General features: G+C 40.1%; 46 protein-coding genes and 2 tRNA genes (1 of these 48 running past the window's edge). 29 read left to right on the top strand and 19 right to left on the bottom strand.

Going from position 1 to position 57,671, the window contains the following annotated elements; translation table 11 throughout:
• Positions 1 to 1,153: the 5' portion of a bifunctional 2-methylcitrate dehydratase/aconitate hydratase gene (locus tag GQR39_RS04005; RefSeq protein WP_165734851.1), read on the bottom strand. 335 nt of this gene lie to the left of the window's left edge; only the first 1,153 of its 1,488 coding nucleotides appear in the window; its start codon is at positions 1,151 to 1,153; the stop codon falls past the left edge of the window.
• A 22-nt stretch (positions 1,154 to 1,175) separates the two neighbouring features.
• Positions 1,176 to 10,004 carry a glucoamylase family protein gene (locus tag GQR39_RS04000; protein ID WP_165734850.1) on the bottom strand — a complete coding sequence of 2,943 codons (8,829 nt, stop codon included), beginning with the start codon at positions 10,002 to 10,004 and terminating at the stop codon, positions 1,176 to 1,178.
• A 648-nt stretch (positions 10,005 to 10,652) separates the two neighbouring features.
• On the opposite strand from GQR39_RS04000, the gene GQR39_RS03995 reads away from it, so the two are divergent.
• Entirely contained in the window at positions 10,653 to 11,390 is a 738-nt protein-coding gene (locus tag GQR39_RS03995; RefSeq protein WP_010552594.1) for a Crp/Fnr family transcriptional regulator, read from the top strand.
• Positions 11,391 to 11,530: 140 nt separating this feature from the next.
• On the opposite strand, the gene GQR39_RS03990 is transcribed toward GQR39_RS03995, so the two are convergent.
• Complete coding sequence (locus GQR39_RS03990; protein WP_024590348.1) at positions 11,531 to 11,722, bottom strand: DUF2934 domain-containing protein; 192 nt, start codon at positions 11,720 to 11,722, stop codon at positions 11,531 to 11,533.
• A 541-nt stretch (positions 11,723 to 12,263) separates the two neighbouring features.
• Here GQR39_RS03990 and GQR39_RS03985 point away from each other — a divergent pair.
• On the top strand, positions 12,264 to 12,989 hold the full coding sequence (locus GQR39_RS03985) for an HAD family hydrolase (RefSeq protein WP_024590347.1): 726 nt from the start codon (positions 12,264 to 12,266) through the stop codon (positions 12,987 to 12,989).
• A gap of 194 nt (positions 12,990 to 13,183) precedes the next feature.
• Here GQR39_RS03985 and GQR39_RS03980 read toward each other — a convergent pair whose 3' ends face one another.
• Positions 13,184 to 13,999: a PRC-barrel domain-containing protein gene (locus GQR39_RS03980; protein ID WP_101163438.1), complete on the bottom strand. Its 816-nt coding sequence runs from the start codon at positions 13,997 to 13,999 to the stop codon at positions 13,184 to 13,186.
• Between the two features lie 666 nt (positions 14,000 to 14,665).
• On the opposite strand from GQR39_RS03980, the gene corA reads away from it, so the two are divergent.
• The 12 genes from corA (at position 14,666) to GQR39_RS03920 (ending at position 25,430) form a co-directional block, all read left to right on the top strand.
• Positions 14,666 to 15,763 (top strand): magnesium/cobalt transporter CorA, encoded by a 1,098-nt coding sequence (gene corA / locus GQR39_RS03975; RefSeq protein ID WP_225305725.1) that lies wholly within the window; start codon positions 14,666 to 14,668, stop codon positions 15,761 to 15,763.
• Positions 15,764 to 15,943: 180 nt separating this feature from the next.
• Entirely contained in the window at positions 15,944 to 16,183 is a 240-nt protein-coding gene (locus GQR39_RS03970; RefSeq protein WP_008168384.1) for an SHOCT domain-containing protein, read from the top strand.
• A gap of 70 nt (positions 16,184 to 16,253) precedes the next feature.
• Positions 16,254 to 18,638 (top strand): phosphoketolase family protein, encoded by a 2,385-nt coding sequence (locus tag GQR39_RS03965; RefSeq protein WP_197111280.1) that lies wholly within the window; start codon positions 16,254 to 16,256, stop codon positions 18,636 to 18,638.
• Positions 18,635 to 20,092 (top strand): F0F1 ATP synthase subunit beta, encoded by a 1,458-nt coding sequence (gene atpD / locus GQR39_RS03960; RefSeq protein WP_165721777.1) that lies wholly within the window; start codon positions 18,635 to 18,637, stop codon positions 20,090 to 20,092. Before GQR39_RS03965 ends, atpD begins: the two co-directional genes overlap by 4 nt.
• Positions 20,067 to 20,459 (top strand): F0F1 ATP synthase subunit epsilon, encoded by a 393-nt coding sequence (locus tag GQR39_RS03955; protein ID WP_165721776.1) that lies wholly within the window; start codon positions 20,067 to 20,069, stop codon positions 20,457 to 20,459. The genes atpD and GQR39_RS03955 overlap by 26 nt, the downstream gene beginning before the upstream one ends.
• A 20-nt stretch (positions 20,460 to 20,479) precedes the next feature.
• Positions 20,480 to 20,851 carry an AtpZ/AtpI family protein gene (locus tag GQR39_RS03950; RefSeq protein WP_024609582.1) on the top strand — a complete coding sequence of 124 codons (372 nt, stop codon included), beginning with the start codon at positions 20,480 to 20,482 and terminating at the stop codon, positions 20,849 to 20,851.
• Positions 20,844 to 21,173 (top strand): ATP synthase subunit I, encoded by a 330-nt coding sequence (locus GQR39_RS03945; RefSeq protein ID WP_010552604.1) that lies wholly within the window; start codon positions 20,844 to 20,846, stop codon positions 21,171 to 21,173. The genes GQR39_RS03950 and GQR39_RS03945 overlap by 8 nt, the downstream gene beginning before the upstream one ends.
• Positions 21,157 to 21,846, top strand: a complete 690-nt coding sequence (locus tag GQR39_RS03940; RefSeq protein WP_010552605.1) for a F0F1 ATP synthase subunit A — start codon at positions 21,157 to 21,159, stop codon at positions 21,844 to 21,846. The genes GQR39_RS03945 and GQR39_RS03940 overlap by 17 nt, the downstream gene beginning before the upstream one ends.
• Positions 21,847 to 21,880: 34 nt before the next feature.
• Entirely contained in the window at positions 21,881 to 22,162 is a 282-nt protein-coding gene (locus GQR39_RS03935; protein WP_010552606.1) for a F0F1 ATP synthase subunit C, read from the top strand.
• Positions 22,163 to 22,165: 3 nt separating this feature from the next.
• Complete coding sequence (locus tag GQR39_RS03930; RefSeq protein ID WP_165734849.1) at positions 22,166 to 22,966, top strand: F0F1 ATP synthase subunit delta; 801 nt, start codon at positions 22,166 to 22,168, stop codon at positions 22,964 to 22,966.
• Positions 22,966 to 24,546 carry an alternate F1F0 ATPase, F1 subunit alpha gene (locus tag GQR39_RS03925; protein ID WP_165734848.1) on the top strand — a complete coding sequence of 527 codons (1,581 nt, stop codon included), beginning with the start codon at positions 22,966 to 22,968 and terminating at the stop codon, positions 24,544 to 24,546. Before GQR39_RS03930 ends, GQR39_RS03925 begins: the two co-directional genes overlap by 1 nt.
• On the top strand, positions 24,543 to 25,430 hold the full coding sequence (locus tag GQR39_RS03920; protein ID WP_121955318.1) for a F0F1 ATP synthase subunit gamma: 888 nt from the start codon (positions 24,543 to 24,545) through the stop codon (positions 25,428 to 25,430). Before GQR39_RS03925 ends, GQR39_RS03920 begins: the two co-directional genes overlap by 4 nt.
• Positions 25,431 to 26,352: 922 nt before the next feature.
• Here GQR39_RS03920 and GQR39_RS03915 read toward each other — a convergent pair.
• The 4 genes from GQR39_RS03915 to GQR39_RS03900 all read right to left on the bottom strand — a co-directional run bounded on the left by GQR39_RS03915 (position 26,353) and on the right by GQR39_RS03900 (position 29,275).
• Positions 26,353 to 26,429: transfer RNA gene (locus GQR39_RS03915), tRNA-Val, on the bottom strand.
• A 258-nt stretch (positions 26,430 to 26,687) separates the two neighbouring features.
• Positions 26,688 to 26,764 (bottom strand) — tRNA-Val (locus GQR39_RS03910).
• 113 nt (positions 26,765 to 26,877) lie between these two features.
• Complete coding sequence (locus GQR39_RS03905; protein WP_165734847.1) at positions 26,878 to 27,942, bottom strand: DUF3080 family protein; 1,065 nt, start codon at positions 27,940 to 27,942, stop codon at positions 26,878 to 26,880.
• The gene (locus GQR39_RS03900; protein WP_007585131.1) at positions 27,905 to 29,275 is read right to left on the bottom strand and encodes an MATE family efflux transporter; all 1,371 of its coding nucleotides are present in this window, start codon (positions 29,273 to 29,275) and stop codon (positions 27,905 to 27,907) included. The genes GQR39_RS03905 and GQR39_RS03900 overlap by 38 nt, the downstream gene beginning before the upstream one ends.
• A 128-nt stretch (positions 29,276 to 29,403) precedes the next feature.
• Here GQR39_RS03900 and GQR39_RS03895 point away from each other — a divergent pair, with 128 nt between their 5' ends.
• The gene (locus GQR39_RS03895) at positions 29,404 to 30,030 is read left to right on the top strand and encodes a riboflavin synthase (protein WP_007585130.1); all 627 of its coding nucleotides are present in this window, start codon (positions 29,404 to 29,406) and stop codon (positions 30,028 to 30,030) included.
• Between the two features lies 1 nt (position 30,031).
• Here the strand turns inward: GQR39_RS03895 and GQR39_RS03890 are convergent, their stop codons facing one another.
• Both GQR39_RS03890 and GQR39_RS03885 read right to left on the bottom strand, forming a co-directional pair.
• Positions 30,032 to 30,235, bottom strand: a complete 204-nt coding sequence (locus GQR39_RS03890; protein ID WP_008166246.1) for a CPXCG motif-containing cysteine-rich protein — start codon at positions 30,233 to 30,235, stop codon at positions 30,032 to 30,034.
• A 103-nt stretch (positions 30,236 to 30,338) separates the two neighbouring features.
• Positions 30,339 to 31,211: a fructosamine kinase family protein gene (locus GQR39_RS03885; RefSeq protein WP_165734846.1), complete on the bottom strand. Its 873-nt coding sequence runs from the start codon at positions 31,209 to 31,211 to the stop codon at positions 30,339 to 30,341.
• Between the two features lie 127 nt (positions 31,212 to 31,338).
• Between GQR39_RS03885 and GQR39_RS03880 the strand changes: the two genes are divergently transcribed.
• From GQR39_RS03880 to GQR39_RS03865, 4 genes are all read left to right on the top strand, one after another.
• Positions 31,339 to 32,031: a DUF445 domain-containing protein gene (locus GQR39_RS03880; protein WP_165734845.1), complete on the top strand. Its 693-nt coding sequence runs from the start codon at positions 31,339 to 31,341 to the stop codon at positions 32,029 to 32,031.
• A 279-nt stretch (positions 32,032 to 32,310) separates the two neighbouring features.
• Positions 32,311 to 33,096, top strand: coding sequence for a hypothetical protein (locus GQR39_RS03875; RefSeq protein WP_165734844.1), 786 nt, complete (start codon positions 32,311 to 32,313; stop codon positions 33,094 to 33,096).
• Between the two features lie 100 nt (positions 33,097 to 33,196).
• Positions 33,197 to 34,579, top strand: a complete 1,383-nt coding sequence (locus tag GQR39_RS03870) for an amidohydrolase (RefSeq protein WP_165734843.1) — start codon at positions 33,197 to 33,199, stop codon at positions 34,577 to 34,579.
• Between the two features lie 12 nt (positions 34,580 to 34,591).
• The gene (locus GQR39_RS03865) at positions 34,592 to 35,839 is read left to right on the top strand and encodes an amidohydrolase family protein (protein WP_165734842.1); all 1,248 of its coding nucleotides are present in this window, start codon (positions 34,592 to 34,594) and stop codon (positions 35,837 to 35,839) included.
• Positions 35,840 to 36,128: 289 nt separating this feature from the next.
• On the opposite strand, the gene GQR39_RS03860 is transcribed toward GQR39_RS03865, so the two are convergent.
• On the bottom strand, positions 36,129 to 38,351 hold the full coding sequence (locus tag GQR39_RS03860; protein WP_165734841.1) for an NADP-dependent isocitrate dehydrogenase: 2,223 nt from the start codon (positions 38,349 to 38,351) through the stop codon (positions 36,129 to 36,131).
• A gap of 525 nt (positions 38,352 to 38,876) precedes the next feature.
• The gene (cspD, locus tag GQR39_RS03855) at positions 38,877 to 39,095 is read right to left on the bottom strand and encodes a cold shock domain-containing protein CspD (protein WP_002962500.1); all 219 of its coding nucleotides are present in this window, start codon (positions 39,093 to 39,095) and stop codon (positions 38,877 to 38,879) included.
• Positions 39,096 to 39,304: 209 nt separating this feature from the next.
• Between cspD and clpS the strand changes: the two genes are divergently transcribed.
• Together clpS and clpA are read left to right on the top strand one after the other, a co-directional pair.
• Positions 39,305 to 39,613, top strand: a complete 309-nt coding sequence (clpS, locus tag GQR39_RS03850) for an ATP-dependent Clp protease adapter ClpS (protein ID WP_007585109.1) — start codon at positions 39,305 to 39,307, stop codon at positions 39,611 to 39,613.
• A 94-nt stretch (positions 39,614 to 39,707) separates the two neighbouring features.
• Positions 39,708 to 41,969, top strand: coding sequence for an ATP-dependent Clp protease ATP-binding subunit ClpA (clpA, locus tag GQR39_RS03845; protein ID WP_165734840.1), 2,262 nt, complete (start codon positions 39,708 to 39,710; stop codon positions 41,967 to 41,969).
• 213 nt (positions 41,970 to 42,182) lie between these two features.
• Here clpA and infA read toward each other — a convergent pair whose 3' ends face one another.
• The 4 genes from infA to trxB all read right to left on the bottom strand — a co-directional run bounded on the left by infA (position 42,183) and on the right by trxB (position 44,953).
• Entirely contained in the window at positions 42,183 to 42,401 is a 219-nt protein-coding gene (infA, locus tag GQR39_RS03840; RefSeq protein WP_002962494.1) for a translation initiation factor IF-1, read from the bottom strand.
• Between the two features lie 90 nt (positions 42,402 to 42,491).
• A complete protein-coding gene (locus GQR39_RS03835) occupies positions 42,492 to 43,196 on the bottom strand; it encodes an arginyltransferase (RefSeq protein WP_165734977.1) in 705 nt (234 codons plus the stop codon).
• Positions 43,189 to 43,905, bottom strand: coding sequence for a leucyl/phenylalanyl-tRNA--protein transferase (gene aat, locus GQR39_RS03830; protein ID WP_010552619.1), 717 nt, complete (start codon positions 43,903 to 43,905; stop codon positions 43,189 to 43,191). Before aat ends, GQR39_RS03835 begins: the two co-directional genes overlap by 8 nt.
• 97 nt (positions 43,906 to 44,002) lie before the next feature.
• A complete protein-coding gene (trxB, locus tag GQR39_RS03825) occupies positions 44,003 to 44,953 on the bottom strand; it encodes a thioredoxin-disulfide reductase (protein WP_008168643.1) in 951 nt (316 codons plus the stop codon).
• A gap of 298 nt (positions 44,954 to 45,251) precedes the next feature.
• On the opposite strand from trxB, the gene pssA reads away from it, so the two are divergent.
• Positions 45,252 to 46,577 (top strand): CDP-diacylglycerol--serine O-phosphatidyltransferase, encoded by a 1,326-nt coding sequence (gene pssA / locus GQR39_RS03820; RefSeq protein WP_165734839.1) that lies wholly within the window; start codon positions 45,252 to 45,254, stop codon positions 46,575 to 46,577.
• 119 nt (positions 46,578 to 46,696) lie between these two features.
• Here the strand turns inward: pssA and ald are convergent, their stop codons facing one another.
• Positions 46,697 to 47,818, bottom strand: a complete 1,122-nt coding sequence (gene ald, locus GQR39_RS03815; RefSeq protein WP_010552621.1) for an alanine dehydrogenase — start codon at positions 47,816 to 47,818, stop codon at positions 46,697 to 46,699.
• Between the two features lie 142 nt (positions 47,819 to 47,960).
• Between ald and lrp the strand changes: the two genes are divergently transcribed.
• From lrp to GQR39_RS03780, 7 genes are all read left to right on the top strand, one after another.
• Complete coding sequence (gene lrp / locus GQR39_RS03810) at positions 47,961 to 48,440, top strand: leucine-responsive transcriptional regulator Lrp (protein WP_007582985.1); 480 nt, start codon at positions 47,961 to 47,963, stop codon at positions 48,438 to 48,440.
• Positions 48,441 to 48,613: 173 nt separating this feature from the next.
• Positions 48,614 to 51,109, top strand: a complete 2,496-nt coding sequence (locus GQR39_RS03805; RefSeq protein WP_165734838.1) for a DNA translocase FtsK 4TM domain-containing protein — start codon at positions 48,614 to 48,616, stop codon at positions 51,107 to 51,109.
• Entirely contained in the window at positions 51,109 to 51,735 is a 627-nt protein-coding gene (lolA, locus tag GQR39_RS03800) for an outer membrane lipoprotein chaperone LolA (protein WP_007582981.1), read from the top strand. The genes GQR39_RS03805 and lolA overlap by 1 nt, the downstream gene beginning before the upstream one ends.
• Positions 51,728 to 53,071 (top strand): replication-associated recombination protein A, encoded by a 1,344-nt coding sequence (locus tag GQR39_RS03795; protein ID WP_165734837.1) that lies wholly within the window; start codon positions 51,728 to 51,730, stop codon positions 53,069 to 53,071. Before lolA ends, GQR39_RS03795 begins: the two co-directional genes overlap by 8 nt.
• Complete coding sequence (gene crcB, locus GQR39_RS03790) at positions 53,064 to 53,444, top strand: fluoride efflux transporter CrcB (protein WP_021032117.1); 381 nt, start codon at positions 53,064 to 53,066, stop codon at positions 53,442 to 53,444. Before GQR39_RS03795 ends, crcB begins: the two co-directional genes overlap by 8 nt.
• Positions 53,445 to 53,453: 9 nt before the next feature.
• Positions 53,454 to 54,758 (top strand): serine--tRNA ligase, encoded by a 1,305-nt coding sequence (gene serS, locus GQR39_RS03785; protein WP_002962971.1) that lies wholly within the window; start codon positions 53,454 to 53,456, stop codon positions 54,756 to 54,758.
• 368 nt (positions 54,759 to 55,126) lie between these two features.
• Entirely contained in the window at positions 55,127 to 55,441 is a 315-nt protein-coding gene (locus GQR39_RS03780; RefSeq protein ID WP_138541209.1) for a hypothetical protein, read from the top strand.
• A gap of 75 nt (positions 55,442 to 55,516) precedes the next feature.
• On the opposite strand, the gene GQR39_RS03775 is transcribed toward GQR39_RS03780, so the two are convergent.
• Positions 55,517 to 56,290, bottom strand: a complete 774-nt coding sequence (locus GQR39_RS03775) for a group II intron maturase-specific domain-containing protein (RefSeq protein WP_346774486.1) — start codon at positions 56,288 to 56,290, stop codon at positions 55,517 to 55,519.
• 185 nt (positions 56,291 to 56,475) lie between these two features.
• Positions 56,476 to 57,150, bottom strand: coding sequence for a hypothetical protein (locus tag GQR39_RS03770; RefSeq protein WP_165734836.1), 675 nt, complete (start codon positions 57,148 to 57,150; stop codon positions 56,476 to 56,478).
• Positions 57,151 to 57,671 lie beyond the last annotated feature (521 nt).

Here is a 57,671-nt window from a genome sequence, read left to right as displayed (position 1 = left end):
GGTGCGTGTTGTGAAAGTCGTCCTCATAATGATCGCTAGTTAAGTTCCCAAATGCCAAGGGAACAGCAATCATATATTGTAAGCAATGGTCGCGGTCAGCTGCGTTGGCAAGCGGTCCTGTTTTAGAAATAATGCGTATGGCTGACTCGTGGGTGCGGATCACTATTTTCTCAATATCGTCTAAACGCGACTTTACTTGAGGGTGCAAAATAACGGAGGCTTCTGCTGCTGTTTGCGCATGAAACTCTGCTGGAAAAGAAATTTTAAACAAAATGTTTTCCATTACATATGAACCGTAACCTTGGGAGAACGAAAACGTGCGCTGCGCTTCAGGCTTTAGTGCTTGGTCTTTATTAGTTTTGGAGAAAGAGACATCATAAAACCCCCATTGCGCAGCTGTTAATGCACTGGGTATACCCATTTCACCGCGCATTGCCATATCAGCTAAATAAACTGCTCTGGAAGTTGCATCGCCCGCAGCCCAAGATTTACGAGACCCAGTGTTTGGCGCATGACGATAAGTACGCAGTGCAGAACCATCAACCCATGCTTGAGATATGGCTGCCATTATTTGCTCTCTACTGCCCCCCATCATTTTTGTGACAACAGCCGTTGAGGCTACACGCACCAATAATACATGGCATAAGCCAACACGATTAAAAGAATTTTCTAATGCGATAACGCCTTGAATTTCATGCGCCATAATCATGGCTTCAAGTACGTCTCGCATAGTCAGGGGAGGCTGTGAATTTGCGATTCTGACTTGAGACAAGTGATCGGCTACAGCTAAAATAGCACCTAAGTTATCAGAAGGGTGCCCCCATTCAGCAGCTAACCACGTATCGTTGTAATCGAGCCAGCGGATGGTACAACCAATGTCCCACGCTGCTTTAACAGGGTCGAGTATGAGCGAGGTCCCAGGTACTCGTGCGCCATTAGGAACAACGGTCCCTTTGACAATTGGACCAAGAAGTTTGGTACATTGTGAAAACTTTAAAGCGAGCAGTCCACAGCCTAAGGTATCCATTAGACAATTACGTGCAGTGTTTAGTGCTTCTGCGCTTGATACTTCAAACGTTAATACATAATCAGCGATATCCTGGATAACACTGTCGTAATCTGGGCGAGTGTTATTATCTGTATTACTACTCATTTTGTATCCTTAATTCGTTTGTTTATATTTTACTTGGTTTCAATTTATTAGAATTCACTGAGTAAACGCTTAGGTGAACTTCATGCTTTTGCTTATCGTTTTCAAGTGGAATATAAGTTGATTCAAGCGCTATACCGTCAAGTATTAGCTCACTTTTATTATGTTTTTTATCCCCTATAATTTGCTCAATTGTAATATGGTAATAGGTGCTCTCGAAGCGATAGTCGATTGAGTAGGTGCTCCAATCCTCTGGAATACACGGTGAAATGGTTAGCTTATTTCCTGTTCGTGTTACACCTAATAAAGATTCTATTATTAGTCGGTATAACCAACCCGCAGATCCGGTATACCACGTCCAACCGCCTCGTCCAATATGCGGAGCAACGGCATAAACATCGGCGGCTACGACATAAGGTTCGCCTTTATAGGTTTCAACTTGTTCGGCGTTTTTAGCATGATTTAATGGATTGATTATATTCATCAATTCCCAGGCTCTTTTTTTGTCGCCTTGTTGAGCAAATGCCATGCTTGCCCAAATAGCGGCATGCGTATACTGCCCGCCATTTTCGCGCACGCCCGGGACGTAACCTTTTATATAACCAGGGTTCATTTTTGATTTATCAAAAGGCGGATTGAGTAATTGGATTAATTTATCATCGCTATTGACCAAATGCTGATACAAAGACGACATTGCTTGCGTAGAGCGCTCATTATTAGCTGCACCAGAGAGCACTGACCAACTTTGCGCTATTGAGTCAATAGTGCACTCTGGGCTTTGTGATGAGCCCAGCGCGGTTCCGTCGTCAAACCATGCGCGACGATACCAAGCTCCGTCCCATGCGTGTTTAGCTAGGTTACCTTGTAGTTTTTGTGCTTCATCGTCACAACGAGTAGCAAACTCTATATCGCCATGTAATGCAGCAATAGGTGAAAATTCTTGTAGTATTTTATATAAAAAGAACCCCAGCCAAACGCTTTCGCCTTTGCCGTGTATTCCAACAAGGCTCATACCGTCATTCCAATCTCCTGAGCCCATTAACGGTAAACCTTTTTCTCCAAAGTGTAAACCATGCTCAATTGCCAACACGCAATGCTGGTAAAGGCTCGACCTTGCTGCACTCACAGAGGGTAAGTCGTAATAGGATTCTTCGTCGTCTTTAAGGGGGCGACCTTCAATAAAGGGCATTAGCTCATCTAAAATAGTTATGTCATCAGTGCCTTTAATGTAACGACACGTAGCTAATGGTAGCCATAAATAATCGTCTGAACAGCGTGTTCTTACACCGCGCCCTGATGGTGGGTGCCACCAATGTTGCACATCACCTTCGCTATACTGACGTGTGGCGCAGTACAGTATGTGATCCCTTAGTAATGCAGGCGAAGCATGTATTAATGCCATGGCATCTTGTAACTGATCGCGAAAGCCAAACGCGCCACCACTTTGATAAAACCCACTGCGAGCCCAAAAGCGACATGCTAAAGTTTGGTACACAAGCCAGCCATTTGCTAATACATTCAATGCAGGGTCGGGGGTATTAACCTGCACACTGCCGAGTGTTTGCTGCCAAAAATCAGTGACTTTTTCGAGTGCAATGCGTGCTGTACCGGGTTTTCTGAGTTTTAAAGCAAGGGTACTTGCTTGCTCTTTATTTTGCGCAGCACCGAGCCTAAAAATAATTGTGCGCTCTTGTTCACTTTGCAGTTCAAAAGGGACTTGAATTGCACCGCACGGATCGAGTGCCGCTCCTAAGTTGCCAGATAAATGAGTACGAGTCATTGCCTGGGGGTCGTGTAATGTTTTATTGCGACCAATAAACTCGCTACGGTCTCCTGTTAGTGTTCGTGACATATCATCAACGTCAAAAAAAGCAACTCTGCCACCAAACTCTGAGTTATAGGCATTAGAGGCAACCAATGCACCGCTCTTAGCATCAATTTCTGTTACAAGGTGTAGCGCTGTTTTAGAACGAAGATCGCCAAGTACCCATTCAACATAACCTGTTGCACTTAGGCGCCTGGTAGTTAATGAGTTGTTTTTAATTTTTAATACCGAGTATTTTACGGCGTCGAGTGTATCTGCATACACACAAAGAGAGGATTCGATGCCGGTTTCACTGTGATCAAAGGTACTATAACCAAAGCCATGGCGGGTTATATAGGGATTAGCCCCACGTTTTGGCATCGCACAAGGTGACCAAAATTTACCTGTATCTTCATCACGTAAATAAAAGGCTTCGCCACCAGATGAGCCTGTAGTGTCTGCACTCCACGGCGTTAAACGAAACTCATGGGCGTTTTCGCTCCACGTATAAGCAAAACCATTTTCGTCAATAACGCTGCCAAAATGTGCGTTTGCTAGCACATTAACCCAAGGCAGAGGAGTTGGATTCGCTTCGGTGGTGGTAATAATATATTCGCGACCATCTTCACTAAACCCACCCAGTCCATTATTTAAAAGTAAGTTTTCTTGAGTATTGCCAAGCGCTTGATTGATTTTGGGATGTAATGCTTGAGTTGGGATTAGTCCCTTTACGTTTTTCTCTGCAAGCGTTCGACGGTTTACTTGCTCTGCCAATGTGCCACTTTGATCAATAATAATCCGCGAAACGGCTTGTAACAGTATGCGGTCTTCATTCGAAATTTGTTCTGCTGAGCGAACGAATATCCCGCCAGGGCGATCAATATAATGAGACTCAGTACCCGTTGCGATTAGCCCCATAATTTGGTCTTGCAAACCTTGTCGGTAACCAACTTGTTCTTCATTCCAAATGACTAAATCAGCGACAAGCCCTTTTAAGCGCCAATATGCATGGCATTGAATAAGTTGGCGGGCAATTTCAATATTATTACCGCTGGCTACTTTTAATAATATGATAGGTAAGTCGCCAGAAATTGAGTAGCCCCATAGTCCAGATTGTCCTCGACGATTTTGTATTAATACAGATGCGTTAGCCCGAAGAGTTGCATTGGCATACAAAATATACCCAGCCAACTGCCGGTAGAGTTGAGCATCTGCTTCATTGGCGTTAATTTGGCGTAAGGTCACATCGCTATGAGTCCATGCTAAATCAAGTGCTCGATCGGTAATGTGATGATCTTGGTATTTAGCAATTAGCGCAAGGCAAGCCTGTCTACTTTGTGCCATACCCGTTATTACATCGAGTGTTACTACACTGCCAGCAAGTAAAGTCACAGGGGCGCGAATAGCAACAATAGGATCAAGCACAGACCCTTGTTTAGCGTCAAGTTCGCCCATTTCTAGCATTGCTTGTGGTGAAACCAAAGAGCGACCTCTACCAATAAATTGCATGCGATCAGTTGTACAAGACAGGGGTCCGACTTTTGTTGTACTGCTATTGACGCGTGTTGAAAGTAAATGAAACATCCAAGGTGTTTTTTCATCAGCAGAGCGTGCACGACGAGTACATAAAATGGCATTGCCACATGGAAGTATTTCAGTTTGTACAAACAAATTACTAAATGACGGTTGCATAAGGTCGGCTGCAGGGTTTGCCATTACAACTTCTGCATAAGTGGTTATATCAATTGTACGGGTATCGGGTGAGTGATTACTTAAGCGTATACGACGAAGTTCAATATCGTCCTCCGGAGAGACAACGATTTCAGTGTAAGTTTCTATATGCTGATCGCTTCGGCGAAACTCAGCGCGACCTTCAGAAAATGATGTGCTATACGACTGGGCTGGTTTTAGCGTTGGCTGGTGGGCTGCCGACCAAAAGTCGCCTGTGGCTGTATCTCTAATATAGACAAATGTTCCCCAATTGTCGCAAGTAGGATCCTCACGCCACCGTGTAACGGCTAAGTCGGTCCAGCGGCTGTAGCCACCTCCTGCATTTGTAAGCATTACATGGTAACGACCATTTGAAAGTAGCTGTACTTGGGGTGTTGGGGTAATAGCTGGAATAGGTGGATTAACCTTTATTTTTGCATGTTCAAATAACGCCCCGCTCTCTGCGTATTGGTCTATATGAGGTTGGAATATAGATGTTTTAGGCACGCGCTCTTGTAGTAATAGCAAAGCTGATTGCAGTAAAGGGTCTGATTCAAAGCGTTTTTGCATAGGCTGGTCAAGTAAATGATATTCCAATGCAAGTAAGCTCATACCTTGATGGTGAGCCATAAAGGAGCGAATGACTGCGCTTTTTTGATCTCTGGATAAACGGGCAGGGGTGTAATCTATTGCCTCATACAATCCGTAATGTCCCTCAAGTCCACTATCAGCTAACAGTTGAAGATTTTCGCACGCGGCTTGTGGGTTAACCATTAATGCCAATGCAGACGCGTAGGGAGCGATGACGAGGTCTTCTGATAAGCCTCGTTTTAGCCCTAAACCCGGTACGCCAAAGGCATGATATTGAAAATTAAGAGAAGCATCTACCGTATTGTATGCCGACTCAGATATGCCCCACGGTACGTTTTGTCTTTTTCCATAATCAATTTGTCGGGTAACCGCTGCACGGCAAGTTTGTTCGAGCAATGTACCGTCGTAGCTAGGCATAACTAACATGGGCATAAGATACTCAAACATAGAGCCACTCCACGACACCAGCACCGGCTCGGCGCCAGCGCTGGTTAGTAGGCGACTTAGAGCGAACCAGGTTTGCTGTGGCAATTTACCTTGTGCTATAGCAATAAAACTGGCTAAACGTGCTTCAGATGCCAGTAAATCGTAAAAACTGGTGTCACGTCGATGCTCATCTACGTTATAACCAATAGCCAATAAATGGCGAGACTCATCATATAAAAATGCATATTCCATTTGTGCAAATTCAATCGCTCTGTTGGCTAATTTGTCACATTGCGAAATGCAATCTTTGGCAAGCTGTGTACTGGCTAAAGTATGAATACGTAATGAAGAAAGCCACTGAGTTTCGTCGGATGGTAATACCGATGATAAAAGCGCATCAATTGCGTTAATAGTGTCGGGGCAACGTTTAACTAATTGCTGCATTGTCAAAATATTAGAATCAAGAAATAGCAGTTTTAAGCTAACTGGCGGATTAGTTAGTTTGAGCCATGGCGAAAATAAATAGAGTTCGTTTAGGGTACGCTGGCATTGCCTGTGTAAGTCTTGAGTCCATACTTTATGCTCTTGCGACTTTGTATCTAAATCATTAGTAGCGTCTTGCTTTATATTCTCTAACAATATTCGCGCATTATTATTGAGTGTAATTAAGTGCTGTTCAACGTCATATAGATTTGTAGGCGCAGTGATACGAACAGCGTTAAGTATTGAGCTCATGGCATTAATAGCGGTATCGATAATATTGTTTTTATTTTGCTCTGAGTCTAATTGCAATGTTTTAAACAAGTTTGCCACAATAGCCAAAGTGATACTTATGCCTTCAAACATTTGTGGGTGAACAATAGGTTTAGAAGGGAGTTCTTTTAATGCTATTTGTAAAGTTAAAAGGTGACCGGCTAAGTTACCGCTATCTACTGATGAAATATAGCGCGGTGGCAAAGGTTGCAATGTTTGTGTGTCGTACCAGTTATAAAAATGCCCTTCGTGGCGCTCGAGTTTATCGAGGGTATTAAAGCAATCTTGCGTGCGTTGAATTAAATCACTTTGTACAATAAAACCAAAATCATAGGCGCTAACGTTAGCCAGTAAAGACAGACCAATATTAGTAGGCGATGTACGGTGCGCAATAACAGGACCGGCTTCCTCTTGATAGTTATCGGGAATTAACCAATGATCGTCTGCAGTGTTAAAGTGGTCGAAAAAAGCCCATGTTTTACGGGCAATAGTTTGTAAAAATAATTGTTGCTTGTCGCTCAGTGGCGCTAAATTATCGAGTTTAGGCTCACTAAACCACCATGTTATAGCCGGTGATAAAAGCCATAATAAAAGTAGAGGAAATACAGCTAATATATTTGTAAAAGTTAAGTGTAAAGGGGCAAAGTAAAGTAGCGAAGCGATTAAAGTAATCGCAATAAATGGCGCAGTCCACATAGTGTAATAACTATTTATTAAGGCATTTACTACATGATTAGATTTATGATCTGTGACATGCCACTCTAATAAACGACGTTGAGTAAACAGCATTCGACCCGCACTACGTAATATTGCGGTTAAGTTAAACACAGCCTCAAAAGGTAAACATGCTAAACGAAAACCGATTTGAATAAGTTGACGAACAAAGCACTGTAAAACATCATGCAAATGGTGGGATATCAGCATTTCTGCGGGTTTGCGCATCGACGAAATTAGCGCGCTCAGCAATGGGGGTAATAAATAAATAGCACTTATGGCAAGGGTCCATTTCAATGGATTAGCTGCTGTAAACCAACCTACCGTAAGTAATAAAAAGATTGCGAGTGGTTCGACACTTCGACGTAAATTATCAAGAATTTTCCAACGTGATAAAGGTGACAAAGGATTTTGACATTTATCGCTTCGAGTGTTTAAAACACGAGGAAGTAACCAGCGCACAATTTGCCAATCTCCTCTGATCCAGCGCTCACGCCGACACATATCAGTGTTGTAACGTGTAGGGTATTCTTCGTACAAGTGCACATCACTAATCAACCCTGATCGAGCATAGCAACCTTCGAGTAAATCATGGCTGAGTATTTGGTTTTGTGGTAAACGGTTACCAAGTGTTTGTTCAAATGCATCTATATCGTATATACCTTTACCGATAAATGAGCCTTGTGAAAAGAGGTCTTGGTATACATCGGATATTGAACGCGTATATGGGTCGATACCCGGTTCTTCACCAAATAATTGCGAGTAACGAGAAGGGTTATGTCCCGATAGACTTGCTGCCATACGTGGTTGTAAAATGCCGTAGCCGCCTACAATACATTGTCTTTTTTCATCAAATCTTGGTTGATTTAAAGGGTGCGCCATGGTCGCAACTAACTGACGGGCACAATCTCGTGGAAGTTGTGTATCGGTATCTAAAGTAATGACATATTTAACTTTTTGTATAGCGTTAATATCACCGACGATAAGTTCAAATGCATGTTCTATTGGGTTTCGAAGTAGTGCGTTTAGATCTGATAATTTTCCGCGTTTACGTTCAAACCCCATCCAAATTTGCTCTTTTGGATTCCAGGTTCGTGGGCGATGCAGTAAAAAAAAGCGACTTTCTTGCTGTAAAAGAGAAGGCTCTGCATATTTGGCATTAAGGTTTTCTATACCAAGGCGTACTTGCGATAACAACGCTTCGTCTGTGGGGAGTGTTTGTTGCTCTGCATCAGTAAAGTCGGTCAGTAGAGCAAAGTGTATATGTTGATCGCGATTACCTAAAAATCTAACTTCGAGTACTTCTAATAACTGCTCAATACTTATAGAGCTGGTAAGCATTGTGGGGATTACTACGAATGTTTTATTTTGCGCTGGTAACCCTTTTGAATAGTCCATTCTGGGTAATCGTTGTGGGTCGACTAGCAAGGTAACTATCCAGTTTACAAGTGCTGAGGCTAATTGACTTGCTCCGAATAAAGTTAAAATTATTAAAAGAATAAACTGCCAGTGAGGTATGTTATTAGGAACGACCATAGCCATAAAAGAGGCACTAATTAGGGCTGTTAAGGATATAATTGCCCCTAAATAAAGTACTAATGTTATACGCTTGGCTTGCGAAAATAACGTTTTAAAAATAGGCGTTTTTACTGTTATGCGCTGCTTTAATTGCGTAATACCTTTATCAATTAAATAGTAGCCTACATGGTTAGGCGCAAGCGTTGTGTTTGATATTGTTTGGGCTTGATCAGCCTGCAGGGCTAATTTTATTGCTTTTTTAGCTATATCGACTTCTGAAAATGAGCTTCGCTTAGCGAGTTGATCTATGATTTTTCTGTAACTATCTCGCGTGATAAAGTCCATATAACCATACACACCCTCTATATCTTGGCGCAAAATGTGTTCTACAGCGCTATGATCTTCTACAAAATCCGCCCAGTTCATCGCGGTCAACCAGCGTAAGCTACTAATGTTATTGCTAATTGAGACTTGATCAGCGGCTTGTTGCTGATTCTCTTTTTGTACTAGTTGCTCTATCGTTAAACTCGAATCAGCTAGTTGTTGTTCAATCCAAGTAAGGGGAAGTGCTAATGCCGAACCATGCCCTTGTAATAAACGAGTTAGCTCTGCTACAAAAGCGCTTTCCATAGGAGGCTTTGAGCGTGCCATGTCGGCAATAACTAAAATTAAACTATTAGGGTCTTGCTCAGCAATTTCTAACATTTGATTAGCCCACTGTTGGGCTAGATTTAGGTGCTGGCGTGCGATTATGATACGTGTACTTACGCGTTGTAGGTTTTCAATTAAGGCTAACCTTAGCATAATTGGAATGGCCCAGAGTTCACCAAGGTTAAGCGTTGTTACTGTTTGATACGCGGCTAAAAATTGCGCTAGAATTTCGCTATCTACACGCCCGTCGCCATGGGAAATTACATTTAACGCAATATCATAAACTCGCGGCATACCTAAAGAGGCACCTTGCTCTAAACGTGGCAGTTCCTGACTATAGTGCTTAGGTAAATGAAGCCGAGCGGTACGAATTTGCTCTTCAATAAGATAAAAATTATCGAGTAACCACTCACCAGAGGGCACTATAGGCTGCTTTGCTTTAACGGCAATGGTTAATAAACTATTGGCTTTAATCAGTACTTTTTCGTTTTCGTCTAGGCGCTCAAGTAGCTGATCTTGAGTGTTTTTAGCATCTAAAATATGACTTTTTGCTAGTGATTTTGCATGTTTTTCCATTTGTTCAGCACTTAAGAGCTCTGATCGAATGGGGATTTGTTCTTTTGGGGGAGCTGATTTAAGCCAAGGGAAAAATGGCGAAAGGATGTTGATAAGCTTATTTTTATTCATCGTGGTAAATACTTGAGACTAAACGTCGTAGTGAAGATATTGACGGTTAAATTTATCACTGGATTTAAAAAAAGATGTTTTAAATTATTTTGGTTATTAGAGGTGAGCAGGTAATCATTAAAAATATTCATAAAGTTTATCTTATTGTTGAATACATACATCAACATATAACAAGCTTCGTTAAGGGTCGGTTCGTCAACACACATAGTCTAATAGTAGAGCTCTATTTTGTGTTTTATAACAGTGAGTTGTCGCCATGTTATGGTGTGGATTATCTTTAAATTTCATCAACCATTATGCATATATATCAACTAAAGGCAGATAAATTTAGACTATGTGTGTTAGCGTACATATTCGCCTTGTTATATTGAGTATTTTATTATTTCAGTGAAGTACAGCTGGGAGTGTCGGCTTATATTTAAAGTGAATAAACGTATATAAAATAATAAAGGCACCTTAAAATTCTTTAATAAAAATAGAACAATTTTTATTATCAAAAAGCAACGACCTTTCATTTCTAGCGCCTAATAACTGTATAAACAAATCCGAGTTTATTATTAAAATATCCTGACTTACATACTTTCAAAGCCATTACATTTAGGTTTTATTAGTTATAAGTTGGGCATATAAAAAGGAAATTCACATTAGATGGGTCAATTGAAGAACACACTGCTTAATGCTTTATCTACTGACGCACAACACCGCATGTTTCCGCTTTTAAAGCGAGTCAATTTATCCCTTGGAGAAGTTATTTATGAAACAAGTGAAAAGCTCGATTACGTTTATTTTCCAATAGATAGTATTGTTTCATTATTGTATGTGATGATTGATGGCTCATCTGCTGAAATATCAGTTATCGGTAATGAAGGGGTGGTAGGTATAGCTGTATTTATGGGGGGAGAAAGCACTCCTAACCGGGCTATTGTGCAAAGTGCTGGTACTGCTTATCGCTTACCCGCTTGTGAATTACGCAGGCAATTTAATAGCGAGCCTGATATGCGTATGCTCATGTTACGTTACACGCAATCATTAATTACCCAAACAGCGCAAACCGCAGTTTGTAATCGTCATCATAGTATAGTGCAACAACTAAGCCGCTGGCTTTTACTATCGATTGACCGTTTACCGAGTAACAATTTAATAATGACTCAAGAGCTAATAGCAAATATGTTAGGCGTAAGACGTGAGGGAGTAACTGAGGCCGCTGGTAAACTACAAAAGCTGGGTATTATCACTTATAAACGTGGTCATATTAGTGTGATAGACCGACCTCAATTAGAGTCTCAGTCTTGCGAGTGCTATGAGGTTGTAAAAAGAGAAACAGACAGGTTGGAGTCTTATATGGAAAAAAAACCTAACGTTAGAAAACTATCCATTATCAGTTAATATATTTTGGTATCTAATAAGTTTATTTACATAAAAATGAAATCCGGTAATAGCTTCAAAACAGCCCAGCAAGTTGCTCATTGAGCCTGGGCTTTAAAATTTGTGTATGTTCTGCTGTTAGTGGGCTTTTTACATTTAACCTACTTTGGTAGTTGTCCGTCTACTTCCTTTTCAGCCTCAAGCCAATCATTTAAGTGATTGTCACCGGTAAAGTCACGATCACTCGCTAATGAGTAAGCTTTAGCTTCAATCATGTCATGTCGGCTGAGACCTTCTTTATTCAAATTAGGTTTAGTTTTTGATACTGAATTACTTGAGATGTTATTACTCATGTGATTATTCCTAAAATATTACTCGATAAAATAAAAAACTTAATACCAAATTAAAACATTGAGTGTAGTTACATTATTCTCAATCTTAAGTGGAATGTAAGCTCGATTTATCATAGTAATACCAATGTGCAATAATACTTGATCAATTTGAGGGCATAAACCTGACGCTAACTGTGTTAAAAATTTCTGATAAAGAACAACTAAATAACGAAATTTTTGCCTTGTTATCGACACGGTTTTCTTACCTCAAAATAGCTCACTTAATTAAGCAAATTGGTATAAAAGCAGTACTACGTATAGCTTAAAAGACTATTCTACAATTTGTATGACCGCTTTATCCTAATGGCTTTGCAATTTTGAGTCTGTGCCACAGCGAACATAAATTACCCATTATCTGTATTTATAGTAATTTTGAGAAGGTGACGAGTGGTAAACATATTTACTTTTATAATATGCTGTTTGGCGCGATACCGTACAGAGTCAATATTAATAAACTCATATAATAAAATATAAAGTACTTAAATTATTTTAAGGACAGCGCGTGCAAACAGTTCCCGATATCGTATTTTTACTAGATGTTGATAATACATTGCTCGATAGCGATACTATTTTAAGCCATTTGAAAGATTTTTTAGAAGGTGAATTTGGTTGTGAAAATAGTGACCATTACTGGTCTATTTTTGAAAAACTTCGTAAAGAACTCGGTTATGCCGACTATTTGGGCGCACTACAGTGTTATCGAATGGAACATTCTGATGATCCGAGACTGCATCTGATTTCTTCTTTTTTAATTAATTATCCATATAAAGAAAGGCTTTACCCTAACGCACTTGCTGTGATTGAACATTTACAACAATTTGGCCCCACCGTTATTTTGTCTGATGGCGATATTGTATTACAACCACTTAAAATTTTACGCTCCGGTTTATGGGATGCAGTGGAGGGAAGGGTGTTGATATATGTTCACAAAGAGCAAATGCTTGCAGCAATAAAAGAGCAGTACCCCGCTAAACATTATGTAATGGTAGATGATAAGTTACGTATTTTAGCTGCTATGAAAGCGCAGTGGAAAAATGATTTAACAACTATATTTCCACGTCAAGGACATTATGCCCACGATATTAAGCAGCTACTTACCTATCGAAAGGCGGATACGAGTATTGATAGTATAAGTGATTTACTCAACTACGGTTTTTCTTATAAAGTGGATTTAATTGAATACAATTTAAATTCAAATAAAAAATTGTTTTATATTGATGTGTATTGATGTGTATTGATGTGTATTGATGTGTATTGCTCTTATCTTATTTGAATTTTACCTGGGTTTTACAAATAGCATTTTGAGGAAACGTTTTTAAGTATAAAAGCAAATATCGTCCTTGAATATTTGCTTGGTAAGAGTGTTATAAAAGGCAGATTAAGACACGCTTGTTTTGGAATTTGTGCCTGTTTTAACTTTGTTTATTTTACTGTTTTAGCAATTTTCTCCCAATATGCAGCAAGTTCATAGTGATGAAAAACAGCTGCTTCAAAGTCCTGAGTTATCTCTTTATTTGACTCATATACCGGCGCATCTTTTATCGCTTTACGAACTAAATCAGTTGAAATTGAGTTGTCGAGCCATTGCACTTCGTAAATCCATGCTGACGGGATAAGTGCTTGATGTCCTCCCCACCAATTGCTCGTCTCAACAATTAGGTAACGAACCGCCCATGTATTTTCTTCAACTAAAAATCCTGATACATGGCCAATGTCTCCGTCTTTAGCGTGTATGTTATAGCCAATAATAGCTTTGCAACTACGAAGATTAGGATCCCCTTTTTGATCATGCTGACTTTTTATACTTTTATGAATTAGATTTGCGCTGCGGGCACCTTCGACACTATGTTCAAAAATGTCATTGCCAGGATATAAGGAGTAGGGATATATCCCGCTTCCCCAAAAATTAGTACCGATCCAGTAATACGGGTATCCATAGTAGTTTAGGTAATCCATTTCATGTTGTCGTGAAACGGGTTTATTAGTATCAATACCAGGACTATTTTTAACTTGGTCTTTACTGATTAAAACAGGGAAAATCTTTTCATCCCAATTTGGGTTTTGCACCGCAATAGGGGAAATTAAAACTTTGCGACTCGATAGCCACGTGCCTGTTTCTACAACAAAATAACGTATCACCCATGCTAGGTCATCAAACAAAAAATCTTTTTCTTTGCCTACAATACCGTCACTAGCAGCGATTGCACAACCTTCTAAGTCTTTCATACTACGTAACATAATAACGATCCTTTTTAGTGGGTTATTTGCATTTGTAATGCATTATTTTTGCAGTTTTTAACGCGCTTTTGCTTATCAAGTGCTTTCTTCTTATTTAGGGCACGTTTATCTTTTGAGGTTAAACATGCGCAGCCCTTTGGGTTAATTCTAGAGCGTGAGCTGGATGCGGAAGCTTTGCTCGGTTTTTACCGAGCCCGCTAGGTTGCAAACCTTGCGCCGCGATTAAATAGCCCCTAGATAGAACAAATTTCTATCTTAAAAGGTCAACAGACCCTAATGCTTATCTATAAAAAACCATGCTTTTATAAGCTGTAAAGTACAAACGATAAGTAGATTAATATTTCCAGTTTCGGCTTTTGAAAAACAAAGGTCTGTGCGCTGACGAACAAGCAATGTTATTTTTCATTGATTTTTAGGTAACGCTATAACAAGAATAATTAGAACGTGCGAAGTGTATTTTTAAAACTGACATTATATTTGAGTGTTAGCGCACGGACTCTATGCTTATTTTTGAGTAGCGTGGCTTTGTGACTGACTTTTATTCGCGCTGTAAGTGTTGATAATACTCACTTTATTCAGCTAACTTTAAATAAAGTAATCGAGCATATAATGTTAATACATAATAAAAAGAGAAAGTTGGGTACTCCAGCATTGGGGCTATATAATGTGCGCAAGTCGAGAAAACATAAATATAACACTATTTCTGGGCCGTCACCCAAAGTTGAATACGTTGCTGGTGTTTTAGCGCCAACAAGATCAAACAATGCTGTTATACGTTATATAGATTATTCAGCTAGCCGTATAGAAGCCAAAGAGGTTAGTGATATTGATGAGTTTTTAAAAACTCCTCAACCCGAGTGGGCAACAGTGAGGTGGATCCACGTGAGTAATACAGACTCTTATATTGTTGGTTTACTTCAACATCATTTCGCATTTCATACGCTCACCGCAGAAGATATTTTACATGTACCTCAGCGACCTCGTATCGAATTTTTTGACGATCATTTATTTGTTGTATTAAGCATGTTGAAGCTAGAGACGCATGAGCCCAATAATACAATCCTTGATATTGAGCAAGTTAGCTTACTTTTATATGACAATGTTTTACTGAGTTTTCAAGAAAAACCAGGAGACGTGTGGCAATCCGTTCGCGGTCGTTTGCATACAGAAAATCGTCGTATTCGCAAAAATGGTACTGGTTATTTACTTTATGCATTACTTGATGAACTGGTCGATAAATGTTTTCCGGTACTTGAACAATATGGCGATATCCTTGAGGAACTTGAAGTAACAACACTTGAAAATCCAACTCCCCACGTACTGCATCATATCCATAGTATTAAACGAGAATTGGCATTATTAAGAAGAATTGTTTGGCCTATGCGAGAGGTTATCGATCATTTGTATCGCGAGGAAGGAGGCAGAATAGATGACTCTACGCGCCCTTACCTTAGAGATGTGTATGAGCATAATATTCAAATTGTTGAAATTATTGAGTCATACCGTGAAATGGTAAGCGGTTTAAGTGAGCTATACATGTCAGCTATTTCAAATCGTATGAATGAAATTATGAAAGTGCTTACTATTATATCTTCTGTTTTTATACCGTTAACATTTATAGCTGGAATTTATGGAATGAACTTTAAATACATGCCAGAGCTAAACTGGACTTGGGCATATCCCGTTTTGTGGTGTGTTTTTATTTTGATAACGGCAGCAATGATATTTATTTTTTGGCGTAAAGGTTGGCTTAATAGAAATTAACTTTAATAGAAACAAAATTTAATAGAAACAGCAAGTAAATGCTCAATAAAACAACTACTTATGATTAACAATAATAAATGCGTACGCTAGCGAACAGAACCAATAATATCACTCACTTACACTCATTGTATTAATTGGGGTGTAAGTGTTTTGCGCTCCATATTTTAAGTGGAGATTAAAATGGGTCATGAATTTTGGAGTGAGTGGTACTCAGGTTGGGGTTGGTTTTTATGGTTTGGTATGTGGTTATTGCTCATATCGAGTTTAAGCCATTGGGGTTATAGCTACCGAACCCATAGACGCTATGGGTTAGAGTCTAATAAAACAGCAATTGATATTCTTAATGAAAGATACGCCAGCGGCGATATTGACAAAAAAGAATTCGAGCAAAAAAAACAGGACATAACTACCACTGCGTAGTTAGTGCGCTGGCTAATCCTCGCCATGCTCTTATATAGAGCATGGCTTAAGCATTTTTGGATGCGACAAGATGGAAACCCTGCATATGATTCTTCCTTCATTAACATCAAAAGAATTAGAGTTAATTGACGCATATTGGCGTGCCACGAATTACCTGTCGGTAGGTCAAATTTATTTATGCGATAACCCACTTTTAGAGCGCCCACTGATACTAAGTGATATTAAAAATATGTTGCTTGGGCACTGGGGAACAACACCCGGGCAAAATTTTATTTATGCGCATTTAAATCGCGTTATTAAAATACACGATCTAAATATGATTTATGTATCTGGCCCAGGGCATGGCGGGCAAGCTATGGTTGCTAATACCTATCTTGAGGGCACCTACAGTGAAATTTACCCTGATATAAGCCAAGATAAAGCAGGTATGCAAAAACTGTTTTTGCAGTTTTCGTTTCCCGGTGGCATTCCTAGTCATGTGTCGCCCGAGTGTCCGGGCTCGATTCATGAAGGTGGCGAGCTGGGCTATTCTTTGAGTCATTCATTTGGAGCTGTATTTGATAATCCAGACTTAATAGTTGCTTGTGTGGTGGGTGATGGTGAGGCAGAAACAGGGCCTATTGCAACTGCATGGCATTCTAATAAGTTTCTTAATCCTATCAGTGACGGTGCTGTTCTCCCTATATTGCATTTGAATGGGTATAAAATTGCGAATCCTACCGTTTTAGCGCGTATTACCCGTGAAGAATTAGAGCAATTAATGTTCGGTTATGGCTGGAGCCCTATTTTTGTTGAAGGACATGAGCCTGAGCTAATGCATCAGGCTATGGCTAAAGCACTTGATGTCGCAATACATCAAATAAAAAAAATAAAAAAAGATGCTCTCGATAATAACGATCCAACTCGTCCACGTTGGCCAATGATTATCCTCATTTCACCTAAAGGGTGGACGGGTCCAAAGCTCGTAGATGGTTTTCAGATAGAGGGAACATCGCGTGCGCATCAGGTTCCTATTTCTAGCCCATCAGCTCATCCAGATCATTTGCAATTATTAGAAAGCTGGCTGCGTAGCTATCATCCAGAAACACTTTTCGATTCACAAGGGCGTTTATTACCAGAGCTTGCTGAATTGGCCCCAACGGGGAATCGCCGTATGGGGGCAAATCCTCATGCGAATGGTGGGTTGCTGCTAGAAGATTTGCATATGCCTGATTTTCGCGATTATGCATGCGAAGTAATCTCTCCCGGTATACGAGGAATTGGTGATACCAGAGTTTTAGGTCCATTTTTGAGAGATATAGTTGAGCTTAATGACGAGCAACGTAATTTTAGAGTATTTGGACCCGACGAAACAGTATCCAATGGTTTAGGTGCACTGCTAGAGGTAACCGATAGACAGTGGAATGCAGCAACCCATAGCAACGATGAGCAGCTTTCGCCTAGTGGCAGAGTAATGGAAATGCTGAGTGAACATCAATGCGAAGGTTGGCTTGAAGGATATTTATTAACCGGCCGCCATGGTTTGTTTAATAGTTATGAAGCGTTTATTCATATTATTGACTCGATGTTTAATCAACATGCTAAATGGTTAAAAGTGGCGGCAGGTTTACCATGGCGTAAAAAAATCGCTTCACTTAATTATTTACTGGCATCGCATGTATGGCGACAAGATCACAACGGTTTTACCCATCAAGATCCGGGTTTTATCGATCATGTTATTAATAAAAAAGCTGAAATTGTGCGCGTTTATTTACCGCCTGATGCTAACTGCTTGCTGTCGGTAATGGATCATTGTTTGCGAAGTCGTCATTACGTTAATGTAGTTATTGCAGGCAAGCATCCTGCGCCGCAATGGTTAGATATGGTGGCAGCTGTTAAACATTGCGAGGCAGGGATTGGCATTTGGCAATGGGCGGGTAATAGCGTAGATGCAACACCTGATGTGGTGATGGCTTGTTGTGGTGATGTGCCTACATTGGAAACGATGGCAGCCGTTATGATTTTACTCGAGCATTTTAGTAATCTTAGAATCCGGGTTGTTAACGTGGTTGATTTGATGCGTTTACAGCCTAATACCGAACATCCTCACGGGTTAATCGCAGAGGATTTTGACACTCTGTTTACTATTAATAAGCCGGTTATTTTTGCATTTCATGGCTACCCAACGCTTATTCATAGGCTTACGTACAAGCGTAATAATCATCATAATATTCATGTTCGCGGGTATAAAGAAGAAGGCACTATTACAACTGCTTTTGATATGACGGTATTAAACGAGATTGATCGTTTTCATTTAGTGTTAGACACACTGGAACGCCTGCCAAACTTGGGTACAAAAAGAGACGCACTAAAAAAACAGCTTGAAGAAAAGCTTGTTGAGCATAAAAAATATATTAATAAGCATGGGCAAGATCTCCCTGAAATTCGTAATTGGCAGTGGCAGGCGCATCAATGAATTTTGTAGCTCAATCCACGATTAGTAAATTTGAAAATCTCGGTACAATTACCGCTATACGCGGCAGCGTAATTGACGTGCGTTTTGACACAAAGCTACCTGCGATTAATTCAATGCTTAGTGCTGGCGAAAACAAACAGTGTATTTTTGAAGTGCTAGAGCAGCGCAATGAGCATCATGTAAGAGCAATTGCGCTCACGCCTACACAAGGACTTGCGCGTGGCATGGAAGTTGTTGACAGTGGCGGACCGTTACTTACCCCTGTAGGTAAAGGAACCTTATCGAGAATGTTTGATGTGTTTGGTAACACGCTTGATGGCGGTGGTGAGCTTAAAGATGTTCAGTGGCGCTCTGTACATAATAAGCCAGTGCCATTAACCGAACGGTCAACCCAATCAGAGATTTTTGAAACTGGTATAAAAGTAATTGATCTGCTGGTGCCGTTAGAACGTGGTGGCAAAGCGGGATTGTTTGGCGGTGCAGGTGTTGGCAAAACAGTGTTATTGACTGAAATGATTCACAATATGGTGGGCAAGCACAAAGGTGTTAGCCTATTTTGTGGCATAGGTGAGCGTTGCCGTGAAGGCGAAGAGCTTTATCGCGAAATGAAAGACGCGGGCGTTTTGCCAAACATGGCGATGATTTTTGGGCAAATGAACGAGCCACCAGGGAGTCGTTTTAGGGTGGGGCATGCAGCTTTAACTATGGCTGAGTATTTTCGTGATGATGAGCAGCGAGATGTGCTGTTGCTAATCGACAATATATTTCGTTTTATTCAGGCAGGCTCTGAGGTATCGGGCTTAATGGGGCAAATGCCTTCAAGGCTTGGTTATCAGCCTACTATGGGCACAGAGCTTGCCGGCTTAGAAGAGCGAATTGCCAATACACAAAATGGTGCTATTACTTCTATTCAAGCGGTGTATGTACCTGCCGATGATTTTACCGATCCGGCCGCAGTTCATACATTTTCTCATTTATCGGCTTCTATTGTGCTCTCTCGCAAACGCGCTAGCGAAGGATTATTTCCGGCTATAGATCCCCTGCAATCTAATTCAAAAATGGCGAGCCCCGGGGTTGTGGGAGAGCGCCACTACTTACTTGCACAAAAGGTACGTAGCACCTTAGCGCAATACAATGAACTCAAAGATATTATTGCTATGTTAGGGCTTGAACAGTTATCAGTTGAGGACCGCAACATTGTTGGACGCGCAAGGCGTTTAGAGCGTTTTCTTACTCAGCCATTTTTTACAACAGAGCAATTTACTAGTTATAAAGGCAAACTTGTTAGCCTTGATGATGCGCTAGATGGGTGTGAACGCATTTTAAATGATGAATTTAAAAACGTGCCAGAGAGTGCACTTTATATGATAGGTGCCATAAGTGAGGTCAAAATAAAATCCACAGTAAATAATAATGAGGAGGCAAGTGGTGCCGCAAACTCAGATACACCTTAAATTATTGCTGCCATATGAGATATTTTTCGACAGGCATGATGTGACTCATGTTGTTGCCGAAACAAGCGAAGGATCGTACGGATTTTTACCCAATCGCCTTGACTGTGTTGCGCCACTAACCCCAGGTATTTTGACATTTAATTGCGAAAAAGACGGTGAGATATTTGTAGCCGTAGATGAGGGCGTATTAATTAAAACAGGAAACACTGTGCTGGTATCGGTGCGAAGTGCCATATTAGGTACTGATCTGGCGACACTTCGCAGCGCTGTAGATAAAGAGTTTTTGGCACTCAATGAACAAGCACAACAAGTAAGAACAGTGATGGCTAAATTAGAAAGTAGCTTTTTAAATCGTTTTCGACTTTAACCACTAAAAGCTATTTATTTATGACAAACAAAAAAGACGACCTAGGTTCAAAAGACTCACAAAGCAGTTCATCAACACTTGCAGAACAAGTAGAAATAAAAGCCCAGCGTAAGCTAAAAGCAAGGCTTAACTCTCATCAAAAAATATGGTTTGGTTTAGGAATGATGGGCCTCATTGGTTGGTCGGTTGCAGTGCCTACCATACTTGGTGCAAGTTTAGGTGTGTATATAGATTCGCATTATGAAAGCGATCATTCATGGACATTGGCTTTATTGGTGGCGGGTTTAGCACTTGGGTGCTTTAACGCGTGGCACTGGATGAGCAAAGAAGACAGCGCGATACATCAAGATCAACACGGTGATAATCAGCAAAAGGATGACGAAGATGCATGAGCTAGTCGGCGTATTAATTATTGTTAGTGTAGGTCTAATGCTTGGTGCCTTATTTTTTGGTGGCCTATGGTGGACGGTGCAAAAAAGTATGGTATCGACTCACCCAGCGCTATGGGTTGTGCTGAGTTTATTTATACGCATGGGAATTACTTTAAGTGGCTTTTATAGTGTGATGACGAGTGACTTATTATCAAGATCTTGGTTGCAATTACCACTGTGTTTATTTAGCTTTTTGATAGCCCGTTTTATTACCACTTATGTTACCCGTACTGCATCAACCTCTCATTTAGCAAAGGTGACACATCATGCACCTGAGTCCTGATACGGTTATTTATTGGCAAAATGGTTTTTTAAAACTCAATGCAACCATCGTTTTCACTTGGGTTTTAATGTTGGTTTTGGTGATTAGTTCGATATTGATAACCCGTAAGCTTTCAACCACGTTAAAGCGTTCTCGTTGGCAAAATTTTTTAGAAATTATAGTAACGGGGATCACACAACAAATTGAAGACGTAGGCTTGAATGACGCTAAAAAATACCTTGGCTTTTTAGGCACACTGTTTTTATTTTTAGTAACCGCGAGCATGTTTACCATTGTTCCGGGTTATGAGCCACCCACGGCATCGTTATCGACTACAGCAGCACTGGCGCTCACCGTATTTATTGCAGTGCCTTTATTTGGTATCAGTGAACAAGGGCTTGGCAATTACTTAAAATCTTATATGGCTCCTACTTTTATTATGTTGCCATTTAATATTATTAGCGAATTATCACGGACACTTGCTCTGGCTGTGCGGTTATTTGGCAACATGATGAGCGGGGCAATGATCATTGGCATTTTGTTAACCATTACACCCTTTATATTCCCAATCGTAATGACGGCACTGGGTTTGCTTACAGGCTTAGTACAGGCTTATATTTTTACTATTTTAGCCGCCGTTTATATTGCTGCGGCTACGCGCTCAGTAAAACCAGCCAAACAACGAGTTAATTAATCACGTATTTCTACACATCATACTTGGAGAGAACATGGATAGCATGACAATGATAGCAATGGCATCAATCGTTATTTCAGGAATTACAATTAGTTTTGGTTGTTTAGGTCCATCGCTTGGCGAAGGTAAAGCAGTAGCAACGGCATTGAGTGCATTAGCACAGCAACCTGATGCATCAGCAACTATTACGCGCACGCTCTTTGTAGGCCTTGCGATGATTGAATCGACCGCAATATACTGTTTTGTCGTGTCGATGATTCTTATTTTTGCCAATCCGTTTTGGAACTACGCTATCGCACAAGCTGCAGGAAGTTAAACCATGCTAATTGATTGGTTTACAGTTACAGCCCAAGTGGTTAATTTTTTAATTTTGGTGTGGTTACTAAAACGCTATTTATATAAACCAATTTTGCACGCTATTGATAAGCGAGAAGAGCGCATAGCCGCTGAGTTAGACGATGCTGAAACAAACCAAAATGAAGCACTGGCGGAGCGTGAAAAGTTTTTTCTGAAAAATGAAGAGTTTGAACAACAACGTACACAAAAGATGCAACAAGTAAGCGTGAGTGCTAAGCAAGCAGAGCAAACACTTATGTTAGAGGCGCAAAAAAGAGTCCAAAGCTGGGGCACTAAATATCAACAAAATATAGTAAAAGAGACTGATAATTTAAAGGAGTCTTTAAGTCGAAAAGTTAAGCAAGAGGTATTTGCTATTAGTCGCAAAACCTTAACTGAACTGGCATCAACAACTTTAGAACAACAAATATGTGAGGTGTTTACAGCCCGCTTATATAAGCTTGATGACGACAAAAAAACTACTTTAGCGCAGGCGCTAAATACAAATAGTGAATTTGTACCTGCCTTAATTCAAAGTGCGTTTGAGCTAACTGAACCTCAGCGTTTAGCACTTAAGAATGCTATTAATACTGTGTTTTCAAAAGATATTACCATTAAATTCACCACCGATGAGAGCCTTATCAGCGGGATTGAGTTATGTGTCAATGGACAAAAGCTGGTGTGGAGTATTGACGATTACTTACAATCAATCGAGCAGGAAGTTGATATGCTACTAAAACAAAAAACAGCTCAGCCTACAACTTCTCAACCTGTTGATAAGTGATGAGTAACCTTAGCGAAAACACTCAAAATAAAAACACAAAAATACACAGTTTAACAAACGCGTTTGGTGATGTGTTTAAGCACATTCAGCAAGGGCTAAAAATAGTTAACTCACAATTGAACTTACATGAAGTTGGTATTATTACCAGTGTATCAACGGGTATTGCGAAGGTGTCGGGATTACCTGGCGTTGGCTTTGAGGAACTAATTATATTTCCCGGTAATGTGCTTGGAATTGCGTTTAATATTGATGAAAAAGAAGTTGGTGTTGTGCTTTTAGGTGAATACGCCCACTTACAAGCTGGGGATGAAGTGCGCCGCAGTGGTCGTGTAATGGATGTAGCGGTTGGCAATGCGCTATTAGGGCGAGTGATAAACCCACTTGGCGAGGCACTAGACGGTGGAAGCGTTATACAAACTGAGCAGCGTTTACCAATAGAGCGTCCAGCTGCACCAATTATGGACCGCTCTCCTGTTACTACGCCTTTGCAAACCGGACTTATTGTAATCGATGCGATGATTCCAATAGGGCGAGGACAACGAGAGCTTATTTTAGGTGACAGGCAAACAGGTAAAACAGCTATAGCCATAGACACGATTTTAAATCAGCGAGAACAAAATGTAATTTGTATTTATTGCGCTATTGGCCAGCGGGCATCAACAGTTGCTAAATCAATAGCAATATTACGCGCGCAAAATGCAATGGCTTATACGGTTGTTGTTGCAACAGAGGGTAATGAACCACCGGGCTTACAGTATATAGCGCCTTACGCTGCAACCAGTATTGCAGAATATTTTATGGAGCAAGGACGTGATGTACTTATTGTATATGACGATTTAACTAAGCACGCAAGAGCTTACCGCGAGTTGTCTTTGTTGTTACGACGACCACCCGGACGAGAAGCATTTCCTGGGGATATTTTTTATATTCATTCACGATTACTAGAGCGTGCGACCCATTTAAATAAAGAACGTGGCGGTGGTTCCTTGACCGCACTCCCCATTATAGAGACCGAAGCTCAAAATATTTCAGCCTATATTCCAACTAATTTAATTTCGATTACCGACGGACAAATTTATTTATCACCCTCATTATTTGCTCTAGGTGTATTACCAGCCGTTGACGTTGGTAAGTCGGTTTCTCGTGTGGGCGGTAAAGCACAGCGTGCTGCGTTTCGTGCAGTTGCTGGCGATTTAAAGCTTGCATATGCTCAATTTGAAGAGCTAGAAACCTTTGCTCGTTTTGGTGCCCGACTTGATGATGATACACGGCGTATAATTGAACATGGACGGCGTATTCGAGCGAGCTTACATCAATCTGAATCATCACCTATGCCAGTGCCTGAGCAAATTATGCTATTACTCGCACTCAGTAATGGCTTTTTAGATTCGATTGAACTGCTAAAAATAAACGACGCAAAAAATATTCTTAAAAAAGCAGTTGCGCAGTTAGACGATACTTTATGTGATAGATTTGATACCGCTAAAAGCTTAAGTGATGACGATCGACAAACAATTGTTGAGTTGGCTAAGCGCGCACTTGTTGATTTTGAGCCTGAAAAGAAGGCAATAACAACATGAGCAATAGTGCCGCTAATTTACGCCATAAAATAGCCAGTGCAAGTGATTTACAAGGCGTGGTAAAAACGATGAAGGCACTTGCTGCCTCGAGTATTGGGCAATATGAAAAATCGATTAGCTCATTGACCGATTACTACCGGGCAGTTGAGTTAGGATTAAGTGCGAGTTTGCGTGATGACATGTCATTTCAATTTTCACCACAACCCAAAAATTTAAATGAAAGCAGAGCGGGTGTGATCATATTCGGCTCAGATCAAGGGTTGGTAGGGCAATTTAATGAAAGTATTACCGACTTTACAATTAAAGCGCTAAGTAACGAGACCCAGCCACCTCTAATTTGGGTGGTAGGCGCACGTGCTGCATCTCGACTTACCGATGCCGGCTTTAATTTAGTAAAAGTATACACAGTGCCAGTGAGTGTTCACGATATAGATACCTTAGTTAGGCAAATTCAAATAGACAGTGAATCAAGCTTAGTTCTTAATCCTGGTTGCCGTGTATTGGTGTTTTATAATCAACCTAAACAAGGCGCGCTTTATGAATGTGTGTCTCAGCGATTACTCCCACTTGACGAGCAATGGCGAGATAATTTTAAAAATATTTTATGGCCAACTAAAGCTTTGCCAGAAGTACTCTGCAAGCACTCTACAACAATAAGAGCATTGATCCGCGAGTATATTTTTATTTCTCTCTATCGTGCATGTGCCGAGTCGTTGGTCAGCGAAAATAGCAGCCGTCTTGGCGCAATGCAACGCGCTGAAAAAAATATTGAAGAGCTACTTGATAAGCTTTCGAGTGAGTTTAATACTCTGCGTCAAAGTACCATTGACGAGGAGTTGAGTGATGTACTTGCAGGTTATGAATTACTAAATAAAATAGACTAGGGGCTGTTGATCTTAGAGGTTGAATTTGAAGCTCTATGTGTTTTTTTAATCAAAACATCGCCTATACAGTGCGGTTATTGACTCTTTGTAACTCGATTTTTACTTATTCTTACAAAAATGTAAGCCATTAGAGTAACGCAGAAGCCGCTACCGAGCCCGCTAGGTTACAAATCGCGCACGATTACCCCCCTGTAAATTGAATGAATTTTAATCATGAAATGTCAACAAAACTCACAAGGATAATTTACAAGAAATAAAGCTATAACCTGGTTGTAAGCGATCGTTAATTAATGATTAACTGTTGAAGTTGAGTGTTCAAGAGTGGGTAGTGCTTTTTCTTTGAGGTATTTTATTATTGTTTTGAACTGGTATGACTGAGTGGATTCGAACTGCTGACCCTTGGACCGGGTGATCAAGAGTGGGTAGTGCTTTTCTTTTGGTTTTTTATTACTTTGATTTGGTACGACTGAGTGGATTCGAACCACTGACCCTTGCACCGGGTGATCAAGAGTAGGTAGTGCTTTTTCTTTGGATTTTTATTGCTTTGAATTGGTACGACTGAGTGGATCCGAACTGCTGACCCTTGGACCGGGTGATTAAGAGTAGGTAGTGCTTTTTCTTTGGTTTTTTTATTACTTTGAATTGGTACGACTGAGTGGATCCGAACTGCTGACCCTTGGACCGGGTGATTAAGAGTAGGTAGTGCTTTTTCTTTGGTTTTTTTATTACTTTGAATTGGTACGACTGAGTGGATCCGAACTGCTGACCCTTGGACCGGGTGATTAAGAGTAGGTAGTGCTTTTTCTTTGGTTTTTTTATTACTTTGAATTGGTACGACTGAGTGGATCCGAACTGCTGACCCTTGGACCGGGTATCAAGAGTGGGTAGTGCTTTTACTTAGGTTTTTTTCATTACTTTGAAGTGGTACGACTGAGTGGATTCGAACCACCGACCCCTACCATGTCAAGGTAGTGCTCTAACCAACTGAGCTACAGTCGTACAATTTTTGAATTCTTAAATAAATTTATTCTGTGATATTAGAATAAATTTGGTACGACTGAGTGGATTCGAACTACTGACCTTTGGACCGGGTGATCAAGAGTAGGTAGTGCTTTTTCCTTCAGATGTACTTTTATTTATTTTACTTAAATTTTGGTACGAATGAGTGGATTCGAACTACTGACCTTTGGACCGGGTGATCAAGAGTAGGTAGTGCTTTTTCCTTCAGATGTACTTTTATTTATTTTACTTAAATGTTGGTACGACTGAGTGGATTCGAACCACCGACCCCTACCATGTCAAGGTAGTGCTCTAACCAACTGAGCTACAGTCGTATTACTTTATTTAAGTAGGTGTTAATTGCTTAACAACGGCGGCTAATATATAGCGTGGCGGTTGGTGAATCAAGCAAGTTTGTTGTTTTTGAGTTTATTTGCCGTTTTTTTATTCATATTGGGCTTATTTCACACGTTTTATAAAATACTTGCCACCAAACCACATGTTTTTTAGCTGAGCTTTTTAGTAAGTTCAGTAAGTTACTTGTCGAGTCCGTTTTGACTAAGTTATTAATTTGAGGGCTTGAGATACTTTCGTTAAACCAAAGCTCATTATAAAGCGGTTGTAGTGCCTCTAGATAACCAGTTAACTGCGCTTGATAGGGCTGAATTTCTTTTAGGTAAAACTTTTGAAATACGTTGCTTATGATTTTTGCGTTTTTATTATTTTTATCCTGTGGGCACAGCGTATTAAAGTTTAATGTTTTTACAAACTGCGTGGCGTTGTTATTTAACACTACCTGCTTGCGGACCGATTGAATGAGTGCCTGGTTAAATTGAAATTTATTAAGCTGCTCGAGTGCACTAAAAATAGAATTGCTATTAATTTCACTAAATTCTTTAGCCTTAATTTGTTGCTTAATGAGTACAAGTTGCTTTAGCGCAAGTACGGTATCACTAAAACCAGCAGGTTCAGTAGTAAGCTCGTTTGAAGTGAGTTGCCAAGTACGATTTAGCTCAGGCTCTTTAAATAACATGGTGTTAAAAAAGTGCATTAGGTGTATTTGTTTGTAGTTTTTGGCTGCGAGTATTTTTGTGTAACTAGGACTATTTTTATCAAGCGTGTTTAAGCAAACCTGTGCACTTTTAATAAAGTTTATTTGATATTTTAATTGCCCAGCAGCGCTGGCGGTTTTTCCTAATTGGTTATTATGCTCACTTATAAGCACGTTAAGCTTACATTGGCTAATGCCTGCAAGCTCAACAATGCTCAGTGTTAAGTCACTTTGTGCTATTGGGGTAGGCTGCAGTAAGGGGAGTTGCTTGAGTGGCGCAGGCTGTGTTGGGCTTGTATCAACTGTGCTACTTAAGCGTTCAATATAAGTAACGTTTATACTACTTTGTGGTTTGTTGCAGCCAGTAAGCGTTAAAAAACACATTACCAGCAAAGTAGCTGGTAATGTTTTAAGGCTGAGTTTATTAGTTTTGATTGAGTGCATCAATTTTAAGAAATTCATATTTTAGACGTTTTTTTACCGTTAGCATTAATAAAATAGCAGCGACACTAAGTCCCACTATTATCCCAGTCCAGAAACCGTGTGGCCCCATAGCTGGCACAATTATGTCTGTTCTTGCCAATACGTAACCTAAACAAAAGCCGATTAACCAATACGATATAAACGTAATATACGATATAGGCGTGGTGTATTTTAACCCACGGAGTATGCCATTTGCTGCAACTTGAAGTGCATCAGGTAATTGGTAAATACACGCTAAAATCATAATTGATGAAGCCAATGCCATAACAGCAGGGCTGTCGGTATACAGTTGGCTAATTAAATCACGACCGGCAAACGTAATAAGCGCTAAAAATAACGCCACAGCAATGGCTAAAATATAGCTGGTAGAAACCGCAACTTTTAATTGAGTCATGTTCTTTTGGCCGTATAAGTTACCTATACGAATGCTGATAGCGATTGATAGGCTCAGCGGCATCATAAATAGCAATGTAGTTACACTGGCTGCTATTTGATGCCCCGATATAGCTACTGCACCTAAATGCGCTATAAATAGCGGTATACACGCAAATAAAGTGACTTCAAAAAAGGTGGCGAGTGAAATTGGTATACCTAACTTAGTAATAATACCAATGGTAGTGAAATTAGGTTTTTCGAATGATGAAAGCAGGCCTTTAGCATCTACTTTTTTACTCATTTGGCAGTAAGTGACTTGTGCTATTGCCATAACAGTTAAAACAATTGCAGTGGCAATGCCACAGCCCGCGCCGCCATAAGCAGGAAAACCAAATAAGCCATTTATGAAAATATAATTTACCGGAATATTAACAGCTAAACCTAATAGGCTTATGTAAAACGCGGGCTTGGTCATTCCCATACCTTCGGTAACGTTTCTGTATACCGTAAAAATTAAAAATCCAAATACACCCCATTTCACAAAGTGAATGTAGTCAATGGCAAGGTTTGCAATTGCAGGCGTTGTATCGAGCTTAAAAATAATAGCATCTGCTAAATGGGCAATTCCAAAGCCTGTAAAGCTCAAAATAGCGGTTAAATAAAGCGCTTGTTGAAAATAGTGGCTAATGCCTTTGCGGTCATCACTGCCCGAAAACTGCGCAATAATACCAGTAAGCGCTAATAAAATACCTTGAAGGCCAAGTAATAAAGGGTTCCATATTCCTGTTGCAATAGACAGTGCAGCTAAGTCAGTAGGGCTAACTTGACCTGCCATAATTGTGTCGACGACCGACATTAAAATAAGTGTAACTTGCGCTAAAAAAACAGGTAAAGCGAGGGAAAGTAAACGCTTGGCTTCCCAATTGCAAAAGGTCATAAAAACAGCTAGTTGATAAAATAGGGCGTAATTGTAATCTATTGGGGTTTAAATAAAAATCACAGTAGTGAATGATTTTATGAGTTGATACGTTAAACTAGCACTTTGTAATAATTTAAAGTGATTTTATGTTTACAGGAATAGTGCAAACGCAAGCTACGGTGGTCTCTAAGACTCAAACAGACGGTGTTTTACGCTTAGTTGTATCGGTGAGCGATGAGTACGTTAAGCATTTAGATTTAGGCGCAAGTATTGCTATTAATGGCTGTTGTTTAACAGTTGTGCAAGTTGAGCTAAGTAATCACGATGTGGTAGCGCAAGTGCATTTTGATGTGATTGACGAAACCCTAAAGTTAACTAATTTAGGACTGCTTGAGTTAGGTAGTTTAGTTAATTACGAACGCTCTGTTACGTTTGGTACTGAGCTAGGTGGGCATATAGTGTCTGGGCATATTCATTGTACGTCACAAATTTCTCAAATAGTGAAGCTTGAGAATAACTGTAAAATTCAATTAAGCCTGCCAAAAGAGTGGCAAAAGTATGTGTTATATAAAGGGTTTGTTGCGATAAATGGCGCAAGCTTAACCGTGGGCGAAGTTGATGAACAAGGTTTTTGGTTACACCTAATTCCGGAAACGCTCGCCATTACAAACATTGGTGCAGCGCAAGTGGGTGACAAGTTTAATATTGAAGTTGATCAGCAAACTTACACTATTGTAAATACGGTAGAAAACTACTTACGCCATCAGGCTTAAGTTAAAATATTTGTTCGTCGTCACTGTCTACGTGTAGCTCTAACTTATTGTTAGCATGATCTATATGCATATTTAAATGAATTGGGTTACAGCAGGCAGTGCAATCTTCTATGTAGTCTTGATCGCCCATGCTTGCGTCTAAGTCTAAATGTATGTGGTGTCCGCAGTGTGGGCACGTTATTCGTTGTGATAAAAAATCTTTCATAATCACTCCAGTTATAAATAATTAAGTTAGATTCAACTTAATTGCTTACAGATGAACGCCTACTTACTCATTAAATATAGTGCTGAAATGCAGCTTATGACACTTATTTTATACCTTCAAATACCAGCTTTTCTATATGTTGTTTAGCTTCAGTAAGATAGTGACCGGCAAAGATGTTAGCGTGATTTAAAATAGGGTATAGCTGGTATATTAACTTACGTTTTTCGTAATTTTGAGAAAGCGGGTAGTGCTGGTTATAGGCGCTATAAAAGTCTTTTGGCAGTGGCGCAAATAGTTCGCTCATTGCAATATCCACTTCCCGATCACCATAATAACAAGCGGGGTTAAATACCGTTGGCTCTGCTTTTAAAAAGCCCATATTTCCTCGCCAAAAATCGCCATGCAGTAATGAGGGCTCAACTTGATGACTATGCAGCTGTTCTTTAACGGCATTAATTAAGCGCTCGGGTTCAATAAAGTTAATGCCTTTTTCAGCGAGTAACTGTAATTGCCACCCTATACGTTCTTCGGCGTAAAATACATCCCATTTTTTGTGCCATCGGTTGGGTTGTATGGTAGTGGCTATGTAATTGTCTACATCAAAGCCAAACATGGCTTGGTCGTGTTTTTGATGCATTTTAGCGAGGCTGCTTCCCATAGTTGCCCACGTGTTGTGGGGTTGTTTATCTAAAATAAGCCACTGTAAAACAATAAATGAAAACTCTATATTTGCACCGGTTGTAATACATTCAGGGACTTTAAAATTACTATTTTGCGCCAAAAGCTTTAAGCCAATAAATTCACTTTCTAAACGCTCGAGTTCGTTTTTTAATGCTATTTTAACGAAGAAGTTATGCGTACCATTGGTAATATGAAATAGTTTGTCGGTATTTGTACTTTGTAATTGGCGTTTATAGGTGTGTTTAAAGTCAAAATTAATAGCTTGGCTGATGTGCTCATTTACTGTTTTCCACATAATAATTGTTCACCTTTTAAACAGATACTTAAACTATGGCAAAAAGAGATTAATTTAACAATCTAATCGTTGTAAAATTGGCGGCTAGGTTTAAATAAATAATTACAACGACTGTAATGGAGTAAAAATGAACAAAAGTTTAATAACCAATTTGCTAGCGGGTTTATGTGTTGTTGTAGGTTTTATGTTCAACCAAGCAATTGTGTTATCAGTTGGTTTATTTGCACTTTCTGGCGCGGTAACTAATTTATTAGCGATTCATATGTTGTTCGAAAAAGTCCCTTTTTTATATGGCTCAGGCGTTATAGCGCTTAAGTTTGAAAGCTTTAAAATCGCAATTAGAAACTTAATATTAACGGAGTTTTTTTCAGAGCAAAAAATTAATAATTTACTTAATAAAGCGCAGCCCAATATCGACTTTGAGCCAATAATTAGCAATGTTGATTTAAACCCTGCATTCGACAATTTGTTAGAGGTAATAGAGCAATCTCAGTTTGGTAGCATGCTTGGGATGTTTGGCGGCACAGCAGCAATAGAGCCAATGCGTGAAAAGTTTATTAAAAAAATGCAATTGTCGCTTAGTGAGATTTCCCAAACTGACGACTTTAAAGCATTAGTAAGCCAAACACTTTCACAAGGTAATAGCGCAGAGAGCCTACATAAAACGGTGCTTAAACTAGTTGATGAGCGCTTAGATGAGCTTACCCCAAAAATGGTTAAAGAGATTATTCAAACCATGATCCGCGAGCACTTAGGCTGGCTTGTTGTGTGGGGTGGTGTGTTTGGTGGCTTGTTTGGTTTAATAGCGGCCGTGATTTAAATATAACTACTGATACCAATTAAAAAAATAATCATTTTATCGCATTAAATAGCGCACTTACTGCGTTAAAAATTGTTCGTGTACGAGTGCATGGATGCAAGAGATAGAGCAATGCAGGGAGTAATTAGTGATAGTAACTACACGTTATAATTTCGCCTTATTATTGCGCTACTTTATTAGCGCAATAATAGATAACTAATTTAATGCAATTGGTATGACTTATTTTTTCAGGCTGTTATTATCGCCCCCATAATTTAGTCGTGTTTTTTAGGAGCAACGGTGAGCAAAACGTTAGCCAGTTATTATCAGCAAGCATACGCTTGCGATCAGCAGCATTTTAACCAGTGTTTTTATTGTGGCTGTGAAGCGACAGAGCGCGACCATTGTCCGCCGCTGCATATGCTACAAAGCATTGTTGATTTAGGTGAAGAGGCTGACTTTATATCTATTCCTGCGTGTTATGAGTGCCATGCACTTTTACATAACGAAAGGCTGATGACGATTGATGAGCGCTTTACTAAAATGAAAAAAAAGCTTGCCACCAAATATGCAAAACCACTGCGTGTTTATAACATGTGGGAAGAAAACGAACTTGGCGACATGAGCGACGAGTTTGCGCATAGTATTGCAGCGGGTATGAAATTAGGAAAAGAAGCCGCTGAGCGTTTAGCGTTTACTGGTTTTAGTTATGCCACAGAAGATGCCAAAGTAGCAGTACGTGAAAAAACAAAAGAGTTTGATGTAGAGGGCATGATATTTACCGACTTTAAAGAGGCGCTAAACTATTGCATTAATGATTTAAACGTACAAAAAAGTGACTTTTATAAAATTTTGGTTGAAGACTACCAAGGGGATTTTAATAAAGCGCTAAGCCAGTATCGTCATCGTCATGACAAAGTAACTGCAGCTAAAGATGGTAATACAATTATTAAAGATTTTTCAAAGCTACATAAGCAAAACTCTGATTTTGTAACGCGTACGGTTAAGCACTTTATTAGTAAAGATCCATCGCTTACAACCGAAGGTGCGCTTGAAAAGTTGTATAACAATTATATAAAGAAATAATTACAGATATTCATCTTAATTAACTGCGTTTTCACCTGTTTTTTTGGCTTTATTCCTTAGCTTTCGCTAAAGTAGCAAAAAAACAGGAGATCCAAACAACATGCAAAAATTTGCACCTTCTTTATTAGCAGTTGGCTTAGCTGCTGCACTTGTAGGTTGCCAAGAAAACGGCCCGCAAGACGATAAAATAACAATCAACAAAAATCCTTACCCAAGCACTTATCAGCCCGTTTCTACATCAAGCACACTTATTACAAATGCAACAGTACTTACAGGTACTGGTGAGCGTTTAGATGATGCTGATGTATTACTTGTTGATGGTAAAGTACAACAAGTTGGTAAAGACTTAACTGCTACTGCTGATATTACAATTGATGCACAAGGCAAATGGGTAACACCGGGTATTATTGACGTACATTCACATTTAGGTGCATACCCAAGCCCGTCGGTTGAGTCGCATCAAGATGGTAACGAAATGACCAGCCCTAACACTGCAGAAGTGTGGGTTGAGCATTCTGTTTGGCCACAAGATCCTGGCTTTAACCGTGCACGCGAAGGCGGCATTACTTCTCTACAAATTTTACCAGGCTCAGCTAACTTATTTGGTGGACGCGGCGTTACGCTTAAAAACGTCCCTGCACACACTATGCAAGGTATGAAATTTCCAGAGGCGCCGTATGGTTTAAAGATGGCGTGTGGTGAAAACCCTAAACGTGTTTATGGTCGTCAAGGTGTATTGCCTTCAACCCGTATGGGTAATATGGCAGGTTATCGTATGGCGTGGGCTGAAGCCGCTGAGTACAAACGTGCATGGGATAAGTACGATGCCGATTATGAAGCAGGTTTGAACCCAGAAGCACCAGTACGTGATATTAAACACGATACGCTTCGTGGTGTGCTTGAAGGCGAAGTACGTATTCATAATCATTGTTATAAAGCTGAAGAAATGGCAATGATGATTGACCTGTCAAAAGAATTTAATTACGACGCGGGTACATTCCATCACGGTGTAGAAGCATATAAAATTGCTGACCTACTTGCCCAAAATGGTTCGTGTGCTGCACTTTGGCCAGACTGGTGGGGCTTTAAAATGGAAGCCTACGACATGGTTCAAGAAAACGTAGCTATTGTTGATGCTGTTAAAAATTCATGTGCAGTTGTTCACTCAGATTCAGATACCACTATTCAGCGCTTAAACCAAGAAGCTGGCAAGGTTATGTACCGTGCTAACGAAAACGGTTTTGATATTTCTGAGCAACACGCTATTAAATGGATCACGGCTAACGCTGCTAAGTCGTTAGGTATTGATGACAAAACAGGTTCACTAGAAGCGGGTAAGCAGGGCGATGTTGTTATTTGGAATCAAAGCCCATTTAGTGTTTATGCTAAAGCTGAACAAGTGTTTGTTGATGGTGCAAAAGTTTACGATAGAAACGACAGCGCGTATCAAGCAACAAGTGATTTTATGTTAGGTCAACAATAAGGAGCACCCAGAATGAAAAATTTATCACGTTCGTTTTCGCTTTCTCTGGTTGCTGCAGGATTATTAGCATCTGGTGCTGTAAGCGCACAATCGCTAGCAATTATTAATGCAACATTACATACGTCATCTGATCAAGGTGTATTAGAAGCAGCAAGCATTGTAATGACAGATGGTAAAATCACAGCGATTAACCCAACTGAAATTAAAGTAGATCAAATTATTGATGCAAAGGGCCAAATTGTAACCCCTGGCTTTATTGCAAGTGTAAATCAACTTGGTTTAGTTGAAGTAAGTGCAGTTGCAGGCTCTCGCGATGCAGGCGAGGAAAAAGCCGGTATTGATTTTGACGTAAGTCTTGCTTACAACGCACATTCAAGCTTAATTCCTTACGCTCGTAAAGGCGGTGTAACACGCGATGTCATTACCCCTCATGGTGGTGATAGCATTTTTTCAGGCCTTGCTAGTGTTGTTGATTTAAGTGGTAGTTTTGACAGCAACATGCAAAAACAAGCTGCTTTAATTGTTTACTTAGGTGAGCGTAGTAAAGGTTCTCGTGCTTTTACTTTGCAAACACTTATTAATAAGCTTGATGAGCACAAAAGTAAGGCCGGTAAAAAAGCTAAAAAAGATGACGATAAGCCAAGCACTGAAGACAAAGTAATGGCAAAAGTTCTCAGTGGCGAAATGCCATTAGTGGTTGGCGTATCGCGTGCGGCAGATATTATTGAGCTTATTAAAGTAAAAGAGCAATTTGGTATTAACTTAGTACTTAACGGTGCGCAAGACGCTGTTGTAGTTAAAGAGCGCGTTGCTAAAGCAAATATCCCAGTAATTATTAGTGCAATGGATAGCTTACCAGCAAGTTTTGATTCACTTCATGCGAGTTTAGATAATGCAGGCGTGCTTGAAAAAGCAGGCGTAAAAGTATTATTAACGGTAGGCGGCGATGCAAGCCACAATATTTACCAGCTGCGTTTTGATGCTGGTAATGCTGTATCGTACGGTATGAGCCAAGAAGGTGCGTTAAAAGCGGTTACATCAAACGTTGCTGATGTATTTGGTATTAATGCCGGTAGCCTTGAGGTAGGTAAATCAGCTGACGTAGTAATGTGGAGTAATGACCCGTTTGAACTAAGCAGCCACGTGAACAAAATGTTTATTAATGGGGTTGAGGTATCTACACAATCTCGCCAAGATAAACTGCGTGACCGTTATATGACAGATTCAAAAATGCCACGTGCTTATACCAACCCGCAATAATACTTAATCAATTTGAGGGATTAAATCTGACGGTAACTGCGTTAAAAATTTCTGATATAGAGCAACTAAATAACGAAATTTTTGCCTTGTTATCGACAAGATTTTCTTGCCTCAAAGTTGATCACTTAATTAAGCGAATTGGTATGATACTAAATAATTAATTAAATAAATAAATTTAATTATTCAAAGGCCGCTATTTTATAAATAGCGGCCTTTTTGTTTGTAAAATTTAGACATAAAAAAGCCGCTTACTTTTACAAGTAAGCGGCTTTTAAATTTAAACCAATATTTATACTAATTTAGCAAGAATATCGTTAAATGTAGTGCTTGGACGCATCGCTTTAAAGGCTGCATCATCGTTAGGCTGGAAGTAACCGCCTAAATCAACTGCAGGGCCTTGCGCATCGTTAAGTTCACTTACGATTTGTTCTTTATTAGACTCAAGGTCGCTAGCAATTTGAGTAAACTGTGCTTTAAGTTCACTGTCATCATTTTGCTTAGCAAGTTCTTGTGCCCAGAATAAAGATAGGAAGAAATGAGAACCACGGTTATCAATTTCTTTCACTTTACGTGAAGGAGACTTGTTTTCTGCTAAGAAAGTACCAGTCGCTTTATCTAGTGTATCAGCAAGAACTTGTGCCTTGTTGTTACCCGTAGTTACGCTTAGGTGCTCAAGAGATGCAGCAAGTGCTAAAAATTCACCTAAAGAATCCCAACGTAAGTGGTTTTCTTTTTCGAATTGTTGAACATGCTTAGGTGCAGAACCACCCGCGCCAGTTTCAAATAATCCACCACCGTTCATAAGTGGAACAATTGAAAGCATTTTAGCACTCGTACCTAGCTCTAAAATTGGGAATAAATCTGTAAGGTAATCACGTAAAACGTTACCTGTTACAGAAATAGTGTCTTTACCTTCTTTAATACGCGCTAGTGAAAACAATGTTGCTTCAAGCGGTGCTAAAATTTGAATATCTAGGCCAGCTGTATCGTGATCTGGTAGATATTTATTTACTTTTTTGATTAGCTCTGCATCATGTGCACGGTTTTCGTCTAACCAGAAAATAGCTGGAACGCCTGTTGCGCGTGCACGATTTACTGCAAGCTTAACCCAATCTTGGATTGGTGCGTCTTTAACCTGACACATGCGCCAAATATCGCCTTGCTCAACACTGTGCTCAAGTAATGTATTACCATTTGCATCAACAACACGGATAGAACCGTCAGCTTTAGCTTCAAACGTTTTATCGTGTGAACCGTATTCTTCAGCTTTTTGAGCCATAAGGCCAACGTTAGGTACGCTACCCATAGTTGTTGGATCAAACGCGCCATTTACTTTACAAAAATCAATAGTTGCTTGGTAAATACCTGAGTAACAACGATCTGGAATTACAAAGCTAGTGTCTTGTAATTTACCATCGTTATTCCACATTTGACCGCTTGAACGGATTGCAGCAGGCATAGACGCATCGATAATCACGTCACTTGGTACGTGTAGGTTTGTAATGCCGCGGTCAGAATCAACCATAGCAATAGCAGGGCGGCTGGCGTAAACAGCTTGAATGTCTGCTTCGATTTCTTCGCGCTTAGCATCGTCTAATGTTTGAATTTTAGAATATACATCGCCTAAACCATTATTTACATCAACACCTAGCTCTTCAAAAAGCTCACCGTGTTTGGCAAATACATCTTTGTAGAATACTTTTACAGCGTGACCAAAGATAATTGGATCAGATACTTTCATCATTGTCGCTTTCATGTGAAGCGAGAATAAAACACCTTTTTCTTTAGCAGCGTCAATTTCAGCAGCTAAGAAAGCTTGAAGCTTAGAAGCGCTGATGCTTGATGCATCAATAACTTCGCCAGCTAAAAGAGGCGTGCTTTGTTTAAGTACAGAAACGTCGCCGTTAGTTGCAACATGTTCAATACGTACATCAGTGGCTGTATCAACAGTTACAGACTTTTCTGAACCAAAGAAGTCGCCTTCGCTCATGCTTGCAACATAAGACTCTGAATCTTTGCTCCACGCACCCATTGAATGCGGGTTGTTACGTGCATATTTTTTTACAGAACCTGGTGCGCGACGATCAGAGTTACCTTCACGTAGTACTGGGTTTACTGCACTGCCTTTGATTTTGTCGTAAGCAGCTTGAATTGCTTTTTCTTCATCATTTTTAGGTTCAACAGGGTATTCTGGAAGAGCGTAACCTTTTGCTTGAAGCTCTTTAATTACAGCGCGAAGCTGTGGTACAGATGCACTGATGTTTGGTAATTTGATGATGTTTGCTTCTGGTGTTTTAGCAAGCTCGCCAAGTTCAGCAAGTGCATCACCAATGCGTTGTTCTTGTGTTAAATAATCAGGGAAGCTAGCAATTACACGACCTGCTAATGAGATATCGCGAGTTTCAACTTCAACACCGGCCGCATTTGTATATGCTTGGATGATCGGTAGCAACGAGTAAGTTGCTAGTGCCGGAGCTTCGTCCGTTTTTGTATAGATAATTTTTGATGTCATCATCATTCCTAGATAGTAGACCGAAAAGGTCTTATTCAACAATGCAAAGAAAATCATTACTAATGAGTGAGTACATATTATTAAACAAGTTAATGAATACATACGCTCGTAATGAATAGTTTGTTAGGTGTTGGTACTCAGCGTTGCTCTTTTATAAAAGCAGAATAGTCACACCTGACGAACTGGAATTGTATTTATAGCTAAAAAATTAACAAAAATAAATCAGCCTTTAGCCTAGTACATATAAAAGAGGCGACAAGTTGGATTAGTTGCTGCGTTAATACGCAATTTTTAGCACCAAGAGTGTAACAAGCTTAAATAAAAAGGGCTAGAGGTTGAGCATGCCCAATAAGCAGTTAAACAATCAACTCTTAGAACATTGGGGTATATAAAATAAATTCAAGGAAAAGGGTTGAATTTGAATGAAAAGAGGCAATAAATAGGGGAGAAGAGATAAGTTAGTATGCTTAAGGAATTAAGCGAGGATCTTAAAAGGTCACTCGCTTTAGTCGAACAAAACAATAGTCACTCAATAATGTCACCATCTGGGGCAATATTTTTAGCGTGTAGACCTTTAGGTCCTTGTTCTAATTCGAATGTTACATCTTGACCAGCTTTAAGCGTTTTATAACCGTCCATTACAATTGTTGAGTAATGAGCGAAAATATCATTCTCGCAGCCGTCTTCTACGATGAAACCAAAACCTTTAGCGTTGTTGAACCATTTAACTTTACCGCAAGCCATACTTCTACATCCTTCAATAAGTTGACTAATTTAGTTATTCTAAATTGTATTATTTGCTAGACTGACTAAGGTTTAATCAATCTACGTTTGACTGTAGTTTATTTAGCCAACCAGTCAAGTGTTTTGAGTTATTTTTTTAACATTTTATTTATTTTTTATTCAAGTTTGCTTGAGTTACAAAGACAAGACTATATTTAATTATGAGTGGTATGAAAGATTCAGGTGTTATCGATACAGTTCGCGACAGCGAAAAGCAAAAGCTACAGCCGCCGCGAAAATATAAAGTTGTTTTAAATAACGACGACTACACGCCGATGGACTTTGTAATAGAAGTTTTAACGACGTTTTTTAATATGGATAGCGATAGAGCAACCGACGTGATGCTTCAGGTTCATGAAAAAGGTAAGGGTATATGTGGTGTTTACAGCGCTGACGTAGCCCACACCAAAGCTGAACAAGTTAACCGCTACGCGCGTGATAACGAGCATCCACTGCTTTGTAGTTGTGAGCAGGAATAAATACCAATTTAATACAATTGGTATAAATACCAATTAGGGTGATCAAACATCCGATTGTTGTGGTATAAATTATTATCTCAGTAAGGGGTTGCCAATGCTAAACAAAGACTTAGAACTCACATTAAATGCCGCGTTTCGTGAAGCGCGCACTCGCCGTCATGAGTTTATGACCGTAGAGCACCTTTTACTTGCGCTGTTAGATAATCCTTCTGCAGGAGAAGCCCTAAACGCGTGTGGTGTTAATATTTCTGGTTTAAAAACCGAATTATTAGAATTTATTGACGAAACAACACCTGTCATTCCAGATTTAGAAGAAGAGCGTGAAACTCAGCCAACACTTGGTTTTCAACGTGTATTACAACGCGCTGTATTTCATGTGCAATCGTCAGGTAAAAATGAAGTTACTGGCGTAAATGTGCTAGTTGCTATTTTTTCTGAGCAAGAAAGCCAAGCTGTATATTTACTTAAAAAGCATGATGTATCGCGTTTAGATATCGTTAACTTTATTTCGCATGGAATTTCTAAAGCAGATGATGATTTAGGCAACGACAGCGACGATATTCATGATGAAGTGCAAGAAGTTCAAAATGAAGAAGCAAGCAAGCTAGACAGCTTTACAACTAACTTAAACGTTCAAGCAAGTGAAGGTAACATTGACCCACTGATCGGGCGCGACAGCGAAGTAGAGCGCACGGTACAAGTATTGTGTCGTCGTAAAAAGAATAATCCATTACTTGTTGGTGAAGCGGGCGTTGGTAAAACAGCAATTGCTGAAGGCTTAGCGTATCGTATTGTTAATAAGCAAGTACCAGAAGTAATTGCAGACGCTGTTGTGTACTCGCTAGATATGGGTGCGTTACTTGCGGGTACTAAATATCGTGGCGACTTTGAAAAGCGCTTTAAAAGCTTACTTAAAGAGCTGCAAGCTGAGCCAGGCTCTATTTTATTTATTGATGAAATACATACCATAATTGGTGCCGGCGCGGCGTCTGGTGGTGTTATGGACGCATCAAACTTGCTTAAACCACTCCTTTCAAGTGGTAAGCTACGTTGTATGGGTTCAACAACTTACAATGAGTATAAAAATATTTTTGAGAAAGACCGTGCATTAGTTCGTCGCTTTCAAAAAATTGATGTACTTGAGCCAAGTGTTGCCGATACCACTAAAATATTAAACGGCTTAAAAGAGCGTTACGAAGAGCACCATGGTATTCGTTACACTCAAAAAGCATTAAAAGCAGCTGCAGAACTCAGTGCTAAATACATTAATGAGCGTCACTTGCCAGATAAAGCAATAGATGTAATTGATGAAGCCGGTGCAAGTCAGCGCCTGCAACCTAGCTCTAAACGTAAAAAAACCATTGGTGTGGCAGATATAGAACTAATTATATCTAAAATGGCACGTATTCCTGCGCAAAGCGTCTCGTCAACAGATAAAGAAACGCTTAAAAACTTAGACCGTAACCTTAAAATGCTCGTGTTTGGGCAAGATCAATCTATTGACGCACTTACATCAGCTATTCGTTTATCTCGCTCTGGTTTATCGAGCGAAGAAAAGCCAGTAGGTTCGTTTTTGTTTGCAGGGCCTACCGGTGTGGGTAAAACAGAAGTAACTAAGCAACTTGCTAAATGTATGGGTGTTGAGTTTATTCGTTTTGATATGTCGGAATATGTAGAACGCCATGCAATTAGTCGATTAATTGGTGCTCCACCAGGGTATGTTGGTTTTGAGCAAGGTGGTTTATTAACAGAAGCAGTTATTAAAAATCCACATGCTGTTGTACTTTTAGATGAGATTGAAAAAGCGCATCCAGACATTTACAACATTTTGCTACAGGTTATGGATCACGGTACGTTGACCGATAATAACGGCCGTAAAGCTGACTTTAGAAATGTAGTGGTTGTAATGACTACCAATGCGGGCGTACAAGAAACTACGCGTAAGTCGATTGGTTTTACAGAGCAAGATCATACGCACGATGCAATGGGTGCAATTAATAAAGTATTTTCACCAGAATTTAGAAACCGTTTAGATAACATCATTTGGTTTAATCACCTTGAACGTGAAGTTATTTTACTGGTGGTTGATAAGTTTATTGTGGAACTGCAAGCGCAGCTTGATAAAAAATCAGTTAACCTTGAGCTTACGTCTAAAGCACGTGAGTGGTTGGCAGATAAAGGCTACGATAAAGCAATGGGTGCACGTCCAATGGCACGTGTTATTCAAGAAGAGCTTAAAAAGCAATTAGCTAACGAAATACTGTTTGGTGAACTTGTTGATGGCGGTACGGTTAAAGTATCAGTTAAAGACAAGAAGATTCGCTTTGATTACGAGAGTAATTTAACACCAGCGTAAAACGTTAATTAAATAATTTAGTTAAATAAAATGGCCCGCTACATAATAGCGGGCCATTTTTTTGCCCTTTTTATAGGCAACAAAAAACCCAGTAAAAACTGGGCTTTTTGTTTATTAAATGTAATTGCTAGTCAATGTCTATCAATTACATTTAATAAACGCTTAAAGCTAGTAAAACACTAGCCAAAAACTAAATCTCGTTTACGCACTTACTTAGCGAGCACGGAATACGATACGACCCTTTGATAAATCGTAAGGAGTCATTTCTACCGTTACTTTATCGCCGGTTAAAATACGGATATAGTTTTTGCGCATTTTGCCTGAAATATGAGCCACAACTACGTGACCATTTTCTAGCTCAACTCGGAACATTGTATTTGGTAAAGTATCAAGGACTGTGCCTTGCATTTCGATTACGTCTTCTTTCGCCATGTTTAGCGTAACACCTCTTTAATAGTTAAACGCTGCAGATTTTGCCCAAAATACTCCAATAAGTAAAGGCGCAGGGGCTATATTTGCAAATTAAATAGCCACCCACTCATCATTGAGGTGTTTTTGAGCAGGTAAAAACTGAGTTTTGTACTTCATTTTGTCGCATTCATCAATTTGATAGCCCAAGTACACGTATTGCTTATTTTGCTCTTTAGCAAACTTTAGCTGCTCTAATATCATCACAGAGCCTAAACTATAGTGTTCAAAGTCGGGGTCGAAAAAGGTATAAATTGCAGAAATAGCGCTATTCATACAATCAGTTACGGCAACTGCGACTAAAGTATCTTGGTGCCACAGTTCAATAAATGTGATCTTGAGCCAACTACAAAGCAAAAAACTTTGAAACTGTTCTTTTTCAGGAGGATACATACTTCCATCCTGATGACGCATCGTTATGTATTTACTATAGAGCGGATAATACTCAGGTCGCTCTTGCGTTGAATATTTTACCTCAAACTGTGTTTTTGCTTTGTTTAGTTTACGTTTTTGCGATTTTGAGGGCATAAAGTCTTGTGCTAATACACGTACAGAACTACATGCGCTGCATATTGGGCAGTGCGGACGGTATATTTGGTTACCACTGCGACGAAACCCTAAGCCTAATAATGACTCAAATTTGTCGGTGCTGTAGCAACTGGGATCAAGAATAACTAAAAGTTGCTCTTGTCTGTTGGGTAAATAACTACAGTCAAACTCTTGGGTTAAACCAACACGTGCAGGAAGTTGCTCATTCATAGATTGCGTCAAGTTCTTGTGGCTCCCACATAATAGGGTTAACAGTATAGTTATGTGCCGCTTTTAGTTTAGTCAAAAATGTGGAACGGGGGATTACTTGTGCACCCAGGGTCATTAAATAAGGGTTTTCTAACTGGCAATCAATAAAATGTGCATTATGGCGTTTAAGCCAATTTACCAGTGCCCACATAGCAAGCTTAGAGCAATTGGTTTGATGATGAAACATCGACTCTCCACAAAAAACACCATTTTGCATAATGCCGTATAAGCCACCTGCAAGCTCTCCGTTACTCCACACCTCTAAACTATGTGCAATGCCAGCATTGTGTGCATTAACGTAAGCGTCGAGCATGTCAGAGGTGATCCAGGTGCCATCGGTATCAAGGCGTTGATCGCGACAGGCTTCTATCACCTCTTCAAAGGCATTATTAATGGTTACTCTTACAGGGTGCTTTTTTAAATGCTTACGCAGGCTCTTACTTATATGAAAATCATTAAGCTCAAAAATGCCTCGCTCGCTGGGAGACCACCACATAATAGGCTCATCTTCACTAAACCAAGGGAATACTCCGCTTTTGTAGGCATTACTTAGGCGAGGTAAACTCAAATCTCCGCCAATTGCTAACAAGCCATCAGGGGATTCTAATGCGTATTCCGGATTGGGGAATGCTATATCGTTTTCGCTTAATTGGTATAGCTGATTTCTCATACAGTACTTATTTTATAATTGATCGTAAAAGTGTAACTATATTTTAGGCATAAAAAAAGGGCTGAATAATCAGCCCTATAATAATTTATTTAATTGCTTATAAATTATCTAAGAAACGCTCTGCATCAAGGGCAGCCATACAGCCTGTACCTGCTGATGTGATTGCTTGACGGTAAATGTGGTCTGACACATCACCTGCAGCAAAAACGCCTTCTACGCTTGTTTGAGTCGCGTTACCGTGAAGGCCTGACTCTACAACTAAGTAGCCATCTTTCATTTCTAGTTGACCAACAAACATATCAGTATTTGGCTTGTGGCCAATAGCAATAAATACGCCGGCTAAATCGAGCTCTTCAGTTGCATCAGAGTGTGCATCTTTAATACGAACGCCGGTTACGCCCATTTGGTCGCCTAATACTTCGTCAAGCGTGCGGTTGTAATGCATTACTACATTACCGTTAGCTGCTTTTTCAGCAAGACGATCTGCTAGTATTTTTTCACTGCGGAAACTATCACGACGATGAATAACATGTACTTCGTCAGCAATGTTAGATAAGTAAAGCGCTTCTTCAACCGCTGTATTACCACCACCAACAACCGCTACTTTTTGGCCTTTATAGAAAAAGCCGTCACACGTAGCACATGCCGAAACACCACGGCCTTGGAAATTAGTTTCAGACTCTAGACCTAAGTATTTAGCAGACGCACCCGTTGCAATGATTAATGCATCACATGTGTAAGTACCTTGGTCGCCAGTTAGCGTGAAAGGGCGCTTAGATACATCTACTTTATTGATGTGATCGAATATGATTTCAGTTTCAAAGCGCTCAGCGTGCTCTTTCATACGATCCATTAACGCAGGACCTGTTAAGCCGTGTGCATCACCAGGCCAGTTTTCAACTTCAGTAGTGGTTGTTAACTGACCACCTTGTTGAATGCCTGTAATTAAAACAGGGTTTAAATTTGCACGTGCTGCATATACTGCGGCAGTATAACCAGCTGGGCCAGAGCCTAAAATTAGTAGCTTACAATGTTTTGCTTCAGTCATTATTTTTCCTAAACGTTTAATACTGTGTTCAATATGCTCATTAATGCGCTTGATTCTAAGAAAAACAAGGCAGATGTAAACAAAATCCGCGATTATTTTTTTTCTCAAATCGAAAAGCTGTGCAGTATTGTGTACTAGAGCTCTATGCTTTTACAGCTAATATGTCAAAGTAGCTCAATAAATAGACTAACAGGCAATAAAACAGCGTTAATTCATGACCCCTTTGATTTTTTTTGTTATGTTTTACCTAATTTTATTTGTCACTGATAGATTATGTGACCTAAGCAAATAGGCAACTATGTTATTTTGGCAGGAAAAACCCGCATTCGGGTTGACTTCAAAAGACGTTAACGTCTTAACCAATGCGCAAGATTACCGAACGCAATTGCTACGTTTGATAGCTAACGCAAAAAAACGAATTTATATTACGGCGTTGTATTTACAAGATGACGAAGCAGGTCGCGAAATTTTAGAAGCGCTGCATCGTGTGTCATTGGCAAACCCCGCACTTGAGGTAAAAGTGCTGGTGGATTTTCATCGTGCGCAACGTGGATTAATTGGCGCTGATAAATCAGACGGTAACGCAAGTTTATACTGTGACGATTTAGAAAAGTTTAAATCGAACGTACAAGTTTATGGCGTACCTGTAAAAGCTAAAGAATTGTTTGGCGTATTGCATTTAAAAGGTTTTGTAATTGACGACACCTTACTTTACAGCGGCGCAAGTTTAAATAACGTGTACTTGCAGCATAACGAACGCTACAGACTCGATCGCTACTTTTTAATAACGCAGAGCGAACTGTGTGACTCAGTAGTTGATTTTATTGAGACAAAGCTACTTAGTTCAGTGGCTGTGCCACGCATTGACACACGACCGCTTAAGCGTTTGCACGACTTTAAGCTTGATCAAAAGCAATTAATGCGTGATTTAAAAGTCGCAAGTTATAACGCAGCAGAGCAGCTAAATACGAAAGCATTAGGTATTCGCTTATTTTTAGGGCTTGGGCGTCGTAATAACGAGTTAAATCGTTTAATAAAAGCGTTATTTGATACAACAGAGCAAGAGCTTGTGTTGTATACGCCATACTTCAATTTTCCGGCACCGCTTATGCGATCGCTGCGCCGATTATTAAAGCAAGGCAAGCAAGTGACTATTGTTGTAGGCGATAAAACAGCAAATGACTTTTATTTACCGCCAAGCGAGCCGTTTAGTAAAATAGGGGCATTACCTTATTTATACGAAACTATTTTGCATAAATTTGTAAAAACGCAAAAGCGCCATATCGATAACGGTAATTTAAATGTGTATCTGTGGAAAGATGAAAGCAATTCGTTTCATTTAAAAGGTATTTGTTCAGATAGAACAAAGCATTTACTGAGCGGGCATAACTTAAATCCGCGTGCATGGGGTCTTGATATCGAAAACGGTATTTTAATAGAAGATCCAGAGCAAACAATTATGGATGCTATTGATAACGAAAAGCAGGAAATTTTACAACACTGCCGACGTTTAACAGGCCCAGATGATTTAGAAACGATGGATGATTATCCGCAGCCAGTTAAAAAACTACTTGGCCAAGCTAAGCGCGTAAAAGTAGATTTTATAATTAAGCGTTTTATCTAAATAAGCTTATATAAATCTGAAATTTAAATATAAAAAAAGCAGCTAATTAGCTGCTTTTTTTATGGGTTGTAGTTAGGTAGCTACATTACTTAATACCAACCTAACCACAAAACGCTAAATTATGCGTTTTCTACCGCTGTGCGTGGGTCAACATATTCCATGTTGAACGCTTCAGCTACTTCTTTGTAAGTTACTTGGCCTTTAATTACGTTTAAGCCTTTTAAGAAGTGAGCGTCATCTAGTAACGCCTTTTTATAACCTTTGTTTGCAAGGTTAATGATGAAAGGCAATGTTGCATTGTTAAGTGCAAACGTAGATGTGCGTGGAACAGCACCTGGCATGTTAGCAACACAGTAGTGAACAACTTCATCAACGATGAAAGTAGGATCAGCATGCGTAGTTGCTTTAGAAGTAGCAATACAGCCACCTTGGTCGATTGCAACGTCAACAATTGCAGAACCAGGTTTCATTGCTTTAATGTGCTCAGCAGTTACTAGTTTAGGTGCAGCTGCACCTGGGATTAGTACGCCACCAATTACTAAATCAGCTTCTAGTACGTGTTTTTCTAGTGCATCAGCAGTTGAGTAAATAGCTTTAACTTTATTACCAAATTGCGCGTCTAGTGCACGTAATACGTCGATGTTACGATCAAGAACGACAACTTCAGCACCAAGGCCAACAGCCATTTGCGCTGCACTTCGACCAACCATGCCGCCGCCAATGATAACAACTTTAGCAGCTTCAACGCCTGGTACGCCACCTAGTAGCATGCCACGACCGTGGTTAGATTTTTCTAGCGCTTGTGCACCAGCTTGAATAGACATACGACCAGCAACTTCGCTCATAGGAGCAAGAAGCGGTAAACCACCGCGAGAGTCAGTTACAGTTTCGTATGCAATACAAATGGCTTTGCTTTTTACAAGGTCTTCAGTTTGTGGAAGATCAGGTGCAAGGTGTAAGTAAGTGAAAAGAATTTGGTCTTCACGTAACATTGCACGTTCAACAGCTTGTGGCTCTTTTACTTTTACAATCATGTCTGCTTTAGCGAAAACGTCAGCAGCAGTTGCTAAAATTTCAGCACCCGCTAGCGTGTAATCTTCGTTAGTAAAACCAATACCCATGCCTGCATCAGTTTCTACAATCACTTGATGACCGTGGTTTACTAATTCACGAACACTCGCAGGAACCATACCTACACGGTATTCATGGTTTTTAATTTCTTTAGGAACACCAATAATCATATCATTTGCCTTATTAAGAACGGATTAACATTTTTCACTATTATATTCATCATAAGCCCGTGTGTCTCACCTTTTTTAAAGTCAAATCTAGTGTTATCATCTATATAACAAAAATAAACAGCATAAAAAACTAGTTGGCACTATGCATCAGTTATTAGATAGAATTGACCGTAAAATTTTAATGGAATTACAGCACGATGGACGCCTTTCAAATGTTGAACTGGCCAGACGAGTTGGCCTAAGCGCCACGCCCTGTCTGGAGCGAGTGAAAAAGCTAGAACGAGAAGGCTACATACTTGGCTATAAAGCAGTGGTCGATCCAGCTAAGCTTGGGCAAGGTTTATCGGTGTATGTAGAAGTAACAATTACTAAAACATCTCCCGACGTATTTGATGAGTTTAGTGCGGCCGTTAAAAAGCACGAAGAAATTATCGAATGTCATTTAGTATCGGGTAATTTTGATTTTTTACTTAAAACGCGCGTAAATGATATGTCAGAATACCGTGGTGTATTAGGTGACATATTATTAAAATTGCCTAACGTTAGTGAAAGCCGAACTTATGTAGTAATGGAAGAAGTAAAAGGTGAAGAAGGCGTAATTATTCGTCCTTATATTACTTAAGGTTATTTATATTAGCTGCGTCATTTGCTTATATAAGCTCAAATTATAAAAACTTGTTCATAATCAGGCCATCAAGGTTAAGATAAAGTGCAACAAATTGCATTTCCTGCTAAGGTATTTCACTGCTAAGTAAGTGTGAATAAAAATAGAATAATAAAGAGGAATAGGGAACTATGCGCCTAAACGGTGTGCAAAGACTATTAGAAACAGGGCTGATTATCAGCACCTTTACGGCAATATTTATTTTATGTGCCTTGATCAGCTTTGATCCAGCAGATGCTGCATGGTCGCAAACTAGTTTTAGCGAAGTAAGCAATATCACAGGAGCAGCCGGTGCATGGATAGCCGACATTTTATTACTCACCTTTGGTTGGTTGGCTTACTTAGTGCCAGCGGCCATTCAGCTATTTGGCTACTTGCTATTTAAACAACCTCACCGCATTTTACAGCTTGATTACACCACCTTAGCGCTGCGTGTTATTGGTTTTGCTTTATTTATCACCTCAGCTACCGCTATTAGTAGTATCAATTTTGACGATATTTATAACTTTTCCTCTGGTGGGGTAGTGGGCGATGTTATTGCATCAGCCATGATGCCTGCGTTTAACTTTACCGGTACATCTATATTATTGCTGTGTTTCTTTTTTGCCGGGCTTACCTTATTAACAGGTGTATCGTGGGTTGATTTTGTAGATTACCTTGGCGATTTAATGGTTAGGTTTTACCGCTTTATTGTATCGTACGCGAAAGGCTGGATGCACCGAGAACATGCTGCGGGCAAAGCAAATAATTACGATGAAGTAGACGCCCATTTTGAAGACGATATAAAAGAGCAAATAGAGCTGTCTACATCAGCTAAAAAAGCAGATAAACAAAAAGCAATTAATAAACCGCAAACGCCATTTAGCGAGCCACAAATTAGTGACGATTTTATGCCGTTTGACGAGCTTGACGACATACTCGATCAAGAAATTGGCTTTAGCGCCATAGACGACGAACCAATGGACACGGCCGCTGCATTAAACGCGCTTGACCAAAGCCCAGTTGTAGAGCCAGAAAAACCAGTTACAACAGTTGTATCGCCAGCAAGACCAATGCCTAAATCAAAAGCGCAATATCAACCACCGCCAACGGCTAAAGAAAAGTTTGAGCAGTTATTAACGCAAGAGCCACCACCGGGGCCATTACCGTCGCTCGATTTACTCGACAGACCGGACAAAGCTAAAAACCCAATTTCGCAAGAAGAGCTCGATACAGTATCGCGCCTAGTAGAGACAAAACTACTCGACTTTAACGTACAGGCTAAAGTTGTAGCGGTATACCCAGGCCCTGTTGTTACACGCTTTGAGCTAGATTTAGCGCCAGGTATTAAGGTGTCTAAAATTACAGGTTTAGCAAAAGATTTAGCCCGTTCGCTTTCGGCAATTAGTGTGCGTGTTGTAGAAGTTATACCGGGTAAAACGTATGTTGGTATTGAGCTTCCTAATAAACACCGCGAAATAGTACGTTTGTCAGAAGTAATAAACGCGCCTAAATTTGAGCAAAATCCATCGCCACTTACCATGGTGCTAGGTAAAGACATTGCCGGTCAGCCTGTCTGTGCTGATTTAGGTAAAATGCCACACTTACTGGTGGCCGGTACAACCGGTTCAGGTAAATCAGTGGGCGTTAATGTCATGATAGTAAGCTTGTTGTACAAATCGGGTCCTGACGATGTACGTATGATTATGATTGACCCTAAAATGCTTGAGCTATCAGTATACGAAGGCATTCCGCATTTATTGTGTGAAGTAGTCACCGACATGAAAGAAGCCGCCAACGCACTGCGTTGGTGTGTGGGCGAAATGGAACGTCGTTATAAATTAATGTCAGCATTGGGTGTGCGTAACTTAAAAGGTTACAACCAAAAAGTGCTTGAAGCCAATGAAGCGGGTTATCCAATTCTTGACCCATTATTTAAAGACACCGATGGAATGAAAGAAGGCCCGGAAGAACTTGGTAAGTTACCAAGTATTGTTGTAGTAATTGACGAGTTTGCCGACATGATGATGATTGTTGGTAAAAAAGTAGAAGAGCTGATTGCCCGCATAGCCCAAAAAGCACGTGCGGCAGGTATTCATTTAATACTGGCAACGCAGCGCCCTTCGGTAGATGTAATAACCGGTTTAATTAAAGCAAATATACCAACACGTATGGCGTTTCAGGTGTCTAGCAAAATAGACTCGCGTACCATACTTGACCAGCAAGGCGCAGAAAACTTACTGGGTATGGGCGATATGCTTTATTTACCACCAGGCACTAGCGTACCAGAGCGTGTACATGGCGCGTTTGTAGACGACCATGAAGTACACGCCGTAGTAAACGATTGGAAAGCGCGTGCTAAGCCAAATTACGTTGATGAAATACTCAATGGTGATGCCAGTGAAGATATTTTATTGCCAGGTGAAGCAAGCGAAAATGCAGACGAAGAGAACGATCCGTTATACGACGAAGCCGTGTCGTTTGTAATTGAAACCGGCAAGGTATCAGTATCGTCAGTGCAACGTAAACTGCGTGTTGGCTATAATCGCGCAGCACGTTTAGTAGAACAAATGGAAACATCGGGTATCGTGAGTTCACCAGGTCATAACGGCGCTCGCGATGTATTAGTACCTAATGGAGCAAATTAATGAAAAAATTTAACGCCTTATTATTAGTGTTAGGCAGCGTACTTGCCGCACCAAGCTTTGCTGACGACAGCCAAGCATTACAAGACAGACTTGCCACTTTGAAAAGCTTTAAAGCGCAGTTTGCACAAAAAGTAACAGACAAAGAAGGCCAAGCGGTTATGCAAGGCGAGGGCACAATAGCCCTTCAACAGCCTATGATGATTCGCTGGCAGCAAACAAACCCAGACGATACATTATTTGTATCAAACGGCGATAAAACCTATTACTTCGACAGCTTTGCTGAGCAAGTAACAATTATGAAAACCAGCAGCCTAATCGACTCAACACCATTTGTGCTACTTACATCAAAAGACCCAGCACAGTGGGAAAAATACAGCGTACTTGCAACAAATACAGGCTTTAGCGTAACGCCAAATAAAGGCGTAGAAAGCCAAGTAGAACAACTTGATATAGCGTTTGCGGGTAACGAGCAAGGCCTTGCTAAACTAGTCGTTACCGACAACTCAGGGCAGCTATCGTCATTTACGTTTAACAATGCCCAAGTTAATACGCCGCTTGATAAAAGCACTTTTGAATTTACGCCTCCTGAAGGTGTTGAAATAGACGATCAGAGTAACGGTGAGTAATTTAGGATTTAATTTTGGGCCCGATGTACGGCCACTTGCTGCGCGTATGCGCCCCACAACGCTTGACGAGTACATTGGTCAGCAACACTTATTAAGTGCTGATAAACCACTGCATCAAGCCATTGTTGCAGGGCGATGCCATAGTTTAATTTTATGGGGCCCACCGGGTGTAGGTAAAACAACACTTGCGCAAATAATTGCCAACCATGCTGATGCCTCACTTATACAAATGTCGGCGGTAACCGCAGGCGTAAAAGATATACGTGACAGCGTAACCCAAGCGCGCGATAACCTAGAAAGCCGTGGCCAACGCACCCTTATGTTTGTTGACGAGGTTCATCGCTTTAATAAATCCCAACAAGATGCGTTTTTACCGCACATAGAAGACGGCACCTTTATATTTGTAGGTGCAACCACCGAAAACCCATCGTTTGCCCTTAATAACGCTATATTGTCGCGTGCACGCGTGTATGTTTTAAAATCGCTTGCCGATGCCGACTTATATACCGTAATAGAACGTGCACTTAAACAAGACGAGCAGCTAAGCCAAAAACACATCACTATTGCCGACAACGCTAAAAAGGCACTATGCCAAGCAAGTGGCGGCGATGCGCGTAAAGTACTTAATTTACTAGAACAAGCGGTTGATTTAACAACCGAGCAAAACGGTCAATACAACGTAGACGAGCACGTACTTAGCCAAGTGTTACCGACGCATTTAGCTAAATACGATAAAGGTGGCGATGAATTTTACGATTTAATATCAGCCTTTCACAAATCAGTACGTGGTAGCTCCCCCGATGGTGCGCTGTATTGGTATTGCCGAATTTTAGCTGGTGGCGGCGACCCTTTGTATGTAGCAAGGCGTTTACTTGCCATTGCAACAGAGGATATAGGTAACGCCGATCCGCGCGCGATGGAAGTGGCCTTAAATGCGTGGGATATATTTCAGCGAGTAGGGCCCGGCGAAGGCGAACGTGCAATTGCACAAGCCACATTGTATTTAGCCAGCGCACCCAAAAGTAATGCGGTGTATATGGCGTTTAATCAAGCCAAAGCAGACGCTCAAAACGAGCCAAGTTACCCAGTGCCAGAGCATTTACGTAATGCGCCAACTAACTTAATGAAAGACTTAGGTTACGGCGCTGAATATCGCTATGCGCACAATGAAGAAGGCGCATTTGCCGCAGGAGAAAAATACTTACCACCAGAAATGGACGGTAAAGAATATTACTTACCGAGCGAGCGCGGACTTGAACAAAAAATTAAACAAAAACTCGATTACCTAAAAGAGCGCGATGCGCAAAGCCCACTTAAACGATACGAAAATGATTAAACTTTATATGATGATCGCCCTTGGCGGAGCCTCAGGTGCGTGTTTACGGTTTTTTATTAGCGAAAGCATGCTAAAACTCCTCGGTAGGGGATTCCCTTTTGGCACGTTGACGGTTAATATTCTGGGTTCATTGTTAATGGGCATTTTGTACGGTTTGATAGATAAAGAAATTATCACCGCAAGCCCCGCTAAAACCCTTATCGGTATTGGCTTTTTAGGTGCATTAACCACCTTTTCAACATTCTCAATGGACTCGTTGTTGTTATTACAACAAGGTCACTTTATTAAAATGGCCCTCAATATCATCTTAAACGTGATGGTGTGTATTTTTATGGCTTGGCTGGGCCTTCAGCTAGTAATGCAAAAAGGTTAAAAAACTAACATGTTAGATTCTAAATTTTTACGTCAAGACATCGAACAAACTGCAGCACGTTTAGCAGCGCGCGGTTACGAACTCGATGTAGCGACGGTCACGGCACTTGAAGAAAAACGCAAAACATTACAAGTAAAAACGCAAGAACTTCAAAGTCAACGTAATGCAAGCGCAAAAGCAATTGGTCAAGCCAAAGCAAAAGGCGAAGACGCACAGCCACTACTTGATGCAGTGGCTAACTTAGGCAGTGAGCTAGACGCCGCTAAAACAGAGCAAGATGAAGTATTAGCCGCAATTAACGACATTGCTTTAGCAATTCCAAACTTGCCAGACGAGTCGGTACCCGCCGGTAAAGACGAAGACGACAACGTTGAAATTTTAACGTGGGGCACACCTAAAAAATTCGATTTTGAAGTTAAAGACCACGTAGATGTAGGGCAAGACCTAAACGGTTTAGATTTTGAAATGGGCGTTAAAATTAGTGGCGCACGCTTTACTGTAATGCGTGGCCAAGTAGCGCGTATGCACCGTGCACTAACGCAATTTATGCTAGATACACACGCTGATAAAAACGGCTACACAGAAATGTATGTACCGTACCTAGTAAATAGCGCAAGCCTTTACGGCACGAGCCAACTACCTAAATTTGCGGGCGATTTATTCCACACATTAGGCCTTGTAAATGACGACGGCGAACAACAAGCCGGCTTTAGCTTAATTCCTACAGCTGAAGTACCGCTTACAAACAGCGCACGCGACGAAATTTACGATGAAAGCGATTTACCAATTCGCTTAGTTGCTCACACTCCGTGTTTTAGAAGTGAAGCAGGCAGCTATGGTCGCGATACACGTGGCCTAATTCGTCAGCACCAGTTTGATAAAGTTGAACTTGTACAACTTGTAAAACCAGAAGACTCAATGGCAACGCTTGAAGAGTTAACAGGTCACGCAGAGCAAATACTACAAGCATTAGAACTTCCGTACCGTAAAGTAATTTTATGTATGGGCGACATGGGCTTTGGCTCAGCTAAAACATACGATTTAGAAGTATGGTTACCTGCGCAAGACACATACCGTGAAATTTCGTCTTGTTCAAACATGGCTGACTTTCAGGCGCGTAGAATGCAAGCACGTTTTCGTCGTGAAGGTGTTAAAAAGCCAGAGTTACTACATACACTAAATGGTTCAGGCTTAGCCGTTGGCCGTACACTAGTAGCCATACTAGAAAACTACCAACAAGCCGATGGCACAGTAGTAGTACCAGAAGTATTACGCCCATACATGGGTGGACTTGAAGTGATTGGTAAACAATAAAAATCAAGTTTAAGTTAAGCAAGCTTTAAGCTTGTAAATCTTAAGACGAAAGCCGCTGTTTGCAATGAACAGCGGCTTTTTTGTTTAGGTTAAAGGCAAAAGCTTAGAGAAAAATTTAAGTTATCTTATTAATAACATCGCTTACACCTATTTTATGGCTCATTACTTTTTTGTCCGATATTACTGATCTCTACCATTTTGGGGTATTTCTACATCAAGGAAACTTAAATATCGGCTAACTAGTTGTTTACAAGTCCTTATTAGCTGGTTAAATTAGAACCTTTGTAATATTTGGACATTTGTCGGTTTATAAAGCGACAAATGTCGGATACAAAGTTGTTAGCATTCAAATCGAGTATGGAGTAAAAATGAAGTATTTAGCCCTAATTACAGGATGTTTATTATTAACTGGATGTGCAACAGGCTATCAAGCACATACTTGGTCTGGTGGTTACAAAGATAAAGAACTAGGCGAAAACAATTACATGGTTGAGTACTATGGGAATGGCACAACTTCAACCGAAATGCTTAAAACCTTTTGGAGTAAACGTGCTTCAGAATTGTGTCCTAATGGTTATGATGTTGTAAGTGAAGATAAAGGAAAAACGGATGGCGGTATTTTCCTTGGTGGTATCACTTCGATAGATCATCCTTGGTTAAAAGCCGAAATTCAGTGCAAATAAATGCTAATCGGGTAGCCGGAGGTCTCTAACCTCCAGCCCCCACACCACCCATCATGCGGGTCCGCAATGGGCGGTTCATCTCCCGTAATGAATATTGATCCAAATATCTCTCAATGACACTAAACCTTGTGACGCTAAATAGTCATTACCTAATGCAATGTTAATTCCTTTTGTTTTCGAGCTTCGACAAGGGCCTTTGCTGGTGATACCACAGGCTATGGCGAGTCGTTCGCTAACACCCAGCTTTATTAAACTGCGTACTTTCGTGCGTGGTTTACGCCATTGCCGCCAGTAGCACATTCTTATCCTACGGCGTATCCAATGATCTAAATCCACCGTTAACTGATAAGCGTTGGCTATTAGGTAATAGTGTCCCCAGCCACGTAAATACTGCGTGAGTTTATGAATCTGTAGGGTCATTGAGATCCCCCAGTTGCGGTTAGTGAGTTCTCTTACATTTGCTTTAAATTTCTTTAGCGCCTGTTGGTGGATCTGCACTTTAGCGTAGCGGAAGGTAAACCCAAGAAATTTCGAGCCTGATACTGGACCGACTCGACTTTTCGATTCATTCACTTTAAGTTTTAATCGCTGAGTGATAAACGCAGTAATGTCCCGTTGGATTATGAGCCCTTCGCTTTTCGTTTTTACTAAAATGATTATGTCATCAGCATAACGTGCAAACTTAAGCTGTTTGTAGGTTAACTTCTTATCTAATTCATCGAGTAAAATGTTGGAAAGTAAAGGGGATAATGGCCCACCTTGAGGGACTCCTTTGGTTGACTCAAACCACAGACCTGTTTCGCGCTCTGCTACCCCTGCTAACAGTGATAACAGTGATAACAGTGACACCCATCCTATTTTTTGCAGTTTAGTGAACGCTAGATTAGTTTACAATTGGAGTGGCTGTCTAATTTAATGTCTTTAATGTAACTTTAAGTCTCCGTGTCGAGGGTGAGATGAAGCTTTAAGTTAAAATTGGGGCTCAACAAAAGCCCCGATTTTAGTAATAATAAATATTACTTACTTATTTATTATTACTCTGAGAGTGTCTTAGTATCATCCGCAAAGAGACCCTTCCACTTACTTGGTATATAACTATCAATAACTTTTACTTCTGCGTTTAAGCTAGCTAATGAATCTTTTATTTTAACCATCGTAGTAGGGATATTCTGACTCGTATCTCCTGCAATAGAGCGAACTAAACTTTGGCTTAGTGCATTAACAGATATGCCACCAGTTTGTTGTTCAAAGGTCGTGTATACATCAACTTGAAACCCTTTTTGATATTGTACAACACATATGAAAAATGTCGTTCTTTCACTCCAACCACTTGCAGATTTATCTGACTTCATTGTAAGTAGAGGGTCTTTACACTGTGGGATTTTCATAGTTGCCCCGCCAGAGGCTTGTGATAAAGCAGAGAATCCACTTACTAGCCCACCTAATTGTGTATTTTCAAATGGGCTGACTAGCTCAAATCTTGAAGCCGTTTCTGGGAGTGATGAAGGTGGGATTCCTCGGTTGACTGAAAGACTACTCATACTACTTTGAGCAGTTTCAACAATAGTATCTAACAAATTATCTCTGATAGTAGCATCGCCTTTAACATCTATTACCATGTAGGCTTGTTCTGTTGTTCTTGTAGGGGTAGTGGAAGCACAGCCAGCTAAAACTAAAAAACTAAAAGCTAATATTATCTTATTTTTCACTAAATTTTCCTTTTAAATTTATCTTGTTCTTAAGTGGGTAACTTAAGAAAGACGATATTTTACAATCACCTAAGTGTAAATCAATATAATATTTAAATATTTGGTTTGTTTGCTTTAAAAGTGGTCAGATGAGTTGTTATTTGAACAAGTTTTACTACCCTAAAGCTGTTCTAAAAATGTAAATACGTTTAATTCTTACTTTAAGTATGATGAAAAAAGTTAAAAGCTAAAAGCTATAGGGGTCTAAAATTAAATTTATAGATTAATTTAGCTTGCGGGTTAAGCCGTCTTGGAAATAGAAGCTAATGTAGTAAGAGTAGAGGTAAGGTCTTTCTTTTTGCCTTTAGGTTTTATTATTGGTTATTTCATGCAAATTAATTCGGTATCACCAACATAAGCTTTGCATCTTCCTCAGTTGTAACAAACACATCTCTTAATCGCATTGCTGCCTCAGGGAATACGTGAGACTGCATAAATTCACCAATGCGGACTTTGATATTACGCGTAAACATTCAACAATC

The organism is Pseudoalteromonas sp. C8 (assembly GCF_011378685.1).
GTDB classification, from domain to species: domain Bacteria; phylum Pseudomonadota; class Gammaproteobacteria; order Enterobacterales; family Alteromonadaceae; genus Pseudoalteromonas; species Pseudoalteromonas arctica.
The sequence above is the reverse complement of the archived record's forward strand: the minus strand, read 5'-3'. Positions and strand labels throughout refer to the sequence as shown.

Excerpts from the sequence above, each read along its gene's own strand:
- GQR39_RS03930 (WP_165734849.1), top strand. The coding sequence starts at position 22,166 with ATGCTAATTGATTGGTTTACAGTTACAGCCCAAGTGGTTAATTTTTTA.
- serS (WP_002962971.1), top strand. The coding sequence starts at position 53,454 with ATGTTAGATTCTAAATTTTTACGTCAAGACATCGAACAAACTGCAGCA.
- cspD (WP_002962500.1), bottom strand. The coding sequence starts at position 39,095 with ATGGCTTGCGGTAAAGTTAAATGGTTCAACAACGCTAAAGGTTTTGGT.
- clpS (WP_007585109.1), top strand. The coding sequence starts at position 39,305 with ATGAAAGATTCAGGTGTTATCGATACAGTTCGCGACAGCGAAAAGCAA.
- GQR39_RS03920 (WP_121955318.1), top strand. The coding sequence starts at position 24,543 with ATGAGCAATAGTGCCGCTAATTTACGCCATAAAATAGCCAGTGCAAGT.
- GQR39_RS03995 (WP_010552594.1), top strand. The coding sequence starts at position 10,653 with ATGGGTCAATTGAAGAACACACTGCTTAATGCTTTATCTACTGACGCA.
- GQR39_RS03865 (WP_165734842.1), top strand. The coding sequence starts at position 34,592 with ATGAAAAATTTATCACGTTCGTTTTCGCTTTCTCTGGTTGCTGCAGGA.
- GQR39_RS03805 (WP_165734838.1), top strand. The coding sequence starts at position 48,614 with ATGCGCCTAAACGGTGTGCAAAGACTATTAGAAACAGGGCTGATTATC.
- GQR39_RS03880 (WP_165734845.1), top strand. The coding sequence starts at position 31,339 with ATGAACAAAAGTTTAATAACCAATTTGCTAGCGGGTTTATGTGTTGTT.
- GQR39_RS03970 (WP_008168384.1), top strand. The coding sequence starts at position 15,944 with ATGGGTCATGAATTTTGGAGTGAGTGGTACTCAGGTTGGGGTTGGTTT.
- aat (WP_010552619.1), bottom strand. The coding sequence starts at position 43,905 with ATGAGAAATCAGCTATACCAATTAAGCGAAAACGATATAGCATTCCCC.
- GQR39_RS03895 (WP_007585130.1), top strand. The coding sequence starts at position 29,404 with ATGTTTACAGGAATAGTGCAAACGCAAGCTACGGTGGTCTCTAAGACT.
- infA (WP_002962494.1), bottom strand. The coding sequence starts at position 42,401 with ATGGCGAAAGAAGACGTAATCGAAATGCAAGGCACAGTCCTTGATACT.
- GQR39_RS03860 (WP_165734841.1), bottom strand. The coding sequence starts at position 38,351 with ATGACATCAAAAATTATCTATACAAAAACGGACGAAGCTCCGGCACTA.
- GQR39_RS03905 (WP_165734847.1), bottom strand. The coding sequence starts at position 27,942 with ATGAATTTCTTAAAATTGATGCACTCAATCAAAACTAATAAACTCAGC.
- GQR39_RS03890 (WP_008166246.1), bottom strand. The coding sequence starts at position 30,235 with ATGAAAGATTTTTTATCACAACGAATAACGTGCCCACACTGCGGACAC.
- GQR39_RS03780 (WP_138541209.1), top strand. The coding sequence starts at position 55,127 with ATGAAGTATTTAGCCCTAATTACAGGATGTTTATTATTAACTGGATGT.
- GQR39_RS03935 (WP_010552606.1), top strand. The coding sequence starts at position 21,881 with ATGGATAGCATGACAATGATAGCAATGGCATCAATCGTTATTTCAGGA.
- GQR39_RS03945 (WP_010552604.1), top strand. The coding sequence starts at position 20,844 with ATGCATGAGCTAGTCGGCGTATTAATTATTGTTAGTGTAGGTCTAATG.
- lrp (WP_007582985.1), top strand. The coding sequence starts at position 47,961 with ATGCATCAGTTATTAGATAGAATTGACCGTAAAATTTTAATGGAATTA.
- GQR39_RS03940 (WP_010552605.1), top strand. The coding sequence starts at position 21,157 with ATGCACCTGAGTCCTGATACGGTTATTTATTGGCAAAATGGTTTTTTA.
- lolA (WP_007582981.1), top strand. The coding sequence starts at position 51,109 with ATGAAAAAATTTAACGCCTTATTATTAGTGTTAGGCAGCGTACTTGCC.
- GQR39_RS03870 (WP_165734843.1), top strand. The coding sequence starts at position 33,197 with ATGCAAAAATTTGCACCTTCTTTATTAGCAGTTGGCTTAGCTGCTGCA.
- clpA (WP_165734840.1), top strand. The coding sequence starts at position 39,708 with ATGCTAAACAAAGACTTAGAACTCACATTAAATGCCGCGTTTCGTGAA.
- GQR39_RS03950 (WP_024609582.1), top strand. The coding sequence starts at position 20,480 with ATGACAAACAAAAAAGACGACCTAGGTTCAAAAGACTCACAAAGCAGT.
- GQR39_RS03980 (WP_101163438.1), bottom strand. The coding sequence starts at position 13,999 with ATGTTACGTAGTATGAAAGACTTAGAAGGTTGTGCAATCGCTGCTAGT.
- GQR39_RS03965 (WP_197111280.1), top strand. The coding sequence starts at position 16,254 with ATGGAAACCCTGCATATGATTCTTCCTTCATTAACATCAAAAGAATTA.
- pssA (WP_165734839.1), top strand. The coding sequence starts at position 45,252 with ATGTTATTTTGGCAGGAAAAACCCGCATTCGGGTTGACTTCAAAAGAC.
- ald (WP_010552621.1), bottom strand. The coding sequence starts at position 47,818 with ATGATTATTGGTGTTCCTAAAGAAATTAAAAACCATGAATACCGTGTA.
- GQR39_RS03925 (WP_165734848.1), top strand. The coding sequence starts at position 22,966 with ATGAGTAACCTTAGCGAAAACACTCAAAATAAAAACACAAAAATACAC.
- trxB (WP_008168643.1), bottom strand. The coding sequence starts at position 44,953 with ATGACTGAAGCAAAACATTGTAAGCTACTAATTTTAGGCTCTGGCCCA.
- GQR39_RS03900 (WP_007585131.1), bottom strand. The coding sequence starts at position 29,275 with ATGACCTTTTGCAATTGGGAAGCCAAGCGTTTACTTTCCCTCGCTTTA.
- GQR39_RS04000 (WP_165734850.1), bottom strand. The coding sequence starts at position 10,004 with ATGAATAAAAATAAGCTTATCAACATCCTTTCGCCATTTTTCCCTTGG.
- GQR39_RS03885 (WP_165734846.1), bottom strand. The coding sequence starts at position 31,211 with ATGTGGAAAACAGTAAATGAGCACATCAGCCAAGCTATTAATTTTGAC.
- atpD (WP_165721777.1), top strand. The coding sequence starts at position 18,635 with ATGAATTTTGTAGCTCAATCCACGATTAGTAAATTTGAAAATCTCGGT.
- crcB (WP_021032117.1), top strand. The coding sequence starts at position 53,064 with ATGATTAAACTTTATATGATGATCGCCCTTGGCGGAGCCTCAGGTGCG.
- GQR39_RS03835 (WP_165734977.1), bottom strand. The coding sequence starts at position 43,196 with ATGAATGAGCAACTTCCTGCACGTGTTGGTTTAACCCAAGAGTTTGAC.
- GQR39_RS03990 (WP_024590348.1), bottom strand. The coding sequence starts at position 11,722 with ATGAGTAATAACATCTCAAGTAATTCAGTATCAAAAACTAAACCTAAT.